At 35.9% G+C, this 57,671-nt stretch carries 47 protein-coding genes, 2 pseudogenes and 1 riboswitch (1 of these 50 running past the window's edge); of the genes and pseudogenes, 21 read left to right on the top strand and 28 right to left on the bottom strand.

Annotated elements, in window-relative coordinates; genetic code table 11:
• The 6 genes from gldA to JCM15579_RS15865 form a co-directional block, all read left to right on the top strand.
• Positions 1–711: the 3' portion of a gliding motility-associated ABC transporter ATP-binding subunit GldA gene (gldA, locus tag JCM15579_RS15890; protein ID WP_054721557.1), read on the top strand. The gene continues 201 nt to the left of window position 1, outside the view; 711 of the gene's 912 nt are visible here — the last part of the coding sequence; its start codon lies beyond the left edge, outside the window; the stop codon is at positions 709–711.
• A 370-nt stretch (positions 712–1,081) separates the two neighbouring features.
• The gene (gene metK, locus JCM15579_RS15885; protein ID WP_054721556.1) at positions 1,082–2,338 is read left to right on the top strand and encodes a methionine adenosyltransferase; all 1,257 of its coding nucleotides are present in this window, start codon (positions 1,082–1,084) and stop codon (positions 2,336–2,338) included.
• Between the two features lie 162 nt (positions 2,339–2,500).
• Complete coding sequence (locus tag JCM15579_RS15880) at positions 2,501–3,337, top strand: alpha/beta fold hydrolase (RefSeq protein ID WP_054721555.1); 837 nt, start codon at positions 2,501–2,503, stop codon at positions 3,335–3,337.
• Entirely contained in the window at positions 3,337–3,834 is a 498-nt protein-coding gene (locus tag JCM15579_RS15875) for an RNA polymerase sigma factor (RefSeq protein ID WP_054721553.1), read from the top strand. The genes JCM15579_RS15880 and JCM15579_RS15875 overlap by 1 nt, the downstream gene beginning before the upstream one ends.
• 11 nt (positions 3,835–3,845) lie before the next feature.
• The gene (locus JCM15579_RS15870; protein ID WP_054721552.1) at positions 3,846–4,421 is read left to right on the top strand and encodes a hypothetical protein; all 576 of its coding nucleotides are present in this window, start codon (positions 3,846–3,848) and stop codon (positions 4,419–4,421) included.
• A gap of 212 nt (positions 4,422–4,633) precedes the next feature.
• The gene (locus JCM15579_RS15865) at positions 4,634–4,951 is read left to right on the top strand and encodes a helix-turn-helix domain-containing protein (protein ID WP_054721550.1); all 318 of its coding nucleotides are present in this window, start codon (positions 4,634–4,636) and stop codon (positions 4,949–4,951) included.
• Positions 4,952–5,002: 51 nt separating this feature from the next.
• On the opposite strand, the gene JCM15579_RS15860 is transcribed toward JCM15579_RS15865, so the two are convergent.
• The 4 genes from JCM15579_RS15860 to JCM15579_RS15845 are packed head-to-tail and all read right to left on the bottom strand — an operon-like array spanning position 5,003 to position 6,889.
• Entirely contained in the window at positions 5,003–5,365 is a 363-nt protein-coding gene (locus tag JCM15579_RS15860) for a GxxExxY protein (protein WP_262493535.1), read from the bottom strand.
• 49 nt (positions 5,366–5,414) lie between these two features.
• Entirely contained in the window at positions 5,415–5,759 is a 345-nt protein-coding gene (locus JCM15579_RS15855) for a hypothetical protein (RefSeq protein WP_157471515.1), read from the bottom strand.
• An 8-nt stretch (positions 5,760–5,767) separates the two neighbouring features.
• Positions 5,768–6,439, bottom strand: coding sequence for an NAD-dependent epimerase/dehydratase family protein (locus JCM15579_RS15850; protein ID WP_054721544.1), 672 nt, complete (start codon positions 6,437–6,439; stop codon positions 5,768–5,770).
• Between the two features lie 39 nt (positions 6,440–6,478).
• Complete coding sequence (locus JCM15579_RS15845; protein WP_054721542.1) at positions 6,479–6,889, bottom strand: OsmC family protein; 411 nt, start codon at positions 6,887–6,889, stop codon at positions 6,479–6,481.
• Between the two features lie 159 nt (positions 6,890–7,048).
• On the opposite strand from JCM15579_RS15845, the gene JCM15579_RS15840 reads away from it, so the two are divergent.
• The 4 genes from JCM15579_RS15840 to JCM15579_RS15825 all read left to right on the top strand — a co-directional run bounded on the left by JCM15579_RS15840 (position 7,049) and on the right by JCM15579_RS15825 (position 12,222).
• Positions 7,049–7,246 carry a hypothetical protein gene (locus JCM15579_RS15840; protein ID WP_054721540.1) on the top strand — a complete coding sequence of 66 codons (198 nt, stop codon included), beginning with the start codon at positions 7,049–7,051 and terminating at the stop codon, positions 7,244–7,246.
• Between the two features lie 376 nt (positions 7,247–7,622).
• Positions 7,623–11,063, top strand: coding sequence for an isoleucine--tRNA ligase (ileS, locus tag JCM15579_RS15835; protein WP_054721538.1), 3,441 nt, complete (start codon positions 7,623–7,625; stop codon positions 11,061–11,063).
• Positions 11,064–11,108: 45 nt separating this feature from the next.
• Complete coding sequence (locus JCM15579_RS15830) at positions 11,109–11,483, top strand: TraR/DksA family transcriptional regulator (RefSeq protein ID WP_054721536.1); 375 nt, start codon at positions 11,109–11,111, stop codon at positions 11,481–11,483.
• A 124-nt stretch (positions 11,484–11,607) separates the two neighbouring features.
• The gene (locus JCM15579_RS15825) at positions 11,608–12,222 is read left to right on the top strand and encodes a lipoprotein signal peptidase (protein WP_054721534.1); all 615 of its coding nucleotides are present in this window, start codon (positions 11,608–11,610) and stop codon (positions 12,220–12,222) included.
• A 44-nt stretch (positions 12,223–12,266) separates the two neighbouring features.
• Here the strand turns inward: JCM15579_RS15825 and JCM15579_RS15820 are convergent, their stop codons facing one another.
• Both JCM15579_RS15820 and JCM15579_RS15815 read right to left on the bottom strand, forming a co-directional pair.
• Positions 12,267–12,653, bottom strand: a complete 387-nt coding sequence (locus JCM15579_RS15820) for a hypothetical protein (RefSeq protein ID WP_054721532.1) — start codon at positions 12,651–12,653, stop codon at positions 12,267–12,269.
• 260 nt (positions 12,654–12,913) lie between these two features.
• Complete coding sequence (locus JCM15579_RS15815) at positions 12,914–13,777, bottom strand: Cbp1 family collagen-binding glycoprotein adhesin (protein WP_054721530.1); 864 nt, start codon at positions 13,775–13,777, stop codon at positions 12,914–12,916.
• A 317-nt stretch (positions 13,778–14,094) separates the two neighbouring features.
• Here JCM15579_RS15815 and JCM15579_RS15810 point away from each other — a divergent pair, with 317 nt between their 5' ends.
• Positions 14,095–16,632: an ATP-binding protein gene (locus tag JCM15579_RS15810; protein WP_172677453.1), complete on the top strand. Its 2,538-nt coding sequence runs from the start codon at positions 14,095–14,097 to the stop codon at positions 16,630–16,632.
• A gap of 1 nt (position 16,633) precedes the next feature.
• On the opposite strand, the gene JCM15579_RS15805 is transcribed toward JCM15579_RS15810, so the two are convergent.
• Together JCM15579_RS15805 and rnr are read right to left on the bottom strand one after the other, a co-directional pair.
• Positions 16,634–17,986 carry a sigma-54-dependent transcriptional regulator gene (locus JCM15579_RS15805; protein WP_054721527.1) on the bottom strand — a complete coding sequence of 451 codons (1,353 nt, stop codon included), beginning with the start codon at positions 17,984–17,986 and terminating at the stop codon, positions 16,634–16,636.
• Between the two features lie 152 nt (positions 17,987–18,138).
• Positions 18,139–20,292: a ribonuclease R gene (gene rnr, locus JCM15579_RS15800; RefSeq protein ID WP_054721525.1), complete on the bottom strand. Its 2,154-nt coding sequence runs from the start codon at positions 20,290–20,292 to the stop codon at positions 18,139–18,141.
• 542 nt (positions 20,293–20,834) lie between these two features.
• Here rnr and cysS point away from each other — a divergent pair.
• Positions 20,835–22,310 (top strand): cysteine--tRNA ligase, encoded by a 1,476-nt coding sequence (gene cysS / locus JCM15579_RS15795; RefSeq protein WP_054721524.1) that lies wholly within the window; start codon positions 20,835–20,837, stop codon positions 22,308–22,310.
• A gap of 73 nt (positions 22,311–22,383) precedes the next feature.
• Complete coding sequence (locus JCM15579_RS15790) at positions 22,384–23,511, top strand: glutaminyl-peptide cyclotransferase (RefSeq protein WP_054721522.1); 1,128 nt, start codon at positions 22,384–22,386, stop codon at positions 23,509–23,511.
• A gap of 115 nt (positions 23,512–23,626) precedes the next feature.
• Here JCM15579_RS15790 and JCM15579_RS15785 read toward each other — a convergent pair whose 3' ends face one another.
• The 3 genes from JCM15579_RS15785 to JCM15579_RS15775 form a co-directional block, all read right to left on the bottom strand.
• Positions 23,627–25,573 (bottom strand): aconitate hydratase, encoded by a 1,947-nt coding sequence (locus JCM15579_RS15785; protein ID WP_054721520.1) that lies wholly within the window; start codon positions 25,571–25,573, stop codon positions 23,627–23,629.
• A 394-nt stretch (positions 25,574–25,967) separates the two neighbouring features.
• Positions 25,968–26,258 (bottom strand): sll1863 family stress response protein, encoded by a 291-nt coding sequence (locus JCM15579_RS15780; RefSeq protein ID WP_054721518.1) that lies wholly within the window; start codon positions 26,256–26,258, stop codon positions 25,968–25,970.
• A 178-nt stretch (positions 26,259–26,436) separates the two neighbouring features.
• On the bottom strand, positions 26,437–26,655 hold the full coding sequence (locus JCM15579_RS15775) for a lipopolysaccharide assembly protein LapA domain-containing protein (protein ID WP_054721516.1): 219 nt from the start codon (positions 26,653–26,655) through the stop codon (positions 26,437–26,439).
• Between the two features lie 1,189 nt (positions 26,656–27,844).
• Here JCM15579_RS15775 and JCM15579_RS15765 point away from each other — a divergent pair.
• Complete coding sequence (locus JCM15579_RS15765) at positions 27,845–28,579, top strand: DUF6261 family protein (RefSeq protein ID WP_054721512.1); 735 nt, start codon at positions 27,845–27,847, stop codon at positions 28,577–28,579.
• 2 nt (positions 28,580–28,581) lie between these two features.
• On the opposite strand, the gene JCM15579_RS15760 is transcribed toward JCM15579_RS15765, so the two are convergent.
• The 3 genes from JCM15579_RS15760 to JCM15579_RS15750 all read right to left on the bottom strand — a co-directional run bounded on the left by JCM15579_RS15760 (position 28,582) and on the right by JCM15579_RS15750 (position 31,829).
• Positions 28,582–29,451 carry a DUF3108 domain-containing protein gene (locus JCM15579_RS15760; RefSeq protein WP_172677452.1) on the bottom strand — a complete coding sequence of 290 codons (870 nt, stop codon included), beginning with the start codon at positions 29,449–29,451 and terminating at the stop codon, positions 28,582–28,584.
• Positions 29,452–29,483: 32 nt separating this feature from the next.
• Positions 29,484–29,795, bottom strand: a complete 312-nt coding sequence (locus JCM15579_RS15755) for an MTH1187 family thiamine-binding protein (RefSeq protein ID WP_054721508.1) — start codon at positions 29,793–29,795, stop codon at positions 29,484–29,486.
• A gap of 165 nt (positions 29,796–29,960) precedes the next feature.
• Positions 29,961–31,829: an Ig-like domain-containing domain gene (locus JCM15579_RS15750; RefSeq protein WP_054721505.1), complete on the bottom strand. Its 1,869-nt coding sequence runs from the start codon at positions 31,827–31,829 to the stop codon at positions 29,961–29,963.
• Positions 31,830–31,905: 76 nt separating this feature from the next.
• On the opposite strand from JCM15579_RS15750, the gene JCM15579_RS15745 reads away from it, so the two are divergent.
• The 4 genes from JCM15579_RS15745 (at position 31,906) to JCM15579_RS15730 (ending at position 37,487) form a co-directional block, all read left to right on the top strand.
• Positions 31,906–33,210 carry a hypothetical protein gene (locus JCM15579_RS15745; protein WP_054721503.1) on the top strand — a complete coding sequence of 435 codons (1,305 nt, stop codon included), beginning with the start codon at positions 31,906–31,908 and terminating at the stop codon, positions 33,208–33,210.
• 120 nt (positions 33,211–33,330) lie between these two features.
• Positions 33,331–33,696, top strand: a complete 366-nt coding sequence (locus tag JCM15579_RS15740) for a DUF8478 family putative metalloprotein (RefSeq protein WP_054721501.1) — start codon at positions 33,331–33,333, stop codon at positions 33,694–33,696.
• Positions 33,697–33,843: 147 nt separating this feature from the next.
• Positions 33,844–36,291 carry a TonB-dependent receptor gene (locus tag JCM15579_RS15735; protein ID WP_083464722.1) on the top strand — a complete coding sequence of 816 codons (2,448 nt, stop codon included), beginning with the start codon at positions 33,844–33,846 and terminating at the stop codon, positions 36,289–36,291.
• Between the two features lie 320 nt (positions 36,292–36,611).
• Positions 36,612–37,487: a DUF8429 coiled-coil domain-containing protein gene (locus tag JCM15579_RS15730; protein WP_054721497.1), complete on the top strand. Its 876-nt coding sequence runs from the start codon at positions 36,612–36,614 to the stop codon at positions 37,485–37,487.
• An 85-nt stretch (positions 37,488–37,572) separates the two neighbouring features.
• On the opposite strand, the gene JCM15579_RS15725 is transcribed toward JCM15579_RS15730, so the two are convergent.
• Entirely contained in the window at positions 37,573–38,031 is a 459-nt protein-coding gene (locus tag JCM15579_RS15725) for a hypothetical protein (protein WP_054721495.1), read from the bottom strand.
• A 22-nt stretch (positions 38,032–38,053) separates the two neighbouring features.
• Positions 38,054–38,788 carry a hypothetical protein gene (locus JCM15579_RS15720; protein ID WP_172677451.1) on the bottom strand — a complete coding sequence of 245 codons (735 nt, stop codon included), beginning with the start codon at positions 38,786–38,788 and terminating at the stop codon, positions 38,054–38,056.
• A 331-nt stretch (positions 38,789–39,119) separates the two neighbouring features.
• Between JCM15579_RS15720 and JCM15579_RS15715 the strand changes: the two genes are divergently transcribed.
• On the top strand, positions 39,120–40,409 hold the full coding sequence (locus JCM15579_RS15715; RefSeq protein ID WP_054721491.1) for a glycosyltransferase family 4 protein: 1,290 nt from the start codon (positions 39,120–39,122) through the stop codon (positions 40,407–40,409).
• On the opposite strand, the gene JCM15579_RS15710 is transcribed toward JCM15579_RS15715, so the two are convergent.
• The 4 genes from JCM15579_RS15710 to JCM15579_RS15695 form a co-directional block, all read right to left on the bottom strand.
• A complete protein-coding gene (locus JCM15579_RS15710) occupies positions 40,406–41,200 on the bottom strand; it encodes an amidohydrolase family protein (protein ID WP_054721489.1) in 795 nt (264 codons plus the stop codon). The genes JCM15579_RS15715 and JCM15579_RS15710 overlap by 4 nt on opposite strands.
• Complete coding sequence (locus tag JCM15579_RS15705) at positions 41,197–42,030, bottom strand: DUF4296 domain-containing protein (RefSeq protein ID WP_054721487.1); 834 nt, start codon at positions 42,028–42,030, stop codon at positions 41,197–41,199. Before JCM15579_RS15705 ends, JCM15579_RS15710 begins: the two co-directional genes overlap by 4 nt.
• 67 nt (positions 42,031–42,097) lie before the next feature.
• Positions 42,098–42,724, bottom strand: coding sequence for an ABC transporter ATP-binding protein (locus tag JCM15579_RS15700; RefSeq protein WP_245625943.1), 627 nt, complete (start codon positions 42,722–42,724; stop codon positions 42,098–42,100).
• Positions 42,725–42,845: 121 nt separating this feature from the next.
• Positions 42,846–43,586, bottom strand: a complete 741-nt coding sequence (locus JCM15579_RS15695; protein ID WP_054721485.1) for an MlaE family ABC transporter permease — start codon at positions 43,584–43,586, stop codon at positions 42,846–42,848.
• A 155-nt stretch (positions 43,587–43,741) separates the two neighbouring features.
• Here JCM15579_RS15695 and JCM15579_RS15690 point away from each other — a divergent pair, with 155 nt between their 5' ends.
• Positions 43,742–44,830, top strand: a complete 1,089-nt coding sequence (locus JCM15579_RS15690) for a mannose-1-phosphate guanylyltransferase (RefSeq protein WP_054721483.1) — start codon at positions 43,742–43,744, stop codon at positions 44,828–44,830.
• Positions 44,831–44,902: 72 nt separating this feature from the next.
• Here the strand turns inward: JCM15579_RS15690 and porN are convergent, their stop codons facing one another.
• The 6 genes and pseudogenes from porN to topA form a co-directional block, all read right to left on the bottom strand.
• Positions 44,903–45,748 (bottom strand): type IX secretion system ring subunit PorN/GldN, encoded by an 846-nt coding sequence (porN, locus tag JCM15579_RS15685; RefSeq protein WP_054721481.1) that lies wholly within the window; start codon positions 45,746–45,748, stop codon positions 44,903–44,905.
• 15 nt (positions 45,749–45,763) lie between these two features.
• Positions 45,764–47,323 (bottom strand): type IX secretion system motor protein PorM/GldM, encoded by a 1,560-nt coding sequence (porM, locus tag JCM15579_RS15680; protein WP_083464721.1) that lies wholly within the window; start codon positions 47,321–47,323, stop codon positions 45,764–45,766.
• Positions 47,324–47,347: 24 nt separating this feature from the next.
• A pseudogene (locus JCM15579_RS15675) lies at positions 47,348–48,186 on the bottom strand (GldL-related protein); the annotation flags it as partial.
• A gap of 161 nt (positions 48,187–48,347) precedes the next feature.
• Positions 48,348–49,681, bottom strand: a pseudogene (gene porK, locus JCM15579_RS15670) (T9SS ring complex lipoprotein PorK/GldK).
• A gap of 43 nt (positions 49,682–49,724) precedes the next feature.
• Entirely contained in the window at positions 49,725–50,657 is a 933-nt protein-coding gene (locus tag JCM15579_RS15665; protein ID WP_083464720.1) for a PorP/SprF family type IX secretion system membrane protein, read from the bottom strand.
• 376 nt (positions 50,658–51,033) lie between these two features.
• A complete protein-coding gene (gene topA, locus JCM15579_RS15660) occupies positions 51,034–53,457 on the bottom strand; it encodes a type I DNA topoisomerase (RefSeq protein WP_054721565.1) in 2,424 nt (807 codons plus the stop codon).
• Between the two features lie 203 nt (positions 53,458–53,660).
• On the opposite strand from topA, the gene JCM15579_RS15655 reads away from it, so the two are divergent.
• On the top strand, positions 53,661–56,075 hold the full coding sequence (locus JCM15579_RS15655) for a transglycosylase domain-containing protein (RefSeq protein ID WP_083464719.1): 2,415 nt from the start codon (positions 53,661–53,663) through the stop codon (positions 56,073–56,075).
• Positions 56,076–56,223: 148 nt separating this feature from the next.
• Positions 56,224–56,425: riboswitch (cobalamin riboswitch) on the top strand.
• Positions 56,426–56,605: 180 nt separating this feature from the next.
• Here JCM15579_RS15655 and JCM15579_RS15650 read toward each other — a convergent pair.
• A complete protein-coding gene (locus tag JCM15579_RS15650; protein ID WP_054721472.1) occupies positions 56,606–57,001 on the bottom strand; it encodes an HU family DNA-binding protein in 396 nt (131 codons plus the stop codon).
• Positions 57,002–57,224: 223 nt separating this feature from the next.
• The coding region (locus tag JCM15579_RS15645; protein WP_305067105.1) for a magnesium chelatase domain-containing protein at positions 57,225–57,671 on the bottom strand (447 nt) is incomplete at its 5' end.

Here is a 57,671-nt window from a genome sequence, read left to right as displayed (position 1 = left end):
GAGCATTCTTTGGAAGTGCGAAAGCAAATTGGATATTTGCCAGAGCATAATCCGCTTTACTTGGAGATGTATGTGAAAGAATATCTCGATCATGTTGCATCCATATACAAATTGGGGAAAGTAAAAAAGTCTAGAATTGCTGAGATGATTGACCTTACTGGACTTGGCTTGGAACAAAACAAAAAGATTGGTGCACTTTCGAAAGGATATCGACAAAGGGTAGGAATTGCACAGGCTTTAATACACGATCCGAAAGTGGTGATTCTGGATGAACCAACTACAGGTTTGGATCCTAATCAATTGGTCGAAATTAGAAATTTGATTCAGGAAATTGGGAAACAGAAAACCGTTATGCTTTCTACTCACATCATGCAGGAGGTTGAAGCCTGTTGTGAACGTGCCCTAATTATCAACAAAGGAAATTTGGTTGCCGATAAAAAGATTGAAAATCTAAGTTCCGAATTGTCTTCAAAGATGATTGAAGTTGAATTTTCTAGTGATATTTCGTTGGATATCCTAAGTCAGCACAAGGGAATTAAGGAGGTAATTTCTTTGGGAGATAACAAGTTTCGCATTTCAAGTTCTGATGATATCCGTAAAGACATTTTTCAAATGGCCGTAAATAACAATTGGGAACTACTTGAAATGAAGAGCAAAACTCAAAGACTGGAAGACTTGTTTCATCAGTTAACAGTTAACGATGATCAGTAATCAGTTATTTGTTTGAGATTCCGACTGAGGTTCGGATTCTCTCTAATTAAAATCTTGGCAAATTAAGACTTATAACTCTTTATTGGCGCGGAACTCCCTGTTTTACAGCATTAGCATTTGTTAAAAAGCATTAAAAACTCTTGGTATAATATTGTTTCTTTGCGAAATAATGTTTTCCTTTGCCGAGAATTAAGTGGAAAGATTTGGCTGCTTGCAACCACAGAAAAAAATGCTAAATGGTGTTATTATCCTTTTTCTGCGTTAATACAACAACCAATTGCTTTCCCGTAAGTTTTATTTATACAGTACTTGAGGTCTGGGGGACTTATTTGATTAAGTAGACTTTTCTGTGCTCAAAACTTTAAAAATTATGGGATATTTATTTACATCAGAATCTGTTTCTGAAGGACATCCAGACAAAGTATCTGATCAGATTTCAGATGCCATTTTGGATAAACTACTGGCTTTTGATCCTAATTCTAAAGTTGCAGTTGAAACTTTGGTTACTACTGGTCAGGTAGTAATTGCCGGTGAGGTAAAAACAAAAACTTATATTGATATTCAGGAAACTGCTCGTAAGGTGATTAACCGTATTGGTTACACAAAAAGCGAATACATGTTCGATGGATCATCTTGTGGTGTTTTAAATGCGCTTCACGAACAATCAGATGATATCAATCGTGGTGTAGATCGTGAAGATCCAATGACTCAAGGCGCTGGTGACCAGGGAATGATGTTCGGTTATGCTTCTAAAGAAACTGATGACTACATGCCATTGTCACTTGAATTGTCGCATCGTTTGTTGATTGAGTTGGCTGCCATTCGCCGTGAAGGAAGAGAGATGACTTATCTTCGTCCTGATTCAAAATCGCAGGTTACCATTCAGTATAACGATCAGGATGCTCCTGAAAGAGTTCATACGATTGTGGTTTCTACTCAGCACGATGACTTTGGTCCAAACGATGAGTTGATGTTACAAAAAATCAAGAAAGATGTTCGTAACATTCTTATTCCTCGTGTAATTAAGCAATTGCCAGAAAGAGTACAAGCTCTATTCGACGATGAGTTTATTTTGCACGTAAACCCAACCGGTAAGTTTGTGATTGGTGGCCCTCATGGTGATACTGGATTAACAGGTCGTAAGATTATTGTTGATACTTATGGAGGTAAAGGTGCTCATGGTGGTGGTGCTTTCTCAGGAAAAGATCCTTCGAAAGTGGACCGTTCTGCAGCTTATGCTTCGCGTCATATTGCTAAGAATATGGTTGCAGCTGGTGTTACCGATGAAATTTTGGTACAACTTTCATATGCAATTGGAGTTGCTGAACCTGTAGGAATTTACGTTGACACTTACGGCAAGTCGAATGTAGAATTAAGCGATGGTGAAATTGCAGAGAAGGTAAAAGAACTTTTTGATCTTCGCCCAGCAGCAATTGAGCAGCGTTTGAAATTGCGTAATCCAATTTACGAAGAGTCTGCAGCATATGGTCACATGGGACGTACGCCAAAAACCATTACCAAGAAATTCGAATCTCCATATTTCGGAAATATCGAAAAAGAAGTTGAATTGTTTACTTGGGAAAAACTTGACTATGTTGAGAAAGTAAAAGAAGCTTTCAACTTATAAGATAATCACAAAATATATTGAGAAGCCATTCCTTTTTTGGAGTGGCTTTTTTTTATGCTTTAAACTGATTAGAAAAAAAATGAGAAAATTTTTTCGACAAGTGTAACATTTGAAAAAGATGTGCATCAAAAGGGCAAACAAACAAATTAAAATTTTAGAATCATGAAATCATTAATTGTATCATTAGCCTTAGTATTTATTGTCAATTTTTCTCTTTTAGCTCAAATTAGTTCAATTCAAGTTGAAGTTGTTGGACAAGGAGATCCAGTTTTATTGCTACCAGGTTTTACTTGTCCGGGAGAAGTTTGGGCTGAAACCGTTGAGAAAATTTCTCGGAATCACGAATGTCACCTTGTTAGCTATGCCGGATTTGGTGATGTGCCTGCAATTGACAGCATGTGGTTAACTACCGTTAAAAAGGATATCGATCAGTACATTCGGAAAAATGGGTTTTCAAGAATCTCAATTGTTGGTCATAGTATGGGAGGTACTTTGGCTTTGTGGTTGGCCTCGGAAAAGCAATTTGATATTAAAAAATTATTAATCGTTGATGCATTGCCATGCATGGGAGCGATGATGATACCAAATTATTCAAGCGATAAAATAAGCTACAATACCGAATATAATAACAACTTGCTTAAAATGAATGATGAAGACTTCAGAGGAATGGCAATGAATTTTGCAGTGTTTATGAGCAAATCGACCTCGAGACATCAACAAATTGTGGATTGGATGACTAAAGCAGATCGCAAAACTTATGTATATGGTTTTACCGATTTATTAAAATTGGATTTGAGAGAAGATATTAAGAATATTGAATCGCAAGTCGTTATATTAGCTGCAGCTAACCCAAGCAAAAGTATGGTTGAAGGTGTTTACAACAACCAGTTTGCTGCACTTAAAAGCAAAGAGATTGTTTACATAGAAAATTCAGCACACTTCATCATGTTCGATCAGTTCGAAACCTATATGAATGAATTGAAACAACTTTTAAACTAATGAACCAATCATTTAATACGCTTTACAAAGAAAACTACACTAAAGTTTATCGTTTGTGTATGACCTATGTGTCAGGAAATGAAGCTTTGGCTGATGATTTATCACAGGAGGTGTTTGTAAAAATTTGGCAAAATCTGGATCAATTCAAAAATGAGTCGCAAGTAAGTACATGGATATACCGAATAACAGTGAATACCTGTTTAATGCATCTGCGCAAGATTAAGAAAACGCAGGAAAAAATTACCGATCAAGTACCTGAAAGTTTATACGAAGATCAGGAAGATGATAGGGATGAAAGATTAAAAATGCTGCGTGCTTGCATAAAGAAATTAAACGAAATGGGTAAGATATTAATTTCACTAGTCTTGGAAGAGGTCCCACAAAAGGAAATTGCCGAAGCAGTTGGTTTATCAAACGAGAATGTAAGAGTTCAAATTCACCGTAACAAAGGAAAACTCTTCAAATGTATGACTAGTAAAAAAAAACAAAACGCTTAACGCCTTGAACAATGAATAATTTCAAAGATATAAAATCAATATACGATAACCAGAAGTCCCCAGAGCCAACAAAAGTGCCAAAGGAGCTTAAAAAACGAATCAAAAAAGCCGATCATTTGGTCAACAATAGTCACATTAAAAATATAATCATTCTATCAATTACAGCATTGGCTATTATAGGAATTGATCTATTTTACTTTACATCAACAAGTGTATTATTCGAAGTTGGAATTATTACCATGATTATGGCTTTGGTCATTAGAATTACAATTGAGCTGTTTAGTTATCGAAGAAAAAAGAGCTTGAATATACTTTGTCAATCCGATCAATTCATTTCCGATTTGAAAGCTTTTTATCAATGGCGCAAGAAGATTCATAAATACCCAACTTATCTGACCTTTTCGCTTTATGTAATTGGTGTAGGATTACTATTTATAGAGTTTTACAAGTATTTGTCTGCCTTCTGGTTTAAATTTTTCCTTGTTGAGTTTGTAGTAATCATTGTGGTGTTGATATTTTTCATCAGGAAGAAAATCAAAAAAGAAATCAATACATTAAATGAAATGATAGAATTGTATGAAATTTAATAATCAGATATTCTAAAGGTGAGCCATTCCTATTAGGGATGGCTTTTTTTATTATAAATGGATTATGCTATTTAAAATATGTGTGATAACAAAAGATAAATAGAATCGAACCAATGAAATGTAGAATATATCAAGGTATAGATAAAATTAAATTATAATAAGTAGATAAAATTTTATAAATTGTTCGTTATTATATCTAAAAGGATAAAATCATGAAGGTTTCTACGAAAGAATCTCCCTCTTTACATGTTAATGAATTAATTATTGAAGAGATGAATCGGCAAGGAGTAACAGCTCTCGAGTTATCCAGAAAATTAGGAATTAATGTAAATACAGTTTATCAAATACTAAAGCGAAATAGTATTAAAACCGATAGACTATGGGAGATTTGTGAAATATTACAAATTAATTTCTTCAGAATACTTGCTGACAAGATTGAAATTGCTAATCCCGTTGATGACCGTTTGGCAAAGTTAGAATCAGAAAATAACACCTTGAAAGAAGTAATTAGAATGTTGGGGGGAAAGTGATTTCCACGCAAAGAACGCAAAGAATTAATACGGTAAGAACGCAAAGATTAATTACAGATTATTTACGACACGATGAATACTGTTTTTTAGAGTTTTACTATTAAAGTTTATTAGTAAACCAAGTCGTTTATCAGACAATTGGAGATAAGTTAGCAGTTGAGCAAAATGTACAGGAAGCAAATTTTCAACTGCTTTAATTTCTACAATTACTTTTTCTTCAACTAATAAATCTAACCTATACCCAATATCTTGCTTAACCTCTTTATAGATGAAAGGCATTGGAACTTGTGTTTTTACTTTTAACCCAATTTCATTTAAGTCAAAAGCAAGGGCATGTTCATAAGCTGATTCCAATAGTCCAGGTCCAACCGTTTTGTGTAATTCTATTGCTCGTCCAATTATTTGATATGAAATTTCGTTTTCAGTTATGACGTAAATATTGTCTCTTTGCGTTCTTACCGTATTAATTCTTTGCGTTCTTTGCGGGGATTGGATAATGCTGCACCGTATCCTTTATACTTTTTTCAATATCAATAAACTCAAAGTTTAAGGCATCTTTAATTTTTTGATTCGAATACTTCCTGATGTTGTGCGAAGCGCGAGCAGTTTCTTTTGTGAAACTTGGCTGTTTGAACAAAAATATCTTCTGCAGAGAAGCCAATCGCCATCCAATTTCAGTCATTTTTGGAGAAGCATATTTTGTAGGTCCTTCCAATCCAATATGTTTTGCGATGGTCTTAAATATAAATTCATAAGTACAGTCGTCGCCGTTTAAAATAAAGCGCTCGTTTACAATGTCACTTTCCATCAATTGAATCATGCTTTACTTACATCTCTAACGTCAACATAGCCAGTAATTCCCCTTGTAAAATATTTTAACCCTTTGGCAACAGTACTAAATAATAGCGAGCTGCCTTTATCCCATTGGCCCGGACCCAAAATAATGGATGGATTTACAATTACAGCATTCAAGCCTTCCTCAATTCCGCGCCATACTTCCAATTCCGATTGAAATTTACTAAGCGAATAACCCGAGCGTTTATCTTCCGGACTCCAGGGAGTGGTTTCGTTTACAGTGTCTTCACCTTCTTCGGGAGTTCCCAGTGCAGCAATGGAACTTACCATACAAAACTTGCGGATATTGTTGTCGATACAAGCATTTACCAGGTTTCGGGTTCCTTCTACATTAATATCTAGAAGGTTCTTTTTGTCTTCTTTCTTGAAGGAAACCAAAGCTGCACAGTGGTAAACATCTTTTACACCTTCCAAGGCCTCTTCCAAAGAATCGGGATCCAACATATCTCCATCAAACCATTCAATCGATTCGAAAAGTTGATCGGCATCTTTTGAGTAAAAGGAAAAGGTTTTTCGAACCAAATCGATATTGCTGCTCGATCTTTTTAAAGCACGAACTTTATTGCCATTTTTTAGTAAATCAAACAGTAGATGCGAACCAACAAGACCGGTTCCTCCAGTAACTAAAATCATTTGATGGAGATTTTTAATATTTTAAAAAAGGGGTGAAAATTATTTCACCCAGTTCATTTTAATTGTCTGCTTTAAGTGATCATGCACACTCAAAGGTACAGGACTTGTTCCTGCAACCGATTCAATAATTTTTTTCTCTTCGTCAGTATATTCTTTATCAGGGAAATTGAATTCAACAATTACCTCTGAAACTCTGCGAGGGTCGCTAGCCATGATTTTTGTAATGTCCAGTTCAGTACCTACAATATCGATATTATTATCGCGAGCAACGATTCCCATAATGGTCATGATGCAAGAACCCAAAGAGGTAGCTAACAAATCGGTTGGAGAGAAAGCTTCTCCTTTACCTCTGTTATCGGTTGGCGCATCAGTAAAAATTTTGTTTCCTGATTGTAAGTGAACGCATTCTGTTCGTAAATCACCCAAATATTTGGATTTTATAGTTGTCATGATATTTTGAATTAAAATTTAAAGCTAAATATATCTATTAATTCCGAATTATATATACCCAATTTGGCAGGCCTTATTTGTGGCTTTTTTTTCAAATTAAACCCACCCTCTTTTCATTTAGAATTGTATAAGCTCATATAAATTTAATTTTTTATAAAAATGAAAAAGCCATACGAATACTTACTTTTTACAGGGGTGAATTTAATTGTAATTTTCATCACCATTTCAATACTAAACTACATTATTAAAGACAAGTTTGATAGCTGGGATAATGCAATCTCTAGTATTGTAATTACCGCTGCATTGTTTCTAATGCATATTTTAGGATTGGATAAAGTAAAAAAGAAGAAAGGATAATGAAGAAATTCTCGTATGAATATTAATTTACTTGTATACCTCCATACTATGATTATTTGGAGGTATTTTTAGGAATATACTTTTAAATTTAAAATATTCGTTATGCTTTTATTTCAGATTATAAGTATTCACACTTTCAATTCGTATCCTAAGGTTTGATATGCTGATTAAAAAATGGTTAGCTGCCTGAATATGCAGAAGATATGGTCTGAGGCTCCTGTATTTTTTCTATATTTGTAAACTTTTTATTCTAAATGTCATTCTTAGGCATTAAATAAGAATGAAAAATATTTGTTAATCAGTGTTGCTTGACCACAAATCACAAGGAATACGGATGTTAATCAGAATTTGAGAATTCAAGATAAAATTAATATAAATGAGCACTAAATTTCCAGAGTACAAAAACTTTGATCTTTCTCAGATCAATAAGGATATCTTAAAAGATTGGGAAGAAAACAAGACTTTTGAAAAGAGTTTGGAAACCCGCGAGGGCCATCCATCTTTTGTTTTCTATGAAGGACCTCCTTCGGCTAACGGAATGCCAGGTATTCACCACGTAATGGCTCGTGCGCTTAAGGATATTGTGTGTAGATACAAGACACTTAAGGGATTTCAGGTGAATCGTAAAGCAGGATGGGACACTCATGGTCTTCCTGTTGAACTTGGCGTAGAGAAAGAACTGGGAATTACTAAAGAAGATATTGGTACTAAGATTTCTGTTGATGAGTACAACGAAGCTTGTAGAACCAATGTAATGAAATACACCCGCGAGTGGGAGGATTTGACTTCGAAAATGGGATACTGGGTGAATATGGAAGATCCATATATCACTTACGATAACCGTTACATCGAAACACTTTGGTGGTTGTTAAAGCAATTGTTCGAGAAAGATTTACTTTACAAAGGATACACAATCCAGCCATTCTCGCCAGCTGCAGGTACAGGTTTGTCTACTCACGAGCTGAACCAGCCAGGGTGTTACAAGGATGTGAAAGATACCACTGCAGTGGGGATGTTTAAAGTAGCTCGCGACGAGAAGAGTGAGTTCTTATATGAAGGTATTGATTGCGATGCTTACTTTATTGCATGGACAACTACTCCTTGGACACTTCCATCGAATACTGCTTTGGCTGTTGGTCCTAAGGTTGATTACGTTCGTGTTCGCACTTTCAATCCATATACAGGAATTCCTTGTGTAGTAATTCTTGCAAAAGATTTGTTCTACAATTTCTTCGATAAAAAATATGAAGGTCTTGAGTTGGGCGAATACCAAGCGGGAGACAAGCGTTTGACTTATAAAACTCTTTCGGAGCACAAAGGAACCGATTTGGAAGGAATCCGTTATGAGCAATTGATGCCATTGGTGAAGCCAGAAGGTGATGCTTTCCGCGTAATTCTTGGTGATTTCGTAACCACCGAAGATGGTACCGGTATTGTACACATTGCTCCTACTTTTGGTGCGGATGATGATAGAGTAGCGAAAGCAGCTGATATTTCTCCACTAATTCTTCGCGATAAGGAAGGTAAGATGCAGCCAATGGTTGATCGTACTGGTAAATTCTTCTTAATTGAAGATTTGGATCCTGAGTTTGTAAAGAACTATGTGAATGTTGAAGCTTATGGTGAGTATGCAGGTCGCTTTGTAAAGAACGCTTACGATCCAAACTTAACTGAGAAAGATGCTACTTTAGATGTTGATATCTCTGTTGCTTTGAAGAAGGACAGCCTTGCATTTAAAGTAGAGAAACACGTTCATAACTATCCACACTGTTGGAGAACTGATAAGCCTGTATTGTATTATCCATTGGATTCTTGGTTTATCAAGACTACGAATGTTCGCGATCGTATGATCGAACTAAATAAAACCATTAACTGGAAACCTCAATCAACTGGTGAAGGTCGTTTCGGAAAATGGTTGGAAAATCTACAGGACTGGAACCTTTCTCGTTCTCGTTACTGGGGAACTCCACTTCCTATTTGGGTGAGCGAAGATCGTACAGAAATGAAATGTATTGGTTCAGTTGCTGAGTTAAAGGCAGAGATTGAAAAATCAATCGAAGCTGGTTTCATGACTGAAAACATTCTTGCTGATTACGTTGAAGGAGATAACAGCAAAGCGAATTACGAAAAATTCGACTTGCACCGTCCATATGTTGATGGCGTTTATTTGGTTTCAGATTCAGGCAAGAAATTGGTTCGTGAATTAGACTTGATCGACGTTTGGTTCGATTCAGGAGCGATGCCATATGCACAGCAGCACTATCCATTCGAAAACAAAGAGGAATTCGACAAGTTGTTCCCGGCACAGTTTATTGCGGAAGGTGTTGACCAGACTCGTGGATGGTTCTTTACCCTGCATGCAATTGCGACGATGTGTTTCGATGGTGTTGCTTTCGAAAATATCATCTCTAATGGTTTGGTATTGGATGCAAAAGGTAACAAGATGTCTAAGCGTCTTGGAAACGCTGTTGATCCATTCGAAACCATCGAGAAATATGGTTCAGACCCATTGCGTTGGTACATGATAACAAATGCTCAACCATGGGATAACCTAAAATTTGATTTAGGCGGTGTTGAAGAAGTTCGTCGTAAATTCTTCGGTACACTATATAATACATACTCATTCTTCCAGCTTTACGCTAATATTGATGGATTTAATTATTCAGATGCTGATATCAAGATGGAAGAGCGTCCTGAGATAGACCGTTGGATTCTTTCTCTTTTGAATTCTTTGATTAAGGAAGTTGAAGAGTGTTACGAATCTTACGAGCCAACTCGTGCTGGTAGAGCAATTCAGAATTTCGTAAATGAAAACCTTTCTAACTGGTACGTGCGTTTGTGTCGTAAGAGATATTGGGGTGGAGAGTACGACGCTGATAAGATTTCAGCTTACCAGACACTTTACAAGTGTTTGGAAACCATTTCAATTCTTGCATCACCAATTGCTCCATTTTATATGGATCAATTGTTCAAAGATTTGAATTCTGTAACTGGTCGTTACACAGTAGAATCTGTTCACTTGGTTGATTTCCCTAAATATAATGAGGAAGAAATCGATAAGGACCTTGAGGAAAGAATGGATATGGCACAGAAGATTTCTTCTATGTCGTTAGGATTGCGTCGTAAGGTGAAAATCCGTGTTCGTCAGCCACTTCAAAAGATCATGATTCCGATTTTGGATGAAACGATGGTTCCTCAATTAGAGGCTGTTAAGAATATCATTCTTTCAGAAATTAATGTGAAAGAAATGGAATTCATTACGGATACTTCAGGTGTATTGGTGAAGAAAATCAAGCCAAACTTTAAGACTTTAGGTCCTAAGCATGGTAAAATCATGAAGCAAATTGCTGCTGCTATTGGTCAAATGACTCAAGAGGATATCGTGGCATTTGAGAAGGCTGGGGAATATGCAATTACTGTAAATGATGAGAATGTAGATCTTACTCTAGAGGATGTTGAAATCATTTCGGAAGATATTCCAGGATGGTTGGTTGCCAATGAAGGGAAACTTACTGTGGCAATGGACGTAAACATTACCGATGAGTTGAGACAAGAAGGTATAGCACGTGAATTTATCAACAGAATTCAAAACCTTAGAAAGGATAGCGATTTTGATGTTACCGATAAGATCAAGCTTGAAATTATGATGCATGATTCTATCAACAATGCGGTACTCGCTCATAAAGAATACATTGGGAGCCAAACTTTGGCTGTGAGTGTTGAATTGGTAGAAAAATTAGCTGAAAACGAAGCGAAGGCGGTAGAGATAGAACAAGGTGTAGAAAGCTTCATTAAGATTGAAAAAGTTAGTGAATAATCGATTTTTTGTTATCTTTAGAAAACGAATAAAACTATAGAAACAATGACAGAAAAGAAGCGATATACAGACGAGGAGTTACAAGAGTTTAAAAAATTAATAATCTCTAAACTTGAGAAGGCCAAGAAGGATTACGAAACATTGAAAGCTGTTATTTCTAACAGCTCAGGTAATGATATTGAAGATACATCTCCAACTTTTAAAGTATTGGAAGAAGGTGCATCAGTTCTTTCTAAAGAGGAAGCTGGCCGATTGGCACAGCGCCAGGCAAAGTTTATTTCTCATCTTGAAGGAGCTTTAATTCGAATCGAGAATAAAACTTATGGTATTTGTCGTGAAACTGGTAAGCTAATTGCTCCAGAAAGATTACGAGCAGTGCCTCACGCTACTTTAAGTATCGAAGCTAAAAACAAGCAGTAAAGTATTCAACTGAATATAGAAAATGATTGGAAGAGTATATTCTTCCAATCATTTTTGTTTAGAAGTTAAGGTTTTCTTTTCTTTAAAGCCTGAAAAACACGAACAAAACATTTAAAGTTAAGATATGTCGCTATTTAAAAAATCGGTAGCATTTATTGTAGTACTTCTGATTTTAGATCAGGTGCTAAAAATTTGGATTAAAACCAACATGATGTTGGGAGAATCTTACCATATTTTTGGTGATTGGTTTCAAATCTATTTCATCGAGAACAATGGAATGGCATTTGGAATGGAGTTAGAAGGCGAATGGGGAAAAATGCTCTTAAGTTTGTTTCGCATTATAGCTGTTTTCGGAATTGGCTGGTACTTGCTGGATATTTGTAAGAAGAAAGCTCCCACTGGATTGATTATTGCTATTTCGCTGATTTTTGCTGGTGCTATGGGTAACATTATCGATAGTGCTTTCTATGGCATGGTATTTAATGATAGCTATTACCAGGTTGCTCAATTTATGCCTGAAGGAGGTGGATATTCAAGTTTTTTGCATGGAAAAGTTGTTGATATGCTATATTTCCCATTGATAGAAGGAAATTTCCCGGATTGGTTTCCAATTTGGAAAGGCGAACACTTTATTTTCTTCCGTCCGGTATTTAATGTAGCCGATTCATACATCACCATTGGTGTTGCATTTATTTTGTTGTTTCAAAGAAACTATTTCGTAAAAGACGAAAAGAACTAACGAAACTATATTGCAAATAAAAAAAGCCCTTTAAAGGGCTTTTTTTATGACTTGGCTTGTGCAGCTTTTCTTCTACGTTGTGCTCTAAAATAATTAATCTGACTTTGTAAGCTCCATATACCTCCAAGGATAACTACAAGGAAAATCCATTGCTTACGTCCCCAGCCTGCATCTCCAAAAATTCCTTTTGAGAGCATTACAATTGCTGTAATTACCAATAAACTGGTTAAAAGAGCTGCAACATGACCAATGGCTGCATTTTCCTTTCTGATTCCGGGTGTACAAAAAAATAAGATTACTCCAAAGAATAGTGGAATAAGTGCTGTAAATTGCCAATCTCCTATTTCGTAGTACCTTGCAATAAAACCAAATGCTCCTGCCAAAATCAATACCAACGAGTATACTTTGTTAATTTGATATGCTTCTTTCATATTTGTTATTTTTATTTAGAAAAAATCTAAATACTAAAATACAAAAACTCAGGAACATTCAAAATGAACTTGACAAATGTTTGCCGATTAGCATTTAATTCTTGTCGCTATATCAATAAGTTCACATCATTTATTACTGATCTTTGAACATCTATTGGCCTAAACCTAAATCATTTCGAAATTCATAAGGTATAAAATAAGAAAGGCCGCCCTACTGGACAGCCTTTCTTGGACAACCTTAAAACTCAACCATGAATTGATTATCGTACCGCAACTACTAAATACTTTGAAGACTTCCAGAACTCAGCTGGATCAAGAATAGTAATTCCTTCAACCGAATCAGTTCCCTCAACCTTATAAGAACCTGTTGGATGACTTGTTACTAAACTAATCTTCTTTCCTTTTACAGGAATCGTAGTAGTTTGCGTGATATCAATTTTTTTAAATTCACTTTCTTTAAAATCTTCATTAAGAACAGCAGTTGTACCAATTCCGATGAATCCACCATCTTTGGTAATTACATTCTTTTCTTTCAATTCTCTGCTGGTTCCACAAATGTAATAACCGGTATTAAGAGCAGCTGTTTTGTCAGCAATCTCTTTTGTTTTAGTTTCATTTTCTGTATTCAGAGCCATTACCGTACCGTTTAATTCGGTTACTTGTCCGTTTAAGTTTTCAACTTCAATGTTTAGCTGAGAAACCTTTTCGTTTAAAGCGACAATTTCTGTTTCTTTTGTTTCTAATTTCGTTTTTAAACGATCGGTAAGCTTACGTAGCTTTGAATTTTGATACCAACTATTATTTAATTTCTTCTCTAAATCAGAAATTTTTTCTCTGTTTTGCTCTAATAAGTTATTGATTGAAGTAAGATCACTAGCAATCTTTTGCTTCTGCGATTTATTAGGATTCTCAGAGTTTACTGATATAATTGTTTCCTTTTCTTTAATAATTTCAAGATTCTCTTCAATGGTATTTAAAGACTCAATAAAATCGTTAATTGTAGAATCTTTTTGCTTAGCCATTGAAGTTAGCTGTTGATTCTGCTCTCTTAGCTGCTTTAACTCTTTTTGGTTACATGCCACAAAAAATGGTAAAATCAACAATACTAATGCTAGACGTTTCATATAAATAAATTTTAGAGATTAGGTTTCGCAATGTGTGTATTAGTTATATGTGAATATCGTGCCGAAATCAATTTTATTTTAAATTAAATTAACTAATGATGCATAAGTGTCATTAAATCAAGCGTAAAATAATGAGTGTTGTAATTGTGAATTTCATGCCACAATATTGTAAGAAATTAAAAATGTAGAATTATTCTACACTTTGCGTGTAATTATTCCCCATGTGTAGATTCTATTCATACCCACTATAGTACAGAGCGTACAAAGAAAAATCTTATTAACTTTACTAAACTTAGAAAGCAATAATTCAAATGGCAATGAGTTCAGAGAAACGCAGTAACATTAAAATAAAAGTTGTGTTGGGATACATTTTTGTATTTCTGGCTATTGTTGCATCATTGCTTATTGCAAAGCAGGCTTATAATAAATTATTAAATTCTGTAGCGATTCTTTCTAAACCCGATATTGAAATCACAAGAATGAACCGTGTACTCACAAATTTATCGGAAGCGGAGAACAAAATCAGGGTTTATTCCTTAACGAGAGAGGAGAAGTTTTTAACTAATTTTTATGAGAACATTCTGGAAATTCAGAATGATTTAGATTCATTGCGCAGTTATAGTCAGGATAGCAGTCGTGCTATAATTCTAATAGATTCAATGGATTTTCTTTTGGAGGATCGAGCGGATAAATTAGCAAAATTTGTTCGTTTAAAGCAATCTAAAGAAAGAGCAAACCTCTCGAAAAAAGCAATGCAGCAATTAAGTGAAGCTACTGATTCTTCAAAAACAAAGATTAAAACTACCACAACTACCACAACTATACTTGATACGGTAACATCTGCAAAAAAGGTAAAACCCAAGAAGAACAATTTCTTTAATCGAGTATTTGGGAAAAAAGAAAAAGTAGATTCTATCGAAACTGTTATACAAAGAACAGAAGTTCAGGTTGATACTAGCTATTTGCCTCAATCGGATAGTTTGCTACAGAGCCTTCAAAGTCAATTGCAAAGAGCTCAGGAAATTGAACGACTAAATAGAGATATCGTTTATAAGGAAGAATTACGTCTTGTTGAGGAAAATGCAATTATTTGGGAAAAAATAAAATTATTACTCAGACAGTTAGAGGAAGAAAAGTTTGTACAACTTAAATCTGAATCGGATAAAGCAAAGCAAGTTGCCAGTAATACCATATCTATGATATCCATTATCATTATAGTTGGATTTGTGTTGGGAACTTTGTTCATCATTTTTATTCTTACAGATATTTCAAGAAGTAACTATTACCGAAAAGAGTTAATCATTGCGAAAGGTAAAGCAGAGAAATTGGCAAAAATAAAAGAGGATTTTCTGGCTACAATGAGTCATGAAATTAGAACTCCTTTGAATGCTATTATTGGTTTTACCAATCAGTTGGATAAGACCAGCCTGGAGAAGAAACAAAAGAATTTTGTGAGTGTTTTGAAGAGTTCATCGAAGCATCTGTTGGGTTTGGTTAATGAAATTTTGGATCTCTCGAAGATTGAAGCAGGCAAATTGCATGTTGAGAATATCAATTTTAATCCACAGGCATTGGTTTATGAAGTATATGACCTATTGAAAGTAAATGCCAGCACCAAGAATCTTAATTTTGAAATAGAATATACTGGTAAAAATGATATTCGATTGCTTAGTGATCCTTTCCGTATTAAACAGATTCTTTTAAACCTTGGATCAAATGCAATTAAATTTACAGATACAGGAAAAGTAACCATCAGAGCTTCTGTAATCCAAGAAGGAAACACACATGTGTTTGAAGTTGATGTTGAGGATACTGGAATTGGAATTGCTGAAGACAAACAGGAAAGTATTTTTGAAGATTTTAGTCAGGCTGATTCTTTTTCTGCAAGAAAATATGGTGGTACGGGCTTGGGTTTGGCTATAAGCAGGCGATTGGCTGTTTTATTGGGAGGTGATTTATTTGTTGAAAGTGAACTTGAGAAAGGATCAACCTTTACCTTAAGATTGCCATTAAAAGAGGCTACAAAATCAGTCGAAGAAACTATTACTCAGCAGAAAATATCGATTTCGGAAGAGCTTAAGGACAAACATTTCTTGATTGCTGATGATGATGATTACAGCTTGTTGTTGTTGCAAACCATTTTTAACACATGGAATTTAAAAGCAGAATTTGTTGATAATGGAGAGAAAGCCTGGAATTTGATTCAAAAGAATCATTTCGATATGATTCTTACTGACATACATATGCCCAAAATGGGGGGAATAGAGCTTTGTCGTAAGGTGCGAGGATTGAATAGTAACTATAAGGATATTCCAATTGTGGCACTTACTGCAAATGTATTGGAGTCTGATCTAAAACAGTACATTTCATCAGGAATGACGGAATGTTTGGTAAAACCTTTTGATGAAGAGCTTTTGCGTTCAATGATAAGCGAACTCTTATTGGGAGAGTATGAAGCCCAGCCAAAGATTAATGAAATTGATATCTCTGCGATAGAAGATGAACCTTTGTTCGACCTTTCTCAAATTAAGCAGTTTACTTCAGATGATCCAGAATTAATTAAGCAGATTTTAAATCAATTTATAAATTCAGCCAAGGAAAACTTAAAAGCCCTTCGTGAAGCATCAGATAGGAAAAATTACCTGGAAATTGGATCCATTGCGCATAAAATGTTGAGCTCGTTTAATCAGTTAAAAGTAGTGAGCGTTGCACCTTTGCTTAAGGAATTGGAAGATTTATTGCATAAAAAATCCGAAGTTGTTGAATCTCCGGATTATATCAATGAGTTGGTTGATGAGGTAGAGCAAAACTCTCAAATTGTAATTTCATCAATCACAGATGAAATGGTGGTATGATTTACACCTCAATCCCGTACTGTTTAATCTTATTATAAAGTGTTTTTCTGTCTATATTTAGTAGTCGAGCAGCTTTTGATTTGTTGAAATTTACCTTGCGCAAAGTTGAGATGATCAATTCTTTTTCGTTTGCTGCCTGAATCAATTTCAAGTTCGATCCTTCGATAACAACATCATTTTTGGGTTGATCGTTCAGAATTTCGCTAGGCAAGCTGATGATTTCAACCTGATCTCCCTGGCTTAATAATACCGAACGACGCACTACATTACGAAGTTCGCGAAGGTTACCTGGCCACGAATAGGTTCTGAATTTGTCCAAAACTTCATCAGAGAACTTTTCAATCTCCTTGTTAAGCTCACTATTCGATAAGTCCAAAAAGTAGTTGGCAAACAATACAATGTCTTCATCGCGATTTCTTAGTGCAGGAACTGTAATTTTAAACTCGTTTAATCTGTGATACAAATCTTCTCTAAAATCGCCTTTGTTTACCGATAAAGCCAAGTCTTCATTGGTGGCAACAACAATTCTAACATCCACGTCGATGTCTTTGTTGCTACCTATTCTGCGAACTTTTCTTTCCTGTAAAGCTCGGAGTAATTTTACCTGAATTTCGTAGGAAAGATTTCCAATTTCGTCCAGGAAAAGCGTACCACCTTTGGCAGCTTCAAACTGGCCTTCCTTATCGGTAATTGCTCCTGTGAATGATCCTTTTACATGACCAAACAGTTCACTTCCTGCCAAATCGGTTGATAATGCACCACAATCAACAGCTACAAATGTTTTTCCTTTTCGGTTACTTTCAGCATGAATTCTTCTGGCTGCAATCTCTTTCCCAGTTCCACTTTCCCCTTCTATAATTACCGACATATCGGTAGGAGCTACCAAGCGAATGTACTGGTCGATTTGAAGAGAACTTGAACTTTCGCCACGAACGAAATCAATCGCAGGTTTCTTCTTTTTTTCCTTCTTTTGAGGAGCTTCTTGCTTTTCCTGGGCTTTTTCCAGAGCTGAGTTGATCAGCAATAAAATCTCATCAGGATTTAAAGGCTTGGTAACATATTCGAAAGCCCCCATTTTTATGGCACTTACCGCAGTGCGAATATCTGCATACGAAGTCATAATAATTACAGGAACCGATGGATGCATGGCTTTGATTTTCTGCAAAAGTTCCAAACCGTCAAAATCAGGCAATCGAAAATCGCTTAAAACCAGATCAAAAGTTTCGTTTTCTAGTTTTTTAATGGCTTCGCCTGCCGAAAAAACAGTATCGGCATCAAATCCTTTACGTTTAAGCAATCCCTGAAGCATCAGGCATATGGTAGCATCATCGTCTATAATTAGTATTCTCTTCATGCGGAATTATAGTGTTTTGTTTATTAGATCTTAATCTGTTTGGCTTTTATGGTAGCATCTGGATTAAGGCCTACAACCAAAATTACACAAAAAGCTCGGATCAATGAAATCCCGAGCTTTCTTTTATGATTTATTAAGCTATTATTTGTCTCTTAAAATTCTGCCTTGTCTGCCAACACAAAATCCAGTTGTTTTGCTACCAGATTGGCCTTGGCAACGCGTATGTTAATCTTATCTCCCAATTGGTATATTTTACGGTGATGACGACCAACAATGCAGTAGTTTTCTTCGTCGAATTCATAGAAATCATCCTCCAATTCTCGGATAGAAACCATTCCTTCACACTTGTTTTCGTCGATTTCCACATAGAATCCCCATTCGGTAACACCCGAAATTGTTCCTTCGAATTCTTGTCCCAAGTGATCTTGCATAAATTCAACCTGCTTGTATTTGATGGAAGCTCGTTCTGCATTGGCAGCCCTTTGTTCCATTTCACTACAGTGCTGACAGAATTCTTCGTATTTGTCGGCATTTACAGATTTGCTGCCATTCGCATATTTTTCCAATAGTCGATGTGCCATCATATCTGGATAACGACGAATTGGCGAGGTAAAATGAGAATAATGATCGAAATGCAAGCCGTAGTGACCAATATTCACAGTAGAATATTCTGCTTTTGCCATTGATCGGATAGCTAAAGTTTCAACCAAATTCTGAATGTTTTCACCCTTTACGCTATGCAATAAATTGTTCATCGATGTTGATATCGCTTTTGCATTGGTAGTTTTGATTCCATATCCAAACTTTCGAATGAATTGGTTGAATGAATTCAACTTATCAGGATTTGGTTGGTCGTGAGTTCGGTATACAAAAGTCTTGGCTTTTTTACCTTTTGATACTCTTCCAACCGATTCGGCAACCTTCTTATTTGCCAGCAACATGAACTCTTCAATCAGCTTGTTCGAATCTTTTGATTCTTTAAAGAATACACGTGTAGGTTTTCCTTTTTCATCAATATCGAATTTTACTTCGTATCGATCAAAATCGATGGCTCCTTTTTTGAAACGTTGCTCACGAAGAATTTTAGCCAATCGATCCAAGCAAAGAACTTCTTCCTTAAAATCACCTTCGCCTGTTTCAATGATTTGCTGTGCCTCTTCGTAAGTAAATCTTCTGTCCGAATTGATAATGGTTTTACCAATCCAGGTATCCAAAACCTCTGCATTGTTGTTCATCTCAAAAACAGCCGAGAAGGTTAGTTTCTCTTCATTTGGTCGGAGAGAACAAAGACCATTGGAAAGTCTTTCAGGCAACATGGGTACTACTCTGTCAACCAAATAAACCGAAGTTGCTCTTTCGAATGCTTCCTGCTCAATAATGCTCCCTTTCTTCACATAGTGGGTAACATCAGCAATGTGAACACCCACTTCCCAATTGCCATTCTCCAATTTTCTCAATGATAATGCATCATCAAAGTCTTTGGCATCATGCGGATCAATGGTGAAAGTGATCACCTCTCTGAAATCTCTTCGCAAAGCAATTTCTTCTTCAGTAATCTTATCGGAGATTAGTTCGGCTGCTTCGTTTACTTTCTCAGGAAACTGGTAAGGCAAATCATACTCCGCCAAAATTGCATGCATCTCCGTGTCGTTTTCACCTGGTTTTCCAAGAACACTCACCACCTGTCCAACCGGATTTTTTGATTTCTTCGGCCATTCGGTGATTTGCACAATCGCCTTTTCACCATCTTTTGCACCATTTAGTTTGGTAAGTGGTAAAAAGATATCGTAAGGCATTTGTCTGCTATCGGAAATCAGGAAAGCATAGTTTTTCGAAATTTCGATGATTCCCACAAAGGTGGTCTTCTTTCTCTTTATGATTTCCACCACTTCGCCTTCGGGTTGCTTGCTTTTTCTTCTGGCGAATAGATACACTTTTACCACATCGCCATGAAGTGCACGATTCAAGTTGGACTGCGATACAAATACGTCTTCTTCCAAATCATCAGAAACAATAAATGCAGCACCTCTTGCAGTCATATCAACAGTTCCGGTGATGTGACCAATTTTTGATTTAAGTTTGAACTTGCCAGTTGAAACTTCATGAAGGAAATCCAAATCGGTAAGGTCATACAGAATGCCTACCACCAATTGTTTCACTCCAATTTCTTTAATTTCCAGTTGTCTGGAAACTTGTTTGTAGTTAAATGTTTTCTCAGGATTATTGCTGAAAATCCCTACAATTAGATTTTCTAAGCTTTTACGATTATATCTTTGACCTGATTGTTTTCTTTTTTTTCTAGTCATATTCTTTAAATCTTAGCCTTAAGATTTTGTGAGTTTTTACCCAATCATTAATGTAGTGATAATAATCTTAAAATGGGTATAGAACTCATTATACTTCTATAAACTAATTTTTAATTCGTATTGCCGATAGATAGTTAAAACTCGATTATAAATAAAGAGTAATAAGTGAGTGATTTAACTACTAATCGGTATTACTTCTCTTTTACTTTTTTATTCCCTGCATTTAAATACAAATGCAGAATTGTACTAAAAATTAAATTAGTAGTACGTTTTGTTGAGTTCTGATAAAATTCCGTAGAGAGGTAAATCCGGAATTATCAATCTTGCTGAATTCATTGCCAAACAAGATATTCAAGCGCGGAATTGCTATCACAAAGATAGAAGTACAAATCTATTTCAGCAAAAACTTAGGTAAAATAATTATTAAACTATGCTTAAGCTATCTATCAGGATTCTAAAGATATTGACAAGAATAGGTCATAAGAGCCATAATTTTTTATAATTTTACAGCCCCAAACAAAAATTCGAATTATATTACGGATATGGAAAACAAGTTGTTCATTTATAATACACTAAATCGAAAGAAAGAATTGTTCGAACCACTTAACGCACCATTTGTTGGTTTGTATGTTTGTGGTCCTACAGTTTATGGCGATGCGCATTTAGGTCACGCTCGTCCTGCAATTACTTTCGATTTACTTTTTAGATATCTTACTCATTTAGAGTATAAAGTTCGCTACGTTCGTAACATTACCGATGTTGGTCACCTGGTGAACGATGCCGATGAGGGAGAAGATAAAATTGCTAAGAAAGCTCGTTTGGATCAGCTTGAGCCAATGGAAGTTGTTCAGTTTTTTACAGATCGTTACCACAAGGATATGGACGATTTGAATGTACGCAAGCCAAGTATCGAGCCACGTGCATCGGGTCATATCATTGAGCAAATGGCAGTGATTGACAAATTATTGGAAAATGGTTTTGCTTACGAAAGCGAAGGATCGATTTATTTTGATGTGGAAGCTTACAGCAAAAAACATGAGTACGGCAAATTGTCGGGTCGTAAGATTGATGAATTGATTGCAAACACTCGTGAGCTGGAAGGACAGAGCGAAAAGAAAAATTCTTTCGACTTTGCTCTTTGGAAGAAAGCAGCACCAGAGCACATCATGCGTTGGCCATCGAAATGGAGTGATGGTTTCCCGGGATGGCACCTGGAGTGTTCGGCAATGAGCCAAAAATATTTGGGAGCCGAGTTTGACATTCACGGTGGTGGATTAGATCTTCAATTCCCACATCACGAATGTGAGATTGCGCAATCGACAGGAGCATATGGCAAAGAAGCTGTGAAATATTGGATGCACAACAACATGATTACCATTAATGGTCAGAAAATGGGTAAATCATTGGGCAACTTTATTACACTTTCGCAGATGTTCTCGGGAGAAAACGATGTGTTGGATCAGGCTTACAGCCCAATGACTGTTCGTTTCTTCATGTTACAAGCACATTACCGCAGTCCGCTTGATTTCTCGAACGATGCATTAAAAGCAGCAGAGAAAGGATTCAACCGATTGATGGCAGCGATTGCAACTTTGGATAAAATTCAGGCTTCAGCATCATCGAGCATTAAGGTTGCTGATTTGAAAGCCAAATGTTACCAGGCATTGAATGATGATTTGAACACACCAATATTAATCGCTCACCTGTTTGATGGAGTGAAAATGATTAATTCTTTGGCAGCGGGAAGCGAAAGCATTACTGCTGAAGATTTGGAAAGTCTGAAAACACTATACAACACCTTGGTATTTGACGTTTTAGGTTTGCAGGTAGAAGGATCGGATGAAGGTGGCAACAATGAATTGCTTGATAAAGTAATTGCCTTTTTGCTTGAAACCAGAAACGAAGCCAAAAAGAACAAAGATTGGGCTACTGCCGATAAGATAAGAGATGAATTGACCAATTTAGGCATCGTGGTGAAAGACACCAAAGATGGTTTTGAATGGGAAATCACAAAATAATCATTGAAACTGTCCTGAGTAATCGGGACAGTTTTTTTATTTTTATCAAACCAAACATTAAACCAAGACTACAATGAAATTTCAAATTCTCTTATCTTCTCTATTTTTTATTCTGTCGGGATGTGGTAGCAATGGTGCTACAAAACCTGAAACTGAGAAAAAGGATCTTGCTCCTGCTGTAAAAACCGTGGAGTTTGTAAATAGCATGAGATTAAAAGCACCAAAAAGAGGAGATGTATTTGCTTATGGCGAAGAGATTGAAATTTTGGTTCAGCCAAAGAAAAAAGCAGGTGATATTGATTCCTTGCAATTGTGGGCCGATGGCGAATTGGTGCAAACCATTAGCTCAAAACCTTGGAATTTAAAGTGGAAGCCAGCAAAGGATAAAATGGGCAAACACAACCTGAAGTTGATGGCTTATCATGAGAATGGTACTGTTGGTTTGATAACTACTTACATCAACTTAAAGTCGAATCAGGCACCTGTTGAATATGCTTATGAAATTGTAAATTCATTTCCTCACGACAGACGTGCTTATACGCAAGGTTTGTTTTTTCATGAAGGATTTCTTTACGAAGGAACGGGACAGCATGGAGAATCATCATTAAGAAAAGTACGTCTGGAAAATGGGGAAGCCATTTCCATTAAGAACCTAGAGCAGGAATATTTCGGAGAAGGAATCACCTATAGCAAAAACAGAATCATTCAATTGACTTGGAACTCGAGAAAGGTGTTTGTGGTTGATCCTGAGACTTTTGAGCAAATTGATTTCTTCGAACCGCAAACCACCAACAACGAAGGATGGGGAATTACCACTATGAAGAATGAGCTGGTAGTTTCTGATGGCTCCAATATTCTTACCATTCTTGACGATATCAATTACGGCAAAAAGAGAACCATTGAGGTTTATGACAATTTAGGAGAGGTTAAAAATCTGAATGAATTGGAATACATCAACGGAAAGATTTATGCCAATGTTTGGTTGACCGACAGAATTGTAATCATCAATCCTAAAACGGGTAGAGTTGAAGGTAGTATTCACTTGGGATCTATTCTGAAACAATCGGATAGAATCCACCTGGACAAAAACGACGATGTACTAAACGGCATAGCTGGGATGAGGCTACACAACGAATGTTTGTTACCGGTAAACGCTGGCCGAAGCTATTCGAGATTAAGATTGAGAAGAAGTAACAGTTAGGCTATGAATAGTAGCATCCCGTAGGGGGCTATTGCTTATAGGTTATGCTGTAGGACGGGTTTTTGATACTAATTTGTTTGTAAAAACATATCCAGAAACACAACAAAATTGTAAATCACCTTTGCTTTATATAATTAATAATACCACCTTTCAAAATGATTTCAACTTGTCTTTTACTGATGTTGAATGTTAGCTGAATTTCTATTGCTTTTCCAACTACAATGGCAGTTATTGAATCATTATTTTTGATAGTTTCCCTAATATTTTCTATCCGTAAAACATCCCCTTGTTCCAGTTTGTCCCAATCAACTGGGTTTTTAAACTCAAAAGGAACGATACCAAAATTGATTAGATTCTGCCAGCCAATACGAGCATAGGATTTAGCAATAGTAAACTTTTGTCCTAAATACCTGGGAGCCAAAGCTGCATGTTCTCTGCTTGAACCTTGGGCATAATTTTCACCTGCTATAACACAAAAGCCATCATACTTTTCTTGATTTTCAATGCTACGCTCATAAAAACTTTGATCAATGGCATAATAAGCAAACTTGCTTATCTCCGGAATATTTGAACGCAATGGCAGCACGTCACTCCCTGCTTTTAATATTCCGTCGGTTGAAATATTGTCCCTCATTTTCAGCAAAATAGGAATTTCCATTTCATCAGGAAGCTCTTCAAAATCGGGAAGTGTTTTAATGTTCGGACCCTTAATTAATTCAGTGGATACCCCATTAGGAGCAATAAGTAGATTCTTATTTATCTTAATATAGACTGGTTCTTCCCATTTTGGATATGAAATATTATTGAGTGTTTCGAGTTCTCTCGGATCCGTAATTTCTCCCATTAGTACTGCAGCTGCAGCGGTTTCCGGGCTACATAGATAGACCTGATCTTCGAGTGTGCCTGAACGTCCGGGAAAATTACGAGGCATTGTTCGAAGACTAATCGTATTGGTAGCAGGTGCCTGTCCCATACCAATGCATCCCATACAACCAGATTGATGAAGTCTTGCACCCGCAGCAATTAATGGTCCCAGAGCCTTCATTTCCATTAAATTTTCCAAGACCTGACGAGAAGTTGGGTTGACATCGAATGAAATATGTGGAGACATCACATTTCCTTTTACAATTTGAGATACGATCCAAAAATCACGTAGTCCGGGATTCGCAGAAGAGCCAATAACGACTTGGGCTACTTTTAATCCGCTAACCTCCCTTACTGGGACAACTTTTCCCGGGCTGCTGGGAAGTGCTATTAAAGGTTCTAGCTCAGATAAATTTATTTCCTCGTAATGATCGTAGGATGCTCCTTCATCGGCTTCCAATTTAACCCATTCGTCTTCTCTTCCTTCCTGTCGAAGGAATTTACGGGTGATTTCATCGGAAGGAAATACAGAAGAAGTGGCACCTAACTCTGTGCCCATATTAGTGATAACATGACGATCCCAAGCGCTCAAGTATTTCAAGCCCTCCCCAAAATATTCTAAGATATACCCACGCCCTCCGGTCACATCATACCTTCGAAGCATTTCTAAAACAATATCTTTAGCACTTATCCAGTCAGGTAGCTTTCCAGTGAGCTTGATACCCATAATTTTTGGCATCTTAATATAATAAGGCTCACCTGCAGAAGCCAGAGCTACATCCAAGCCACCTGTACCTATAGCAAGCATTCCAATGCCACCTCCTGCAGGAGTATGACTATCTGAACCCAATAGGGTTTTTCCTGGTTTGCCAAACCGTTCCATGTGTACAACATGACTAATTCCATTTCCAGACTTACTAAACCAGAATCCAAAGCGTTCAGCGGCTGACTGTAGAAAAATATGATCATCCATGTTCTTATAATCCGTTTGAAGTAGATTGTGATCCACATACTGAACTGCGATCTCTGTTTTGATCTTATTTAAATTAAACGCTTCCAATTCCAGCATTACTAAGGTACCTGTAGCATCTTGTAATAATACCTGGTCAATTTTTAATGCAATTTCATTCCCGGGATTCATCTTACCCGAAACAAGATGAGCACTAATCAATTTTTGACTAAGGTTTTGAGTTTTCATATTTAAAAGTTTAATTTTTTACCTGTCCTACAACGGTGAGTATAAGAATTGTAGCCGACTGCGTGGCACTTTCCTGTCAAGTTACAAAAAAGCTGAATCGGGCTACAACCCTTGAATTTACTACTGTACCAGCTATTATTTTTACACATTATTGTAGCCAGTGGTTCTTAATTCCCTACTTTTTTAAACTTTCTGACAAGTCTTTGAGGTCATTTTTTAAAGATTACATACCAACATTTAAAGTTATCTTTGCATGTTTAATAATGATCTTTTTGTAACAAAAAGGTCAAGACCAAAATAAACCAAAAAATTGACTTTAATTCATTAAAAAATTCTATACACCTCTATTTAACAACTTAATATTAAAGCTTTGAAGGACTCTCCCTCCAAGGATTCAATTTAATTTAAACAGAGATGCGATTTTCGAAAATCCATCTTTAAATGAATCTGTTGCAGAAGAAAAAGCACTTTTAACTTCATCCCATTTTTCTTCCGATGCATTGATAAGCTCATCATACTTCGACTGCATGTGATCTTTCTGTGATTTCAATCTCGAAAGCTTTTCTTCAAACTCAGCTTTAGCGTCGGCCTTAACTTTATCTTTTTTAGTTTCCAGTTCGTCAATCTTAGCAAACAGGTCATTTAGACTTTTTTTTGCCTCTTTCTTGAAATTTTCCTTGTCCATTTTCAGCTTTTTAGTTAATTAAATACTTAATTATTGAATCTATTTATCCTTAATATTCTATCGATGGTTCCTGGTAATCGCCCACAATTTAATTTTTAAAATGCTATACATTTAAGATAAAAAAAAACAATTGGTTCAATCAGACAAGATCATCTATTTTGTCAGATTTGTGTCCTATTTATTCCACATCATCTTTTTTCTTCTTTCTTTCTACTAATAATAGCAACAGACTTCCAGTTATTACTCCAACGACAAAAGTTAATATAATTGTTAAAGAAAAAGGGGTAGTGATACTCCAACTAATAAAATTAACATCTACCTCTACAAGGTTTTGGAATGCAAATATTAAGACTGTTATTAATAGCAGAAGCAAAGCTAAAATTTTGATAATTTTCATATCTCTTCAAGATTTAATTAGGCCTACTCTTAAGGATTTTCGGCTTACTCCTAGTATTTTGATTTATCGCACTCGTTGCTTATCATTGGCTACAACGGTATGGCGGTATGTCTCGTCACCTTTTTATGAGATATGACCGTATGTATAAAGTGCAATGCACTTTATATCTCTTTATCTGTGGCTTTTTGTAAGTTATTTAAAATCTTTTGTTTGTGTGCTAAAATTGAAGAAAAATGCATTCTTATTTTTGCAAGAGTATAAACTCTTCTTCAATTGTTACTAGTGGTTATAAATTTAAATCACGAAAGAGGAACTATTTAATAGGTATAATGCCGATGTAATAATGAATGGTGTTATCAAATAATAATGCAGATAAGGCCAGCTTCATTATACAATCGGTATTAGCTTTCTAGCATTTTGGTTTACCCTCTCGGCACTATTGGGTAAGGCCCCTGCATGTTTGTTTGCCCCCTGGCTGATAACTAGTAGACCTCGTGCAAGTTTGTTTACCCCATCGGTGATAGTGAGTAGATATCTCACAATGTTGCAAGCCTCTTGCCAAACAACAAGTATAGCCCTTGCATATTTGTTTACACTGGCCCAGTTAGCAATAGGTATGTACACACAAGTGCAGGAGGTCTGCTTGGAATCGCCAAAGGGGTAAACATCTTTTTAATATTGCCTACCTGCAATTGCGAAATGGGCTTATGATAATTGTAGCTGCCTTACCCAATAGTGCCGAGAGGGTAAACAAAAGTTTAAAGCATATTACTTTATGGCTGAAAGAGGGTAAACCAATGCGCAGGGCACTTGCTTGCTTGTAAAAAGGGGGTAAACAATTCATGCAAATGCTTTGCTTGATATTATGATGAGGATATTTGATTGAATTTTATCATTATGTAATCGTGTTTTTGTAGCTGCTAAAAGATTTTACGTATGCATTTACACCTTAGAGATAATTTCTTTGTAAGCCAATTGAAGAATCTATATTTGCTAGCTTTTTTAAATGATACAATATATATAAATATCATGCGTTATATGGATGCTGATTATATAAATGTCTTAAATATAGATATTAAAAAATAGTATGGAATTGTAAATAATAAACAAAATAAATTTGTTGGTAGCAATTGTATTTTATAAATTCGATATGAATAATTCTAAATTTTACTAACTAAAATTACCTAAAATGATTAAAATTCCTATGTTTTACCGCATGCGGATTGCGGAGTATCTAACCTATTCGAACCGTATTTTTAAGTTAATTTCTGAATCGGCTAATGAAAGCATTACTTTTGAGCCTTTTAAAAGCAGAATTAAGAATGTGATCGGAAAATTGGAGAAGGCAACAGAAAAAGTAAACACCCAGTTGCTAACCATAAATGTAACAGAACGTGATGCCAGAAGAGATCAGGCATTTTCGGCTTTGGAGTATTTTGCCATGGCATGCTCGAAAAGGCTGGATACTGAGATCAGCGAATCTGGAAAGATCATTTTAAATGAAATTGACAGTTTGGGTTCGGGTATTATTCGTAAGCCGATGATGGAAGAATCTGCCATTATTAACGGAATGATTGAAAAAATGAAAACTGTAACCAAACTTACCAATGCACTGCAAAAGATGAATGGTGCAGACTGGTTGAACGAGCTGGAAAGCGCACAGACCGATTTTGAGGCTTCTGTTGCAAAAAGGGATGAGGCCAAAACGGAAAGAAATGAGGATGATAGTGTTCTTGCTTGCAAACAAATTAAAAAGGAGTTTGAAGCGTTCTATAAATACCTTGACGTGATGTGTGATATCGAAACGGATGCTACATATTCCAATTTGGCAAAAGAGATCAATATTGTAACTGAAGAAACCAATAATATTATTGCACAAAGAGTTGGTCGTTTGACCACCGATGAGGAAGTTGTGGTTGAATAAACCTACTCCTCAATATCTAATTTGCCGTTGCGCTTTTTGAAAAAGGAATTCTTGGAGTTTCTCAATCCCTCGTAGGAATCCAGAATTCCTTTTACACTTCCTACCAAAACCTTGGCTTCAACCTGTATGGGAATGCGGTTGTCGTCGTTGCTCAGCCAAACAGTCATGTCTTCTCCGCCTTTAAACATGGTTCCCTCCACCAATAGAGGCGAAAATTTTAGACATTCGAATTGTTCGCCCGATTTGGTTTTAATAATTTCCACCCCTTTGTAGCGAATGTATAGCGAATGAATTTCGTTATCAACCAACATGGATAATGGAATTTTATCGCCCTTCTTGTATTGGCTAAAATCCAGGTTGCGCACATAGTAGGCCACCGATAGAATGTCGAAGGTGCATGGCTTGTTGGCCAAAGTATCTAGTTTTTCAGGCTTCTCACGTTTCTGAATTTTCGAAAGTATGGTACTGTCGGAGTAGTTGAACCAATATTCATGATGGGCATGGTACTTTGCCTCATGGGTTCGTCTATCGAAATACAATGGAGTTAGGCTCTTTATTTCGGTATAGGCAGTAAGCGTATCGCGCAAGTGGAAAAACCAATCGAAGGCCTTTAGGTTTTTACCTGTACCATAAAATTTGTAGGCATCCATTTCCTTGTATTTGCTTTTTTCAACACTAAGGTTTACCTCGCCGGCAGCTACCCATATAAATCCCCAGTTGTAGTATCCACGATAGGTTAGTTTCTCGCCAGTATCGAATGCAAAATTCTTTTCGAGGCATTGTCCCGAAGCATAATTGCTACAGAAAACAGGCAACAGCAATACAAATATGAGAACATATTGTAGTCTTGGCGGGAATATCAGTTTTATCAACAATACTTTATCCTTATTACTTTATACTTGTATTATCTGCTTACTTTTCCAATCTTATTTTCGATGGCTTCAACCTTAGTTTTTAGGCGATTGTTTTTGCCTTTTTGGCTATCGATATTCATGGTACAGTATATGCGATTCGAGTTTTCGGCCAAAATATCGTGCGATTTGTTTACCACTTCTAAAGCCTGAGCCATGGTATCGGTTTCCAGTAAGGTTCCCATAGCAGTAAGTTGGTAGTTATAGCCGCTTTCGCGGATCAGGTCAATTACCTTGCTAACCTCTGAACTAACACTGTCGCCCTTATCGGTTGGGAATATTGCAAATTCAACTAAAACTGACATTTTATATCGTTTATAAATGAAACAAGCATGATTAAAATAATTGTTAATCAAACTCGATAATGATTATTTTGATCTTGCGGCTTCCATCTGACCTAAAAATGAAAATTATAATCAGATGAAATTAATAATGGATACAATGCCGATCTATTCATTAAAGGATCGGTATCATTTTTTACGTTTGTTCTTCTTGGCTTTTTTGTCGATCGCCTCTTTCATCTCTTTGGCCTCATGATCAAGATCGTGCTTGTGGTCATGAGATTGGAATACCACCTCTTTGCTGGCAGGAATCATGATTCTGTCTTCAACCTCCCAGTTCGATCTTATTTTTAATTCCTTATAGAAATAGTATACCTGTTCGGGTTGTACTTTTTCCTTGTAGTTACCAGTATCCCAAACACCGTTGTTGTTACGATCTTCAATTACTTTAACCACGTAAGTTTTTGGTTCCAGGTAATTGAAAATTATGGTTTGATCGGATTCTATTTTCTTGGTTTGAATTAACTTCTCACTCTTTCCACTTTCAAGCAATTGCACCAAAGTAGGCATTTTCACACCCGATACATTCATAAACAACTTGCCGTAATGTTCTTGCTCCTGGGTTTTAATTTTCCCTTGGAATGAGTCGCTGTACAAACCGTAAATATTTTGGAATGCCGTTGAGTCGATGTCAATTTTATAACTGGTTTCAGGCTCCCAATCTACAATGAAATTGTACTGTAAAAGATTTTTTGGATCTTTCTCGATTTTAAAATCGGCAGGAATTTCCAAAGTATCCTTCATTTGGTAAAAATGAATGCTGTCGTAATTGATCTTAGCCAAGGGTTCATCGAAATGTATTGCAATGTTTTTGTGCAAATCTTGCGACGAACTGGTTTTAAAGCTAAACTGGTATTGAGGCTTTTTAATTTTTACTTGCTTCTTTTTATTTTTCGGTTGTTTAGCTACTTTCTTGTCTTTAAAGTTCAGTTTTACGGTATCCTGAAATAGGCTAAGCTGGTTTGTAGAGTCGGTTTTCAGGTATTGTAATGCTGCCAATAAAGTATCTCGTTTGTAAATGGTCGAATCGGTAATCCAGAAAGCAAGTGTGTCTTTTCTTGGATTGATTTCAGCCAAAAACCAATTTGGATTCTCTTCAAATCCTATAAAATCAATTTTTAAACTATCAGTTCTTTTGGCATTGAATTCAAACTCAAGCTTCTCTCTTCTTGGTCGTTTATATCCTGTAAGGTATTGCAATGGATTTTCTTCGTCGAACATTCTGATGTGAATGTTGTTTGGTTCCAAAGCGGTAGCTTTGCTTAGCACCACAGAGTCGCCACCAATTGAATCCAATTGCTCAAAGCGGTGAGCCGAAGGAACAATCAATTCATCGAAAAAGCCAATCATTTCGCCAGGACCATTGTACATATAGTCTCTGTTGCCATCAACAAGGGCAAAAAGTTTATAGGTTCCTTCACGCAGGTTATTCAATTGAAAATATCCTGCCGAGTCTGTTAATGCAATGTAATCGGGAATGCTGGTTAAAGGCACTGAATCGTGAGTGTTCAGGTATGCCATTACCATCGATTTTTCAACCGGAAGTTCGTTAAAAGCATTGTCAATCTTCCCTTTAATACTTAAAGAATCGATTGTTTCGCCAGTTGAAAATACAAATTGGTAGTCACCCAGAGGATTTCCTTCGTTGTTGTCTACAATACCATCTCCAAAATCAAGGGTGTAAGTGGTATTTTCTTTTAATTCCTCTTCTAGTTTTACATATATCGATCTCCCTTTTAATTTTACGATCGGAGCTTTCTTAAACGGAGGCGAAACCACAAACTTTTCATTGATATTTTCAAGTTTGACGAATTCATCGAAGAAAATCTCTACTTTGCCACCTTTAAAATTAAGAGCGTAATTTTCAGGCTTGGTTTCCGTAACCTTTGGAGGGGTCTTATCTTCAGGTCCACCGGTTGGGTAACCCTGATTAGCACAAGAATATATAAATAACGAAACTGATAATCCCAGAAGGATGTTTAAAGCTATCTTTTTCAAATTGATTGGTTTTGATAATTGAAATTCGTAACAAAATTACAAAGTTTAAGTACAAAAATAAGTTAATAAAAGTAAAATGGTTGATTCATCTTCATTTTCGATAGAAAACAGGAAAAAATTTTTAGAGGAAGCTACTGGCAGCAAGTTTGATTTTGTATTTACAAACTGTGGTTTCAAGGAGGCTTTGTTCTGTTTAATTGCTTCGGGGCTGGGCTTTCGTTGTGCTTTGTTTTGCAAGTACGATTTTGAAAATAAGCTTCATACCGTTGTGGATACCAAAGATGCAGGCAAGAAATCCATTATCAGTTTGCGTGAGCGTTTCCCTCACTTGATTCTTCCTGATGAATACCTTCATGTTCAGAAAGAGAAGAAGCGTTTTGCAGGATTATTTTCCAATGCCATTAAAGAAAAGGATTTGTCGCGATATGAATCGGCCTTGCAATTAGGCGAAGGTGCTTCTGTTAGCCTGGAGAATGAGTTTAAAATTAATGCCAACCGATTGTTGATTTCGATTATTAAATCGGCAGTTGAGAATGGGGTGTGTATTCTAAATCATGTGGATTGCGAGCCAGGAAGCGAGGGGGATTTAATTGTGTCGGATCGTTTGAATCTGATAGAGGATTCTTATTCGATTCATTACAACAAGTTGGCGCAGTTTGCCGATTTGAATAGTGAGCAAAAAACCGAGCTACAGATTTATTTGAACAAGAAAGGCCTGTTTTTAAAGCGAAGCTTAAAGTTTCATGTCGAGGACAAATTGGTTCGATTGATCAGGTATCAGGATCATTTCTTATTGATTTGCGAAAGCGATGATATGAATCTTGATTTTGTGAAGAAGGTATTGGATGAATTGAGCTCGATGTTTGTGCACGAAATATCTTTTAGCGAAGATGATATTATATCTTCTCAAATTGTTTTGGTAGATAGCATGGACAATTTAAAAGAACAACTTTCGGTTTTAGAGAAGTATTGCAAGCAGCATTTGAATGTTTCAGGATCTGAATTTGTAGAGCGATTGCACAAGTTTTCCATTATCGATTCACACTTCGAAGGTCGAAAGGAAATACAGGAGTTGATAGAATTTGCCGACTTTAAATACGATGAAGCAAAACAAACAGGAATTGATCCCATTTCTTTTAAAAATGTTTTTTACCGATTTGGTTCCGAATCTGAACAATTAACTGAATTGGCTTACGAGTGGCGAGCAAAATATGGTCCCGGTGAAAAATTGTGGCAAAATGTGCAATTGTGGTACTTGTACAAGCATGAAATGATTTGTAGTATGGATGATTATTATGCTCGAATAAATTCTATAGATAAGACAAATCCATCGAATTTATCTATCGATGAAGAGGTTATGAATAAGTGTCTTTTTGTATAATCACCCCAAAAGTGTTGTGGAACATACTGTTTATATAATATACCAACTATTAGGTATTGTTTGCTGAACATAGGTGGTCTATTTTTGTTGTGTTATTAACGTAATGCAATAGAATAGAACGTGAATTTGTTTGAAAAATATAAGAAGGCAATTGTCTGCATCCTTTTACCAGCCATGTTGATGCTGGCAGGCAATGCTGTATTCAACTGGCACGTTCATAAAAATGATCAAGGACAATTAATTGTTCACGCTCACCCTTTTCACAATTCTGGAAATACTCAGGGAGCAAGTGGTCATTCACATTCCGCTCAGGATTGTTTTTCGATTAATCAACTAACAAGTTTCTTATTTGTGCTGGCTGCAGTAATTATTGTAGCCCTGCAACTTGGTAAATTGGTTGACGTATCGAAAGTCTATCATTACCATGTAAAGAAAAATTTACTTGCTACCCTTTTACCCAATCGGGCTCCTCCTGTATTGGCATAGCAATTCATTTTTGTATTCAATGGCTTGAGTACAGAACCCTATTATTTATTGGTGTAATATTGATGATGCGGTGCTTTCATGGCTCTGTAGATCTTTTTACACACGTCAATTCTGACAAACATTTACATAAACTATAAATACTAAGAAATGAGAATTTTAACTCATCTACTTGTCGGCATTTGCATGCTGATTGGTTTCTCGTTTTCTGCTAATGCAGAAAAACTTACCGCTAGCATTAAAGGAAAAGTTATTGATGTAAATAGCAAAGAACCTATTCCATACGCTACTGTAGCATTAGAAGGTTCTTCTGTTGGTGCCGTAACCAATTTCGAAGGAGAATTTGTAATTGAAGATGTTCCTATGGGACATTACCATGTGGTGGCAAGTTGTGTAGGATATCAAATCAAAACAAAAGAGTGTGACTTGAAAGCAGGCAAGGGAATATCTCTTGAATTTTCTATAGCAGAAGATTTTATTGGTCTGGAACAGGTTGTTGTAACTGCCGATAGAAACAATATACAGCGTAAGGATGCGCCAGTTGTGGTAAATTCTATTTCAACAAAATTGTTGGAGCAAACATCAGCAGCAACTTTGGCTGATGGTTTGGTGTTCTCACCAGGTTTGCGTGTTGAAAATGACTGCAACAACTGTGGTTTCTCACAGGTTAGAATGAATGGTTTGGAAGGGCCTTACACTCAAATCCTGATTAATAGCCGTCCAATTTTTAGTGGTTTGGCTGCAGTATACGGACTAGAACACATTCCATCTAATATGATACAACGTGTAGAAGTTGTGCGAGGTGGAGGATCAGCTCTTTTTGGAGGGAATGCCATTGCAGGTACCATTAATATCATCACAAAAGATCCTGTTAGTGATTCGTTTAAAGCAGGTTTTAAATATGGTGCAGTTGGAGTAGGCGCTGATGGAGCCGGAAGTGTAGCAAATGATTTTACTGCAGATTTTAATGCTTCGGTGGTTTCAGAGGACAACAAGAGTGGTATTTTCATCTTTGGTATGAACCGCCAGCGTGACGATTGGGATGCCAATGAAGATGGATATTCTGATTTGGTGAAGATCGAAAATTTAAGTGCTGGTTTAAGAGCTTATCACAGATTTAGTGATTTAGGCAAACTTACCCTTGAATACCATATTGTTGATGAGTTTCGTAGAGGAGGTGATCAACTGGATTTACCTGCACACCAGGCTTTGGTTGCTGAACAGGTAAAACACAGAATTAACTCAGGAGGAGTTGTTTGGGATCAGTTCTTCAATCAGGATCGCCACACCAAATTATCTGTTTATGCGTCTGCGCAGCATATCGATAGAGATAGTTATTATGGTGCTGCTACCTTGGAAGATGATAATGGAAATCCATTGGATGTGCCAATTCCAGATTTTAGTTCATATGGTACGACTGATGATTTGGCTGTTTCTTTAGGAGCACAGCTTCACACAAAAGTGGCTAATCTATTGCTTTCACCTGCTGATTTGACTTTTGGTGTTGAGAATGTATACAACCAATTGAAAGATGATAAGTTGGGCTATTACGATATCGAAACTTCGAAATTTGTTCCAACGACTAACATTGCTGATCAAAAATCGAATACCATTGGAGCATTTGCTCAAAGTAAATGGGATTTGGGATTTATGAATTTCCTTTTGGGAGTTAGAATGGATTCTTACAGCATTACCAACGACGAGAATGGAAGTGATGATTCGAATGTTGTAATCAGTCCTCGTGCGAATGTCTTGTTCAAATTATCAGAGCCAACACAACTTCGTTTCAGCTATGCCAGAGGATTTAGAGCTCCCCAAATTTTTAACGAAGATTTGCATATTGAAGCTTCAGGCGCAAGAAGAATCATTCATGAGAATGATCCCAACCTAAAAGAGGAAACTTCGAACAGTTTTACTGCTTCTTTAGATTTTACCAAAACCTTTGGCAAAACACAGACCTACTTTTTGGTAGAAGGTTTCTATACAGATTTAAAAGACCCTTTTGTGAATGAGTTTAGCGATCCTGATGCAGATGGAAATGTGGTATCCTTAAGAAAAAATGCCGAAGGAGCTGTGGTAAAAGGAGCAAATATTGAATTCAAAATGGCTCCATCATACAAGTTAGATTTCCAGATGGGAATGACACTTCAGTCAAGCAAATACGATGAGGTAATCGACCATGGTGACGATGATGATGCATCAAATAGTTCGAGTAAAAATATTTTAAGAACTCCAGAGCGTTACGGATATTTTGCCATGAACTGGAAACCAATTCATGAGTTTACAGCAACATTTAGTGGTTCGTATACAGGTGCCATGGATGTTCTTCACCTTGCTGGAGGTTTAGATCCAAACGAAAAGGAAATTTCAACAGAGAGCATTGTAAAGTCTGATGATTTTATGGATATGGGAATCAATTTTGCTTACCACTTCGATTTAGGTAGAGAAGTAAAATTACAGTTGGATTTTGGTGTGAAGAACATTTTCAATTCGTTCCAGGATGATTTTGATAGAGGTCCAAGCCGTGATGCAGGATACATTTACGGGCCATTAAATCCAAGAACCATTTACTTGGGTGTGAAAATTGGCAACTTTTAGTAGAAAATTTCTACATGCAATTGTAGTAAAAACTGTGGGTTAGTTTTAACGGGACTGTTTCATTTTATGACAGTTCCGTTTTTTTGTGCTTCAATTTTTAACTTGGTACAATAATTGACTGAAGTTTTATGGTGTATTCATTTTAAATCAGAAATTATGGTATGATAATACCGATACTGAATTAAGCATTGTAAGAAGCAAAATGATTTTAGCAATCTTTTTGATATACAATTGGTATAACATGATGGATACAGGGATTTTTTAAAAAAGATAAGTAAATTTGCACGAAACATTAAAAAGACTGAATTACCACGGGAGATATGGAAAACGAGAAGAAAGATAAGATTTACAAAGGCGTACTAATAGGATTGGGAATAGTATTGGTTGTTGTTGCAGTAATGTACTACTCGGAACATCGCGAAAACAAAAGATACATTGGTGAAATTACCTTAGAGAAATTAAGCTTACAGAACGAACTTGAATTGCTTTCGGCGGACTATGATTCATTGCAAACAAGCAACGATACTTTAAATGTTCAGTTAAAAATGGAGCAAGAGAAAATCTCGGAGCTTCTGGAAAGAATGAAAGTATTTCGAAACAATTCGTATGCGGAAATTAACAAATACAAGCGTGAGTTAGGAACATTAAAAGAAGTTCTTAGAGATTATATTGTTCAAATTGACTCATTGAACACTCGAAACCAATTATTGACTGCTGAAAATCAGAGAGTGAAAAAGCAAATTGATTGGGTAAAAGAGAGAAATCAAAAGCTTGAGGAATCAACCGAGAATATGAAAGAAGTAATTAGTAAGGCTGCTGCTCTTGATGTTGCCGGACTTGCTTGTTATCCAATCAATAAAAAGGGAAAAACGGTTAAAAAGATTTCTAAAACAGTAAAATTGAAAACCAGTTTTACTTTGCGAAAGAATATTACAGCATCAACAGGGGCTAAAGAAATTTTTGTTCGTTTGACTCGTCCGGATGAGGTGGTTCTTGGAAATCCACAGAATCTGTTATTCGACTTTGAAAATACCAAATTGGTGTACTCTGCCAAGCGTGAAATCGATTATGAAGGAGATGAGCTGGAAGTAGCAATTTTCTGGGACAATGATGGCAGCTTAATTGAAGGTGAATACAAAATTGATGTATTTGCTGAAGGAAATCACATCGGAAACGCGAAGTTTATATTGAAGTAGACTTTTCTACGATACTAGATAAAAAATAAGCTTGACAAATTTGTCAAGCTTATTTTTTGCTGTGAACTTTTGTCAAGCAGCATTACTACTTAAATATTGTTCTCGAACCGAAAGCTCTAAAACCAATTAGAATCGAAACGCAGCCACTTTCAATCTCCCCTTTGGTCATATTTTCGGGAACCAATACACGAATGATAAAATCATCGGTACTTTCAACCATAAAATCCCAAATGTTGGTATGGTCTTCATCTGCATTATCGTAGAGTAGGTTGTATTCCGTGTCGAACAACTGGAACTGTAACTTACCCAGTTGTGTTTCTCCTTTTACAAGAATTCTATATTCCTGATCTTTATAGAAAGTTAATTGTAGTTCAGCCGTTTCTCCTTGCGAAAGTACCGCATTATTTAATTGCCCATTAAAAGTGTATGGATTCAATAGAGGGATACATTCCTTTTTTGTGTATTCATTACACTGGGCCAAAGTGAATTTTGGTAAGGCTAAAATACAAATTGTGAATATGGCGAATTTTAATAATATCTTCATAAGTAGTGAGTTTTAACAGAAATTATAATTCGGTAAGCTTGGCTCTTATTCGATTGTTAATTTCATGAATGCTTCTAATCGTTTCGTTCGAAGCGGTTAGAGTAACTTTATTTTGAATTATAGTTTTTCCGTTTTTCGATTTTAAGCTCGATGGTGTTTTTTTAACTTGCTCAATTTCTCTGAATTTGGCATCTAGTTCCTTTAAATCAGGTAATACCTCATTAATTTTTTCCTCATTTCGATATTGACTTAACAAACCAATTAAATTTTTAACTGAATGTTTTTGCTGGGCAATTAAGCTTACCAACTCTTTTTGAGGTTTTTCTAAGTCGATAATGTTTGTGGCCAGGTATAGGGTTTCTATCCACCCACCAAAAACAATGAGTGCAGCAGTTCCTCCACGCTGATTCTCTTTTAAATAACTATCTGATTGGGTAAATGTTTCCGATATGATATTTAATAAGGAATCCTGATTCTCAATATTTTCCTCCACACGTTTGGCTGTAAGCTTTTCCTGCTCTTCAGGTATGCCCAATTCACGAGTAAACTTCTTGATGACAGCAAGGTAATGGGCAGCATCCTGAAATTGATTGTAAATACGGATATAACTTAAATCAGCACCATAAATTCCAATATTTATGGCCATATCAGCTTGCGATAAATAGTTGTCGGCGTTGTTCACAGAGTTCATTAAATCTGGCTGATAAGGAAGGTCCATTTTCTTCATTAATTCTGTTACCTGTATAGGGCTTGGCACATTGTAGAAGAGTTTTTTTACAGAATCAAAATTCTGGGGTTGTGCGAGATTATTTTCCTGTGTATTTTCTTTTGATCTGGTATTGCTGTTGCACGAAAAGCACAGTAATGTATTTGTAAAAATCATTAAGAAACAGATTACTCTGATAGTGAATTTTAACATAATTTATGTGTTTATTCTAAGTTTTGAAATGGTAATAAACTTAAAGTTATACTTTTACAGTCAATAAGCAAGCAAAAAAATAATATATCGCACCTTCCACAAAAAACACTTAAATTGTAGAAACAATTGAAAATGTTGTTGTAAATGAATAGTTAAAAAGTAATTAGGTATGAGAATCGGAATACTTATAGGAAGAATTGGAGGTGTAGATGGGGTTGCATTGGAAACAGAAAAATGGATTAAAGTATTCCGAAAAATGGGGCACGAAGTGTTCACATTATCAGGACAGTTCGAAGAAAGAAAATTAGATCCTCAGTTTGAAACATTGGTTCCTGAAATGTCTTTTTTTTCACCAGAAGGTTTTTGGGGACAAAAGAAAGCTTTTCATTTTCCTGATAATAACTTACCAGAACTTTTGGAGCATATACATTTCTATGCTGATTTGATTGGTAATAAGATTATTAATTGGGCAAGAGAAAAAAAAATTGATGTTTTTGTTTCTGAGAATGCTTCAGCTTTGCCAGCTCATTTGGAAATGGGCTTGGGAATTAAAAAAGCAATTGTAGAACTCGGATTACCTGCCATTACTCACGATCATGATTTTTATTGGGAAAGAGGAGATAGATATCTGTCTCCATATGCTGAAATTAACCAAATTGTTGCCGATAATTTTCCATTACGATTGCCAAATGTTTTTCATGCAGTAATTAATACCTATGGAAAAGATACATTGCAAACAAGATTCGAAAGAGAATCGGTTGTTGTGCCTAATGTGATGAATTTTGATTTGCCTTTTGGAGAGATCAATGATACTAATATCAATTTAAAACGAAATTTAGGTTTGCATGAGAATGACTATATTCTTGCTCAGGTTACCAGAATTGTGCGTCGTAAAGGAATTGAAACAGCTATTAAGCTAATTCATATGCTTGATGATGCAAATGCAAAACTGGTAATTACTGGCAGTCATTCCGATGATGAGGGAAACGTGTACTACAATGAACTGATTGAGCAGATTCATGAATTAAAACTGGAAGGACAGGTAATGTTTGCCTCTCATATTATCAAGAACAATAGAAGGCAAACACCAGGAAGCAAATCCTATGCTCTTTCGGATGCCTATGCTCATGCCAAGGCAAGTACTTATTTTAGTACCTACGAAGGTTTTGGGAATGCGTTTATCGAATCGGTATTGGCAAAATGTCCAATTTTTGTGAACAATTACAAACCAGTTTATTGGCCTGATATTGGGAGTAGAGGATTTAAAACGGTCATGCTCGAGGATAATATAATAACCGATAAAGCATTAGCCGATATGAAAGAAGTAATTCATAATGAAAAGCTGAATCGGGAAATAGGGGAGTACAATTACCACTTGGGTAAGAAATATTTTTCTTTTGATACTTTAGAAGAAAAATTGGTTGAGCTTTTGGATAAAGCCGCCAAATTCTCTTCTTAAATTAAAATTTTAAGCTCAGCTTGATTGGTTAGCTGATTGCTGGTAAAATCAATTCCTGAAATAAGGTTTAATCCTGGTTTCTTACCGATTTCTAAAGATCCAAATTCATTATCAATTTGTAAAATTTGTGCAGGGTTAAAACTTGCCCATTTTAGCATTTCCCAAACAGGTAGCTTAGGGAATTTTTGCTGAATCAGTTTCATCTCTTCAAAAACTGAAAGCTTTTGGTGCGTACCAAGTGATCCTGTTCCAATACAAAATTGATTGTAGCTACCAGATTCTATTTTGCACTTTTCCATCATCAAATGATTTATTAATGTAATGGAATTGGTGTGCGATTTTTCATTTCCCGCAAGTTGATAGATCACATTTTCATCTGGTGTAATAAAATGAACTTTCGACTTTTCCTTTTTCGATTGTGAATCTTGATGAGGAAATAGATCAGCAGCTGCTTTTGTTCCAAAAGCCTCTAAATGATTAATGCTTCTTTGCACAGATGGTAAATCAGCTTCTAATGAATTTACCTTAGATTTTAGGTTTGCATGAAAATTCCCGGTTGCACATTCATTAAAATCTTGAGCTGTAAAGTTGCTGTAGGAAAGTAATGTAAATGCATCAACAAATCCTGGGACTATTGTTCCACCGTAAAACTCAAGATTTTCAATTTCCTTAAAATTGTTCTTTGTGTCAATAATATCCACAATTCTGTTGGTATCATCAAGAACAATTATGCCATTTTTTAATGGAGCCGAGCTGACTGGAAAAATATAATTTGCAGTTATTTTTCTCATCTTAAGTCAGGAATAAATTCTTCTCGATCCAGGTGTCTTTTTATTTCGTTTTCAATCTCAATTGAGTCAGGCTTCATTTCGGGATTGAAAATTTTAATATTCTTAATCTCATATTCCTGAGTAAATGTTTTAAGATCGTTATCCCAGTTAAACAGATTACCTACCAGATGAGTGTAAGTTGTATCAGGATATTCTAACTGTATGGTGTAGGTTTTAAAAATGGAATCTTTTTCAATCTTAACAGGATCAAAATGTACTTTTTGAGGACCGTTAGTGGTATCTTTTTTCCAGAAATAAGCTTCCATTCTAGGATTTTCCGTTTGATCTTTTTCAAATATTCTGATATCAGCAGATACAGTGTAAACTCCAGTTTCTTTGATAGGAATTCTAAAATCAAAAGTTGGTTTACCATTTTTTGGTACAATCCAGTGGTTTTTTCTTTTCCACAGGTTAATGGTATCCTGTTCAAGCTTCGCATTTTTTATATCAATACGATATTTGGTCTCTAATCGGTTTAGAGAGTCAATCACCTTATCATAAATTTTTGTAAAATTAGCGGTGTTTTCAGCATAATAAGCTACACATGAATCGAACTCAGCAGGTTGTACGTTGTACTTTTCGTAAATGGAGTTGTAGTAATAACTTGGTCGATAATTTTTACCAGCTCGGTAAATATTCTGTGCAGACATCGTACCATCTGCAATGTGAATATCAATTAGCATTTTTGTAAATTCTTCCTGATTTAATTTAGGAACATTCTTTTTTTCCTTAGAGCAAGAAAATAGAAAAACCGAAATGGTGGCTATTGTAATTATCAATACTTTATTCATCGAATAACTTAACTTGTTTGTTGGCAAAGATAATAATTGCTTGCGTAATCTATGGATTTAGAAGCAATCAGGTTGATTTTTTAATATTTTTAAACAAATCTGAAGCAAACACAAAATCATTTAATGCCTGATTGTCGGTATTGAATATTTGATCTTTATTTCCTTCCCATGCTTTAAATCCCTTACTAATGAAAAGTATTTTCTCACCAATTTCCATAACTGAATTCATGTCGTGAGTATTAATAATAGTTGTCATATTAAACTCTTTGGTGATTTCCTGAATCAAATTATCAATAACAATTGCTGTTACCGGATCCAAACCAGAATTTGGTTCGTCACAAAACAAATACTTTGGGTTTAAAGCGATTGCCCTGGCAATTGCAACACGTTTTTGCATTCCACCACTAATTTCAGCAGGATAAAGATGATTGGCATTATGAATGTTTACTCTATCCAAACAAAATGCTACTCTTTTGTTCTTCTCTTTTTCCGACATGCTTGAGAACATGTCCAAAGGAAATTTCACATTCTCTTCCACATTTAAAGAATCAAACAATGCTCCACCCTGAAAAACCATTCCCATTTCCTTTCGGATTTCTTTCTTGCCATTGCGATTTAACTCAGTAAAATTTCTGTCGTTGTAATATATTGCACCATCATCAATGTCATGCAAACCAATTATCGATTTAAGCAAAACGGTTTTACCCGATCCACTTTGTCCGATGATTAAATTGGTTTTGCTGATTCGAAGATAATAGAGATATCGTTTAAGACTTTTAAATCGCCAAATGATTTATTTACGTTTTCCAGTCGGATCATTTTAAGAGTATTTGTGTTAGGATCACGTTAGACAAGAGTATTAAAATACTGCTGTTTACAACCGCTTTTGTACTGGCTTTACCAACTTCTAGTGCTCCGCCTTTTACGTAATAACCATAGTAGGATGGAACGGCTGTAATAATAAAGGCAAACACAGCGGTTTTTATTAATGAATAAGTGATATAATAGGGGATAAAACCATATTGAATTCCATAAATAAACTCTGATATAGGAACTGTACTGGTTAAGTATCCTGCTGATAATCCACCCAATATTCCTACGAAAACACTTAAAACATATAAGAATGGATTAATAAAAAGAGCAGCTACAATCTTTGGAAGAATTAAATGATTGGCTGAATTAATGCCCATTATTTCCAAGGCATCAATCTGCTCTGTAACTCTCATCGACCCAATTTCGGAAGCGATATTTGAACCAACTTTACCGGCAAGAATCAAACCAACAATAGTTGATGAAAATTCAAGAAGCATGGATTCTCTGGTTGTATAACCTACCAAATAGTCAGGCAATAGCGGGTTAAGCATATTGTATGCCGTTTGCAATGCAATAACGGCTCCCATGAATAGAGAAATAATTACTACAATTCCAATTGAATTGATTCCAAGTTTATGAATTTCCTTCACAATTTGCGAGAAAAACAATTTTTCTTTTTCTGGTTTGGAAAGGACCAAAAGAAGAAATCTAGAGAATTTACCAACGTGTTCGAACAGATTCATAACTTAACTTGTTTACGATAAAAGTACAAATAATTTGCTTATTGAATCAGTTGTGTAGTTAGTGTTCAGTAATACCCAAACTATTTTTGATATGAATTGAGTTTTCTGTATTTTAGGATATCTAATATTTATATGCATATTATTAATAATCAAATATGAATCCAAATAACTACTGCGTAATAATGGCAGGAGGAGTCGGTTCTAGATTCTGGCCATTGAGTAAAAATTTGCGACCTAAACAATTTCTTGATATTCTTGGAACTGGGAAAACTTTAATTCGTCACACTTTTGAAAGATTTGCTTCGGTTTGTCCGATTGAAAACTTTTTTGTGGTTACCAATGCCATTTATAAGGATTTGGTGTTGGAACAAATTCCTGAAATAAAGGAAGGTCAGGTGTTATTGGAACCATTAAGAAGAAATACTGCACCCTGTATTGCTTACGCAAATTATAAGATTTTAAAGAGAAACCCTAATGCTTCAGTGGTAGTTACTCCGGCTGATCATTTGATCTTAAATGAAGTAAAGTTTTTGGAGGTTTTAAAAGAGGGAATCGATTTTGTTAGTAATGAGGATAAACTTCTGACATTGGGGATGAAGCCTAGCAGACCTGAAACTGGATATGGATACATACAAGTTGGAAGAAAATCAGTGGAGAAATTGTCAGATATTTACCCCGTAAAGACATTTACCGAGAAGCCTCATTTAGATTTGGCTAAGATATTTTATGAGTCAGGGGAGTTTTTCTGGAATTCAGGAATTTTCTTGTGGTCTCTACAAGCCATTCAGAATTCTTTTAATAAGTTCTTGCCTGAAGTAGTTGCCTTATTCGATTCAATTTTTGAGGATGTAGATACAGAAAATGAACAAACGGCAATTGATAGGATTTATCCTGAATGTCAGAATATTTCTATCGATTATGGGATTCTTGAAAAATCAGATAATGTATATGTATACTGTACCGAATTTGGTTGGTCTGATTTAGGAACTTGGGGATCTATGTATGAAAACTCGATAAAGGATGATAATCAAAATGCCATTCAGGGAGAAAATGTAATGTTGTATGAATCGAAAGATTGTTTGGTAAATGCTCCAAATGAAAAGTTGGTTGTTGTACAGGGTTTAAAGGATTACATTGTTATAGATACCGATAAAACGCTTTTAATTTGCCGCAAGAGGGATGAGCAGGAAATTCGGAAGTTCGTGAACGATGTGAAAATTACAAAAGGAGAAGAATATATTTAGATATTAAAATTTTTAGTAAAAGAAAAGGACCTCTAATCGAGATCCTTTTTTATTTTGAATGCATATTAAATTCTACCATTCCCAAAGATCGTGCTCATATTCGAAAATATTGTTCTTAATTCTTTCAGCTTCTAGCATCGAATTAATTCCAACTGTATATTCGCTAATTCCTCGGTTGTTGTGTACGTTAGAAATTTGAGTGATGTAGCTTGAAAATCTTCTCTTCATGAATAAATCATCAAAGGAGTAGCGAGCTGCATCGTTGAAAGGATTAAATACCTCATGTGTAGCTAGCAATGGTCTTGCTTCAGGAAAATAAACCCAAAATAGCTGTTTCTTTTGTACACCATCCATTGCTGTATCACCATCTTTTACATACTCGCGAATTGGGCAAATACCAATAATTCGAACTTGCATGGTTGAAGTTTGCTTATCGAAGAACCATTGCTCTTTTACCATATAACGCTTCACGTCGTCGGTGTGCATTTCTCCAGGAAGGATTACTGGTTCCAACTCACCGGTTAGTCTGTTGCGCTGCATAATGGTGTCGGCTTGTGCATCGAACTTTGCTCTAATTTCATCCAATGTCATTGGCTCTTTAAATTCGTCATCATTAGTCGAATAGGCAGTTAAACCTTCATTTTCGATGCCGTACATCAATAAATCAATTAAGCTGTAACGATCGTCCTGTGGAGTAGTTGGATAATACATTGGAAGGTTCATTTTTTCCCTTAAATCAACAATTCTCCAAACTAATTTTGACCACATTACATCCGATTCGCGAATGTTTGAGAAAGGAATTGGTTTACGATTCTTAATGTGATTTTTACTGTACACACTGGTTGCTTTTGTTTGCGACATTACATTTGCAGAACAAAATAGCGCCAGACCAATTAATAGTAATAAGCTTTTTTTCATCGTATGTAAATTTTATTACTCTATTCTAAATACAATAGCTGGTAGATTTCTGGTAACACCATCGGGACCTACCGCCCTAATATCTTCGATATAAACTTTGTTATTTCTTTTCAAATTTCTGAACATTTTTATCTGCTCAGGGGTAAATGTATCTGTTCTTGAGGCTTCATCAATAGTAAATCCTTTTTGGATGGTTGATACAGTAAATCCAGTGATATTAAATTTAAGATCAAAATCAAAATTGTCCATTGCAGCATCAACGCCCTGTTGAGCCAATAATAGGTTCTTCTTAATTTTACCACCATTCTTGCCTGCAATCTTGGCCACAGGATCTGGAATCGGTTTCACTCTGAAATCAACTGTTCTTAGTGGTCTCCATTCTCCATCAAAATTAGCTTCGACTAAAACTTTTGCATCTCTTCCTACAACTTGTGGCTTTGCAATATACTCGTCATCACTTTTTTTGATTAAGCGTCCATTTTTATTTGAAATTGATGCTCTAATTCTGTCTGATGTAAAACCAGGTGCCGAAACACTAACAGGGTTGTCAACACCAACATAGAAAACATTCATTTTGGTAGGAGAAACCACTACGTTAGGTTCTGCTACGATGTATTCACTTTTAAATCTCCTTTCAACAATCCCCCCTGATGGAGTTCTAAATGTTAAGACTCCTCCCCAAGTTTTTACACCAATTTCGTTTGCTTTTACCTTATAGACTCCTCTTTTTTCTTTGTTAAAGTTCTTGTCATTAAGTTTTCCTACTCCATCAATTAATATAGTTGGGTTTTGTGTGGTGTCTACTGCAGCTAAGAAAATTTCCGCTTCGTAGGTATCACCTTTAAGTACATAACTTGATTTTGCAATAACTTCAGCTTTTAGATCATTAAATTTAAATGATTCTGCCTCAATTTGATTGTACAGATAGTTTACAATATCGGATTCAGTATTTCTTACATCCGATTGCATTTTTGAAAGAAGTGTAACTGCTCCTACCAAAGGAGTATGATTAAACAGTTTAGATTCCCATGAATAATTTGGATCTCCTTTCTTATCCTTCTCTGGTTTTGAGGTGTCTAATGTTTCCTGTATTGCATTATATAGTGTTGAATCTTCAACAAGATTTAAGACATGTGTTCGGTATGATACAATTTCAGCCTTAAGCTTTTTTCCTTTGCCTCCAACTAACATGACTTCTCCAGGTATATCAATATTGTCACGACTTTTGATATTTTTCATGTCATACTCTGGACCATCAGCTTTTTCAACTATTTTTTCTTTTAATTCTTGAATAAAGTTAAATAAACTATCAGATTTGGTTTTTATGACTTGAGCTTTCTCCCAAGATTCTTCGACCTTATTTCTGTTGGCCTGTAAAGCCCTGTCAAAATCACTATAAGTAGCCTTAGTTTTGTCTTCAAAAGTCGATATGGTTTTCGATAAACCATTATCAATTGTTGTAAAAGCGTCCAGTACTTCGTTTGATACATTTATCGCCAACATTGCTGTCAGAAATAAATACATCATCCCAATCATCCGTTGCCGTGGCGTTTCTTTACAATTACTTGCTCCCATTTCAGCTTAGCTTGATTGTTAATACTAGTTCTTTTTTGAATGATCCATTGCACTTAACATGTTACCATAAATGGTATTTAATGCAGATAGATTTTTATTCAATTGTTCAGTTTCTTTGCGATAAGTTTGTGCATTTTCTAATGTTGCAGTAAGAGTTTGAAGCACCTTATCTAAATCTTGATGTACATTTTTGGCATTTTCCATCTGCTGATTACCTTGCTTCAATTGCAATTCGTAAATCGCATTCAATGATGAAAGATTTTTGTTCATTGCCTCCATAGAGGTATTGAAATTACCACTGTTTTCAGCAATTTTACCAAAATCACTCTGTAACGATTGATCTATTTTCTGATATGAATTCAATAGGTTATTACCCGACTCGTTAACTTTGTTGGCAAACTCTTTTCCTGAATTTTCAACAGAAGAAGCTGTATTTTGGTATGAAGCACTTAGTTGATTTGCAGAATCAGAAAGTTGCTGTGTAGTATCAGCATATTTACCTGAAAATTCGCCAACAGATTCTGAAGCTTTTTGCATACTTTGAATGTATCCATCTGTAGCTTTAGCTGCATCTGAAAGATTTGCCAAATTATCAGCAGCATTGGTAAGCTTAGCTAAGCCTTGGCTAAGGTGTGACAATTTATCTGGCTCTACACTAATTTTTTCAAGTAATTGTTGTAACTGTTCTAAGCCTTCAACTTGAACACCGCCACCTTTTACCATTTGTTCGCGTGGCTCTAAACCAATTAGTTCAGGATATACCAAACTCCAATCTGGTTGTTCGTGTGGTGGTTCAAATGCTGAAAAGAAGAAGATGATTGCTTCAACAGACATACCTACTGATAAAAGTAGGCCCGCATAAGGTAATGCATAATTTTAAACAAGGCACCAATTAGTACGACGGAAGCCCCCCAACCATACACATAGCCCATAAATTTTTTCCATCTCGGAGATTGTACCAGTTCTGTAATATTCATGTCGGATTTTATTGAATAGATCTAAAAATAAATAGTTATTGAGTAGTTTATCTACCTAAATGAGTTCTCACACAGCGGAAACCGATATACGATTTTGCAGTATCCTGATATTCGTATGTTCTGGTTGCGCATTGCATAAAGTATCCAATGTCTTTCCAGGATCCACCTCTAATCACTTTTCGCTTCAAAGCTGGAGGATCATCAGGAAGTGCATTGTATTCGTAATTCGGATTCATATCGTGTGTAAAAGAATAGGCTGATTCATCATAAGCTCCGGAAGTCCATTCTGCAACATTACCTGCCATATCATAAAGACCATACTCATTCGGCTCGTAGCTTCCAACAGGAAGAGTAACCAAACCTCCATCGTCTACATAATTGCCACGTAAAGGCTTAAAGTTAGCCAAGAAACAACCTTGATCGTTTCTGGTGTAATTACCTCCCCAAGGTACATGTTTTGTGCAATTCCACCACGTGCTGCATACTCCCATTCCGATTCGGTAGGTAAGCGGTAATCCTGAACTGGATAATCTCCTTCGGCTTTTAGAGCTGAGTTGTGGAAACGAGTTCTCCAAATCGAGAAAGCCGTTGCTTGTTTCCACGATACACCAACTACGGGATAGTCATCATATCCTGGGTGCCAAAAATATTGTTTTGTCCAAGGATCATTATACGAGTAAGTAAAATCTTGTATCCAACATAGAGTATCTGGGTAAATATTTAATGCTTCTTTCATGATAAAAGAAGATCTGTCTTCAATTTGCTTTCTACCACCTTTGTAGTCGTCTACCATACCTTCATACTCGCCCGTTTCGTAATTGTAACGGTTCGATTTTTTAGCCGCTTGTTGAAGGTCAACCCATTCGTACTGATATTTCAGTTTTCGGGTATCTATCTCTTTGTTGCGGAAAAATCTTTCGTGTTCCGGAAGATACATTTCCTCAAGAATTTCAACATATTCTTCATCATTCCAATCCAATCTTTCTTCCCAGTTAATGAAAGGAGGATCAATTGGGTTACCATTGTTGTCTTCCGCAATCAGGAATTCTTCAAACTGCTGTCCTAATAACTGACGTGCGATAGAGTCGCGCACCCAGTATACGAACTGACGGTATTCATTATTGGTAATTTCTGTTTCATCCATCCAAAATGATTCAACAGAAACTGTTTTAGTTGTGGCGTTCAGTGCCCAAGCTACGTCCTGGTCGTTTGGCCCCATAGTAAAACTTCCTCTCGGAATTTGTACCATACCGTAAGGTTTCGGCTCAAACCATTTTCCTCTCTGACCGACACCAACAAGTTCTCCATTACCAGTGCGGCTTCCGCACGATGACAGGAACAATAAAACAATTACACCTAGTGTTGTAAGTAGTTTATTCATAGTGGTTTTGTAAATTGTGCAAAAGCACAGATTTTTAATATTTTTATAAAAATCGAATACTCTTATATTTTTGATTTCGGCTTTCCAATTTAGTGTTGAATCTGTACGTTAACAGAAATTCGTGAGATGCTTTTGCAATTTTTGATGTTGAAATATCATATGCATATCCAATTTGAATTCCATTATTGAATAACACACCCATCATTCCTACTATTGCATCATCAACTCTATATGAAACGCCTCCCCAAATCTTTTTATTGTATCGTAACAAACTGTTTATATCAATTTGAGAAACAACAGCATCTGTTTTATAAAATGCTGATGGTATTATTTCCCAGCTTTCATCAAGCTTAAAGGTATATCCGGCAGTTGCATAATAATGTCTTGCCAAATAGGTTTCTACCGATTCACTATATGCAACAGATGGCTCCGTGACATGCAATACGGAAACACCGGCATAAAAGTTATCTGTTTGGTAAAAAATTCCCAATCCAGGATCGAAAACCATTTTACCTTCATCAATTGTTCCGTCTCCTAAATCATTCTGAGCTGTAACATATTCGTCTCCTTCTGGTACAAACCATTCTCCTTTTAAGGCATTGTTTTGCAAACCAAGACATGCGCCAAAGTAAAGAGAACCAGTACTAAGTTTTTTCTCATAGGAGTAACTTAGTCTAAAGCCAGTATTTTTTTCAAAACCCAATTCATCTCTAATAATGCTTAATCCTAAGCCATGAGATTTGCCACCAAATCGAACCGGAACACTAAGGTTTACAACGGTTGTAACCGGAGCATTTTCGAAACCAACCCATTGTTGGCGATTAATTGCTGAGACCACAATATCCTTTTCGGCGCCAGCATATGCAGGGTTTACGGAAAGGATATTAAACATATTTTGACTGAACTGTGGGTCTTGTTGTGCTCTTAAAATCAGAGAGCAACAAATAAATATTATGAAGAAAAATATCTTTTTCATGAAACATTATATAGTTCAGTAATTCTCAAAAACTGTGAGGAGTAAAGTAAATAAAAATAAATCGTCCTTACAAGTTTTATCAGAGGTTCAAGTGCTTTTATCAACAATTTTTAGATGTCTATTTTTGAAAAATATTTAGCTATCAAAATATTAAATTAAACTAATAAAATATATAACTCTTTATAAATCTGATTGACGTATGTGAATTACGTAATCTGTATTTACGGTGATTTTATTATTTTGTTAATATATTTTTAAGCTTTTAATTTTAAATGAACAATATAATGAGTGTTAGGTAAGGGGAAAAACCCCGAAATGGCAATAAAAAAAGGCTGTTCGTTGATTGGAACAGCCCTGAAAAAATTTTTTCAAAAATTTATTTTTTTGCCTTTTTGGCAGTTGTAGTTTTTTTCTTCGTCGTTGTAGTTGTCTTTTTAGTCACCGTTTTTTTTGCAGTCGTCTTTTTAGTTGCTGCTTTTTTCGTGGTTTTCTTTTTAGGACCTTCTTTTATAATTTTCATACAATCTTCAAAGCTCAATGCTTTAGGATCTTCGATATCTTTTGCCAATCGGAAATTCTCTTTGTTGTATGAAATATAAGGTCCCCAACGACCATTTAAAATTTGTAAATCAGGATCTTCATCGAAAGCTTTGATGAATTTTTCTCTATCTTTCTTTCTCTTTTCTTCAATTAATTCAATTGCTCTAGGAAGATCAATCTCCATTGGATCATCTACATCTTTTTTAAGAGATGCGAATTTACCATCGTGGCGCACGTATGGACCAAATCGGCCAATTGCGACAACTACTTTTTTATCTTCGTATAAACCAAGATCTCTTGGTAATTTAAATAAGTCAAGGGCTTCTTCGAGCGTAATGGTTTCAAGATGTTGTCCTGGTCGTAAGCTTGCAAATTTAGGAGCTTCAGCATCTTTATCCTCAGGAGTTTCTCCCAATTGGGCCATAGGACCATATCTTCCGATTCGAACCAAAATCACCTTACCTGTATTAGGATCTTCACCTAAAACTCTCTCACCTGTTGATCTTTCTGAATGTTCAAGTGTCTTTTCTACATTTTCATGGAAAGGATTATAGAACTTTCCAATCATTTCATGCCAAATCAATTTACCTAAAGCAATATCATCGAATTCTTTCTCTACATCAGCAGTAAAGTTGTAATTCATTACATTTGGAAAATGCTCATTTAAGAAATCGGTAACCACCATTCCTATATCAGTTGGGAACAGTTTTCTTTTTTCAGCACCAGTGATTTGTGTTTTTACTTCCTCAGAAATATTGTTTTCCTTCAGGTTAATAACTTCATATTTTCTCTCAACACCATCTCTCGATTCTTTTACTACGTATCCGCGATTTTGAACGGTAGTAATGGTTGGAGCATAAGTAGATGGACGACCAATTCCAAGTTCTTCCAATTTTTTCACCAAACTAGCTTCGGTGTATCTTGGAGGACGATATGTGAAGTTTTGAGTTGCATTCAAGAAATCTTCAGTAACAGGATCATTAACCTTTACCGTTGGTAATAATGTTTCTTCCTGTTTGCCATTCTCATCATCGGTAGATTCCATGTATACTTTAAGGAAACCATCGAACTTGATCATTTCTCCAGTAGCGATAAACTCTTCGTTATTGGTTGATGCCACAATTTTAATATTGGTTTTCTCCAATTTAGCATCGCTCATCTGAGAAGCAATGGTTCTTTTCCAAATTAGGTTGTACAAACGAACCTCATTTGATTCACCATCAATTTCCTCTTTATTTAAATAGGTAGGGCGGATTGCCTCGTGAGCCTCTTGCGCACCTTTATTTTTGGTCTGATATTTTCTGATTTTCACATACTCTTCGCCATGACGCTTGGTAATTTCTTCTTTAGCTGCAGCCAATGCAGTATCAGCAAGATTTACCGAGTCAGTTCTCATATATGTGATATTCCCGGCTTCGTACAAACGCTGAGCAACGGCCATGGTTTGTGCTACCGAAAATCCTAACTTTCTACTTGCTTCCTGTTGTAATGTTGAAGTGGTAAAAGGAGCTGCTGGCTTACGAGTTGAAGGTTTCTTTTCAATATCGCTAACCTTATATTCTGCATTTTTACAACTTTCTAAAAACTTAAGAACTTCTTCTTTTGTGGCAAAGCGCTTTGGATATTCAGCTTTTAAGGTTTTCTGACTCCCATTTTCTTCAGTTACAAAGAAGTTGGCAACTACTTTGTAGTAAGCCTCAGGATTAAATGCAATAATTTCTCTTTCTCTTTCAACCAAAAGTCGAACAGCAACCGATTGTACACGACCTGCCGAAAGCTGAGGCTTTACCTTTTTCCACAACACTGGCGAAATTTCAAAACCTACCAATCGATCTAATATTCGTCTTGCTTGCTGAGCGTTAACAAGATTATCATCAATATCGCGAGGATTTTCGATTGCATTTAGAATTGCAGGCTTGGTAATCTCATGAAAAACAATTCGTTTGGTGTTCTCTTTTTTCAATTTCAACACTTCAAACAAGTGCCATGCAATGGCTTCTCCCTCGCGGTCTTCATCGGATGCGATCCAAACCGTTTTGGCTTCCTTTGCAAGTTTTTTTAATTCGGTAACTACCTTTTTCTTGTCAGTAGATACAATATATTTAGGTGTGAAATTGTTTTTAATATCAATCCCAAAATCCTTTTTTTCCAAATCCCGAATATGCCCAAAACTTGATTTGACCAAGAAATCTTTGCCTAAAAATTTCTCGATTGTTTTTGCTTTTGCAGGGGACTCAACTATTACTAAATTCTCTACCATCTCGAATCTGTTCTTTGGGAAGTTTAGGTTAAAATTTTTTGCAAAGTAAAACAATAAGGGACCTAAGTTCAAAATTTTGTTGTAATTATTTTGATATTACCTTATTATAATATAGGTCAAAAATCAAATAAAATGCCGAAAAATACGTCTTATATGTTAGAATTTAATTTGCTATTTTTACAGCTCATAAAAAATACAGAAGTATGTCTGAAATCAATCCAAATCTGGAAATAGATCCTAATGCAGAGTTTAATGCTGGTAATGAAGAGGTAAGCAGTAAATCGAAAATTAAGATTTACAAAAAGCCATTGCTTATATTTTGGTCGATCTTTATTGTTGGGCTTATTTGTGTTGTATTGTTTTTTGCAGGGATATCAAATGGTACTTTCGGATTTATGCCAACATTTGAAGACTTGGAAAATCCTAAAAGTAGTTTGGCTACCGAAATTTATACTGCAGACGGAGAATTATTAGGGAAATTTTATTTTCAAAACCGTTCTTTTGTTGATCATGATGAGCTATCGCCATATTTGATTGACGCACTGATTGCAACAGAGGATGTTCGATTCGAAAGTCACTCGGGAATTGACCTTAGAGGCTTGGGACGTGTGTTAAAAGGGTTGGCAACAGGTGATAGCAGTGCTGGTGGAGGTAGTACCATCTCTCAGCAGCTGGCAAAAATGTTGTTCCCACGAGAGGATTTCCAGAATAAATTAGATATTGTATTTCGAAAATTTAGAGAATGGGTAATTGCAGTTAAGCTAGAAAGAAGCTATACGAAAGAAGAAATCATGACTATGTATTTTAATAAGTATGATTTCTTGAACCTTGCTGTTGGTATCAAATCGGCGGCAAATGTATATTTCAATACAACTCCCGATTCTTTAAAATTGGAACAGGCAGCAATGCTGGTTGGTATGGCGAAGAATTCTTCATACTTTAATCCACTTAGAAGACCAGAGCTTACTAAAGGACGACGCAATACGGTTCTTTCTCAAATGGTGAAGTATGGTTATTTGGAAAGTCAGATTGCTGATTCATTAAAACAATTGCCATTGGGTATCGATTACCAAAAAGTGGATCACAAGAGAGGAATGGCACCGTATTTCAGAGAGTATTTAAGAATGTCTCTTACTGCCAATAAGCCGGAAAGAGAAAATTATCCTTCATGGAATATGCAAAAGTTCAAGCAAGATTCTTTGGAGTGGGAAATCAATCCTTTCTATGGTTGGTGCAATAAGAATCAAAAAGCTGATGGAACACCATACAATATATATGAAGATGGTTTGAAGATTTATACGACTCTTGATTCTAGAATGCAGAAGTATGCGGAGCAAGCTGTACAGGAACACTTGGGACTTGATTTGCAGAAAGGATTCGACAAAGAAAAAGAGAAGCATAGAAACCCACCTTTCTCAGATGATTTGAGTGATGAAGAGTTCGAACATCAGATTGATTTATCGATTCGTAGAAGTGAAAGGCATCGTGTTCTGAAAAAGAAAGGTTTAAGCTTTGAGCAGATCAAAGAAAATTTTAAAAAGCCTGTTGAAATGAAAATATTTACATGGAAAGGTGAGCGAGATACCATTATCTCACCAATGGATTCCATGTTATATTACAAAGGATTTTTACGTGCTGGTTTCATGTCTATGGTACCAGAAACCGGTGAGGTTAGAGCTTATGTAGGCGGTCCAAACTATAAGCACTTCATGTACGATATGGTTACGCTTGGTAAGCGACAGGTGGGTTCTACCATTAAGCCATTTTTATACACTTTGGCAATGCAGGAAGGTTTAACGCCTTGCGATAAGGTGCCAAATATTCCACAAACTTTTATTCTGCCTGATGGTACTCCTTGGACTTCCAGAAATTCAACGGAAGCTCATAGTGGTGAAATGGTAACCCTAAAATGGGGTTTGGCTAATTCAGTTAATAATATTTCAGGATGGGTTTTAAAGCAAACTAAGCCTGAGGCTGTAGTTGCGATGGCTCGAAAAATGGGAGTGGTTAGTCCTATTGAGGCTGTACCTTCCATATTCTTGGGAACCTCTGATATTTCCGTTTACGAAATGGTAGGAGCTTATGGCTCGTTTGCCAATAAAGGGGTGTACATCAAACCACGTTTCATTACCAAGATTGAGGATAGCAAAGGCAATTTAATTGCTCAATCGGTTCCACGAAAAACCGAAGTAATGAATGAAAGAACAGCTTATCTAATGGCCAACCTGTTGCAAGGTGTGGTAAGGGAAGGTACTGGTAGAAGATTAAGATTTAAATATAATTTGTATAATCCTATTGGAGGAAAAACAGGTACCACTCAGAATCATTCTGATGGTTGGTTTATGGGAATTACCCCTGAGTTGGTTTCAGGAGTTTGGGTTGGTGCCGAAGACAGAGCTATTCGTTTTGAAGGAATTAGATTAGGGCAGGGGGCCAATATGGCATTGCCAATTTGGGCTTTGTACATGCAAAAAGTATATGCCGATGAAAGCTTAGGCATGCAAAAAGGAGATTTTGAAAAACCTCGAGGTGTTAATATAAACTTGGATTGTGAATCTGTGACCAATGATAAATCGAACAGTAGTACTGAGGATTTTGATGATGAAGATTTCTTTTAATACAATTTTGAATAGAAGACCAAATGCATTATGCTGATAGATTTCTAAAGGAGTACTGTGAGAGTAGCGAAACGGTATGACATATTAGAAACAAATCGGTATAAAAATCAGATTTAAAATCTGTTGTAAGATCAAGTAATTTTGTTTAAAATTGTACTGCGATTCAGGTTCTCCGACAGGAGAATAATAGGGAATCCTGTTTAAATCAGGAGCTGTCCCCGCAGCTGTAAGTTCCGATTCAATTGTGAATCTGTGTTTTTAACAAGTGTTCCACTGTTCCGATACATAGGGATGGGAAGGAGTTGAAAGCCGGAACAAGCCAGAAGACCTGCCTGGGTTATGGATTTTAGCTTTCGGGCATGAAAAGCGGAAAGATTCAGTTTATTCTTTCTATTCCGATGCTAGCAGATTCGGTACGCCAAATCGAATCGAAAAAATTCATAGTAACTGTTTTACTATTGAGGATGTCTCGCCAAGGCATCCTCTTTTTTTCTTAAAAGTCTAGAAAAGTCAAACAGTTGATATAATCATTATTTAAAATTCCTTGCTTTTATAAACTTCGTACCTGATACTTCAGTTTTTAACCTTTTACTTGGTCGAAAGGCTATCTTGGTATTTGTAATTTTTTGTGCGGTAACTTCCTCTTCCGTATCGCATCCTTCTCCCGATGCATGAAGAGAGAAAATGCCCAAGCCTTCCAAATCGATGCTGCAATTGTCTTTTAATAAATCAGGAATTTCTGTTATGAAAGTATGTAGTACGCCCATAACATCCCCTTCGCTAAAAGTTGACATTAAGGCAATGTGTTTACACAGCTCCTTCATTTTAACGGTTCTTCGGTTGGTAATTCGGGGGTAATATTTGTATTCTCCGCCACCTTTAACACCGGGGTTTGCATGTTTCACGACTTTATATTCTACGCTCATAACGCTTGGTTTGGGGTAATATGTTGTATTGTTTTAAGGAACTTCTACTTATTAATAGAAACTCAATACCTCAAGTTATGAAATTATAACAGCTATTAAAAATTAATTTAATAGCTGTTAAAGAATATTTTAATACGTATTAAAAATTCAAACCGAAGTTTGAAAATCCATAAGGTCACAGTTTAGAATGTGGATTTTTTACTGTGTCTTCTACAAATACTTGCTATCTGAATAAGGTTTGAAATACCTGACCCACCTTGCTTACCAAATGCACTTTGATTTTAAACTTAGAGATATCCAAGCCTTTTAAGTTGTGTTTTGGAATAAAGATTTGTTTGAATCCTAATTTTTCGGCTTCGCTAATTCTTTGGTCGATTCGGTTAACCGGACGAATTTCGCCGGATAAACCAATTTCGCCTGCAAAGCAAACTTCTTTTGGAATCGAAATATCGGTGCTTGATGAAAGTACGGCAATAATCACCGCCAAATCGATAGCAGGATCGTTAACCTTAATTCCCCCGGCAATGTTTAGGAAAACATCTTTGGTAGATAGTCGGAAACCAGCACGTTTTTCCAAAACTGCCAAAAGCATGTTCAAACGGCGCAAATCGAAACCTGTGGATGATCGTTGTGGTGTACCGTATGCAGCAGAACTAACCAATGCTTGTAT

Source organism: Marinifilum fragile JCM 15579 (genome assembly GCF_001310955.1).
Lineage (GTDB): Bacteria > Bacteroidota > Bacteroidia > Bacteroidales > Marinifilaceae > Marinifilum > Marinifilum fragile.
Note: the sequence above shows the minus strand (reverse complement) of the source record. Positions and strands in the feature narration are given on the sequence as shown.

What these genes read in the sequence shown, in the direction of transcription:
- metK (WP_054721556.1), top strand. Translation starts at nt 1,082, where the DNA reads ATGGGATATTTATTTACATCAGAATCTGTTTCTGAAGGACATCCAGAC.
- JCM15579_RS15880 (WP_054721555.1), top strand. Translation starts at nt 2,501, where the DNA reads ATGAAATCATTAATTGTATCATTAGCCTTAGTATTTATTGTCAATTTT.
- JCM15579_RS15875 (WP_054721553.1), top strand. Translation starts at nt 3,337, where the DNA reads ATGAACCAATCATTTAATACGCTTTACAAAGAAAACTACACTAAAGTT.
- JCM15579_RS15870 (WP_054721552.1), top strand. Translation starts at nt 3,846, where the DNA reads ATGAATAATTTCAAAGATATAAAATCAATATACGATAACCAGAAGTCC.
- JCM15579_RS15865 (WP_054721550.1), top strand. Translation starts at nt 4,634, where the DNA reads ATGAAGGTTTCTACGAAAGAATCTCCCTCTTTACATGTTAATGAATTA.
- JCM15579_RS15855 (WP_157471515.1), bottom strand. Translation starts at nt 5,759, where the DNA reads ATGGAAAGTGACATTGTAAACGAGCGCTTTATTTTAAACGGCGACGAC.
- JCM15579_RS15850 (WP_054721544.1), bottom strand. Translation starts at nt 6,439, where the DNA reads ATGATTTTAGTTACTGGAGGAACCGGTCTTGTTGGTTCGCATCTACTG.
- JCM15579_RS15845 (WP_054721542.1), bottom strand. Translation starts at nt 6,889, where the DNA reads ATGACAACTATAAAATCCAAATATTTGGGTGATTTACGAACAGAATGC.
- JCM15579_RS15840 (WP_054721540.1), top strand. Translation starts at nt 7,049, where the DNA reads ATGAAAAAGCCATACGAATACTTACTTTTTACAGGGGTGAATTTAATT.
- ileS (WP_054721538.1), top strand. Translation starts at nt 7,623, where the DNA reads ATGAGCACTAAATTTCCAGAGTACAAAAACTTTGATCTTTCTCAGATC.
- JCM15579_RS15830 (WP_054721536.1), top strand. Translation starts at nt 11,109, where the DNA reads ATGACAGAAAAGAAGCGATATACAGACGAGGAGTTACAAGAGTTTAAA.
- JCM15579_RS15825 (WP_054721534.1), top strand. Translation starts at nt 11,608, where the DNA reads ATGTCGCTATTTAAAAAATCGGTAGCATTTATTGTAGTACTTCTGATT.
- JCM15579_RS15820 (WP_054721532.1), bottom strand. Translation starts at nt 12,653, where the DNA reads ATGAAAGAAGCATATCAAATTAACAAAGTATACTCGTTGGTATTGATT.
- JCM15579_RS15815 (WP_054721530.1), bottom strand. Translation starts at nt 13,777, where the DNA reads ATGAAACGTCTAGCATTAGTATTGTTGATTTTACCATTTTTTGTGGCA.
- JCM15579_RS15810 (WP_172677453.1), top strand. Translation starts at nt 14,095, where the DNA reads ATGAGTTCAGAGAAACGCAGTAACATTAAAATAAAAGTTGTGTTGGGA.
- JCM15579_RS15805 (WP_054721527.1), bottom strand. Translation starts at nt 17,986, where the DNA reads ATGAAGAGAATACTAATTATAGACGATGATGCTACCATATGCCTGATG.
- rnr (WP_054721525.1), bottom strand. Translation starts at nt 20,292, where the DNA reads ATGACTAGAAAAAAAAGAAAACAATCAGGTCAAAGATATAATCGTAAA.
- cysS (WP_054721524.1), top strand. Translation starts at nt 20,835, where the DNA reads ATGGAAAACAAGTTGTTCATTTATAATACACTAAATCGAAAGAAAGAA.
- JCM15579_RS15790 (WP_054721522.1), top strand. Translation starts at nt 22,384, where the DNA reads ATGAAATTTCAAATTCTCTTATCTTCTCTATTTTTTATTCTGTCGGGA.
- JCM15579_RS15785 (WP_054721520.1), bottom strand. Translation starts at nt 25,573, where the DNA reads ATGAAAACTCAAAACCTTAGTCAAAAATTGATTAGTGCTCATCTTGTT.
- JCM15579_RS15780 (WP_054721518.1), bottom strand. Translation starts at nt 26,258, where the DNA reads ATGGACAAGGAAAATTTCAAGAAAGAGGCAAAAAAAAGTCTAAATGAC.
- JCM15579_RS15775 (WP_054721516.1), bottom strand. Translation starts at nt 26,655, where the DNA reads ATGAAAATTATCAAAATTTTAGCTTTGCTTCTGCTATTAATAACAGTC.
- JCM15579_RS15765 (WP_054721512.1), top strand. Translation starts at nt 27,845, where the DNA reads ATGATTAAAATTCCTATGTTTTACCGCATGCGGATTGCGGAGTATCTA.
- JCM15579_RS15755 (WP_054721508.1), bottom strand. Translation starts at nt 29,795, where the DNA reads ATGTCAGTTTTAGTTGAATTTGCAATATTCCCAACCGATAAGGGCGAC.
- JCM15579_RS15745 (WP_054721503.1), top strand. Translation starts at nt 31,906, where the DNA reads ATGGTTGATTCATCTTCATTTTCGATAGAAAACAGGAAAAAATTTTTA.
- JCM15579_RS15735 (WP_083464722.1), top strand. Translation starts at nt 33,844, where the DNA reads ATGAGAATTTTAACTCATCTACTTGTCGGCATTTGCATGCTGATTGGT.
- JCM15579_RS15730 (WP_054721497.1), top strand. Translation starts at nt 36,612, where the DNA reads ATGGAAAACGAGAAGAAAGATAAGATTTACAAAGGCGTACTAATAGGA.
- JCM15579_RS15725 (WP_054721495.1), bottom strand. Translation starts at nt 38,031, where the DNA reads ATGAAGATATTATTAAAATTCGCCATATTCACAATTTGTATTTTAGCC.
- JCM15579_RS15715 (WP_054721491.1), top strand. Translation starts at nt 39,120, where the DNA reads ATGAGAATCGGAATACTTATAGGAAGAATTGGAGGTGTAGATGGGGTT.
- JCM15579_RS15710 (WP_054721489.1), bottom strand. Translation starts at nt 41,200, where the DNA reads ATGAGAAAAATAACTGCAAATTATATTTTTCCAGTCAGCTCGGCTCCA.
- JCM15579_RS15705 (WP_054721487.1), bottom strand. Translation starts at nt 42,030, where the DNA reads ATGAATAAAGTATTGATAATTACAATAGCCACCATTTCGGTTTTTCTA.
- JCM15579_RS15695 (WP_054721485.1), bottom strand. Translation starts at nt 43,586, where the DNA reads ATGAATCTGTTCGAACACGTTGGTAAATTCTCTAGATTTCTTCTTTTG.
- JCM15579_RS15690 (WP_054721483.1), top strand. Translation starts at nt 43,742, where the DNA reads ATGAATCCAAATAACTACTGCGTAATAATGGCAGGAGGAGTCGGTTCT.
- porN (WP_054721481.1), bottom strand. Translation starts at nt 45,748, where the DNA reads ATGAAAAAAAGCTTATTACTATTAATTGGTCTGGCGCTATTTTGTTCT.
- porM (WP_083464721.1), bottom strand. Translation starts at nt 47,323, where the DNA reads ATGGGAGCAAGTAATTGTAAAGAAACGCCACGGCAACGGATGATTGGG.
- JCM15579_RS15665 (WP_083464720.1), bottom strand. Translation starts at nt 50,657, where the DNA reads ATGAAAAAGATATTTTTCTTCATAATATTTATTTGTTGCTCTCTGATT.
- topA (WP_054721565.1), bottom strand. Translation starts at nt 53,457, where the DNA reads ATGGTAGAGAATTTAGTAATAGTTGAGTCCCCTGCAAAAGCAAAAACA.
- JCM15579_RS15655 (WP_083464719.1), top strand. Translation starts at nt 53,661, where the DNA reads ATGTCTGAAATCAATCCAAATCTGGAAATAGATCCTAATGCAGAGTTT.
- JCM15579_RS15650 (WP_054721472.1), bottom strand. Translation starts at nt 57,001, where the DNA reads ATGAGCGTAGAATATAAAGTCGTGAAACATGCAAACCCCGGTGTTAAA.